Origin of the sequence: Olsenella sp. An285 (assembly GCF_002159625.1) — a bacterium.
In the GTDB taxonomy this organism is placed as follows: Bacteria; Actinomycetota; Coriobacteriia; order Coriobacteriales; family Atopobiaceae; genus Thermophilibacter; species Thermophilibacter avicola.
The window spans coordinates 1-56,826 of sequence record NZ_NFIZ01000012.1 but is presented as its reverse complement, the minus strand read 5'-3'; the positions used below and the strand labels follow the sequence as shown (position 1 = coordinate 56,826).

Below are 56,826 nucleotides of genomic sequence, written 5' to 3'. Positions count from 1 at the left end.
AGGCCTCAATGATCGATCGCTACACCCGTCCCGAGATGGGCCACATCTTCTCCCTGGAGAACAAGTACCGCATCTGGCAGGAGATCGAGGTGCTGGCCTGCGAGGCTCACGCCGAGATGGGCAAGATCGGCATCACCAAGGAGGAGGCCTCCTGGATTCGCGAGCACGCCGACTTCAACAAGGACGAGGTCGACGCCATCGAGGCCGTGACCAACCACGACGTCATCGCCTTCCTCACCAACATGGGCGAGTACATCGACCGCGACGTGCCCGAGGGCGAGCCCAAGCCCAGCCGCTGGGTCCACTTTGGCATGACGTCCTCCGACCTCGGCGACACCGCTCTCTGCTACCAGCTCGTCCAGGCCACCGACATCCTCATCGAGGACTGCAGGAAGCTCGGCGAGATCTGCAAGCGCCGCGCCTTCGAGGAGCGCGACACGCTCTGCGTGGGCCGCACCCACGGCATCCACGCTGAGCCCATGACCTTTGGCATGAAGTTCGGCAGCTGGGCCTGGGAGCTCAAGCGCGACTACGACCGCCTCAAGGACGCCCGCGCCAATGTGGCCTTCGGTGCCATCTCCGGCGCGGTGGGCACCTACTCCTCCATCGACCCCTTCGTCGAGGAGTACGTCTGCGAGCACCTGGGCCTCGTGCACGACCCGCTCTCCACGCAGGTCATCTCCCGCGACCACCACGCCTACCTTGCCGGCGTCCTTGCCACCACGGCAGCCACCTGCGAGCGCATCGCCACGGAGATCCGCAACCTCCAGAAGACCGACACCCTCGAGGCCGAGGAGCCGTTTCGCAAGGGTCAGAAGGGCAGCTCGGCCATGCCGCACAAGCGCAACCCCATCACCGTGGAGAAGGTCTGCGGCCTCTCCCGCGTGGTGAAGGCCAACGCGCAGGTCGCCTTTGACAACGTTGCCCTCTGGCACGAGCGCGACATCTCCCACAGCTCCGCTGAGCGCGTGGCGCAGGCCGACAGCTTCATCGCCCTCGACCACATGTTCCAGTGCCTCACGCGCATCGTGGACGGTCTCATCCTCTACCCGGCGCAGATGCTTGCCAACCTCAACAAGACGCGCGGCCTGATCTTCTCGTCCAAGGTGCTCCTTGCCCTGGTTGAGACGGGCATCACGCGCGAGGAGGCCTACGCCATCGTGCAGGAGAACGCCATGGCAACGTGGCGCGAGGTCCAGCAGTGCGCCGGCGGCACCACGTTCCGCGAGAAGCTCGAGGCCGACCCGCGCTGCACCGTTCCCGCGGAGGAGCTCGACGCCATCTTTGACCCGCGCGCCTTCCTCACGCGCGCCGGCGTCGTCTTCGACCGCCTGGAGTCCCTGTCCTTCGAGTGATGAAAAGCGGCGGTCGCTTTTCATCGACTAGCAGAGGAGAAGAACATGCACTTCGACTACACGCCGCGCGGCGTCTGCTCGCGCGCCATTCACATTGACCTTTCCGACGACGGCAAGACCATCGAGCAGGTGTCCTTCGAGGGCGGCTGCAACGGCAACCTCAAGGCCGTGAGCAAGCTCGTCGCCGGCCATTCCGTTGACGAGATCGTGGGCATCCTTGCCGGCAACACCTGCGGGCCTCGTCCCACCTCCTGCGCGGACCAGCTCTCCCGCGCGCTCGTCGAGGCCGCGGCCGCGGCGCACTAGGCCCGCGGAGCTGCGCGTGCGCGTCCCCAAGCTCAAGATATCAAGGCGCTCCCTCTTCAAGGCAGCTGCTGCGGGCGGCGCTGTGGCGGCTGCGGTGAGCATCCTCCCGGGCTGCACACACGGGCAGGGAGAGGTCGACGCGGACCCCACCGTCGTCGACGAGGACTCGGCTGAGAGCGTGCTCGACTCCTTCGAGGTCTCCTCGGATCTGGCTCCCGCGGAGGAGAGCTCCTGGACGCTTCCTCTGGGGAGCGTCCTGCACCCGGCCGAGGGCACCTGGATACCCGTGACGTCTGCGGGCTCCTCGGCGTCTCCCATGGTGAGGGCCGCAGCGCTCTCGCTCTCATCGGGCCAGCTCGTAGAGGTGGTCTCCGCTCCCCTCGGCCCGGCGTCGACGACGGTCATCTATGACGCCCGCTGCTCGGACGACGTGTACGCGTGGGTGGAGCTCGATCTCGTCTCGCGCGCCTGGGCGCTCTACGCGTCCGAGTTCTCTGACGGACAGCTCTCCGGTGACACCAAGACGCTCTGGGAGGGAACCTCGGACTACGATCCGGCGCCCTTTGCCGTTGCCGGAACGCGCGTCATCTGGCAGGTGCAGCCATCCCTGAGCGGGTCCAAGACCACAGAGAGCTCATTCTGCTATCTCTGGCGCGCGGGAGACTCCGACGCGAAGGCCGTCATAGAGTCCCCGGGCCGCTTTGCCACGCGTCCGAGCGTCTCCGGCGGCTCCGCCATCCTCGTTCCTCGCGTCACCAGGGACGAGGCGGGCACCTTCTACGGCGTCTCCGCGTATTCACTGTCCGATGACCTCGCCACAAGGGAGGACCAGCTCGTCATGCCTGCTGGCGTCCGCCCCTTCAGGGCCACGCGCGTGGGCGACCGCTTTCTCGTGTCCGTGGAGGCGAGTTACAACTCGGGCGGCCTGCTCGGACAGATGGGCACCTACATGGGCACTCCCTCGATGGGGTTCGTGAGGCTCGGCCAGGAGCCGTCGGAGTGCGGGTGCGGCAAGGGCGACAAGTTCGTGGTCAAGTGCAACTCGTTCTACTACGTCATGGACCTGGCCAACAAGACCTATGCGACCATCTCCTCCGTCGACCGATCGGTCGACTATGGGGAATTCCCGGCCCGTGAGGGCGAGTGCAGCCTCTTTGTCACCTTCTCCACCGTGAAGGATCCGGACACGGGCTACCCCGCCTCCGTCGTCGTGCGCACCTTCCGCCTGTAAAGTTGAATTGAGCGCGGCTCGGTGGGGTACACTAGGTATACCCACGAACCTGTTTTTTCGGTGAAGCTGAAAACACACAAGGAGGCCGCCCATGGCTTCGGACGAGAAGAAGATCCTGCTGGTTGAGGACGAGAAGGCCATCCGCGACGCCGTTGCGGCATACCTCGAGCGCGAGAGCTACATTGTGCGAGGGGTCGGCGACGGCCAGAGCGCGGTCGAGGAGTTCGAGAAGCACACGTTCGACCTCGTCATCCTTGACCTGATGCTCCCCAAGCTCTCGGGCGAGCGTGTGTGCCGCGCGATTCGCGAGACCTCCAACGTGCCCATCATCATGCTCACGGCAAAGGGCGAGGTCGAGGACAGGATCATCGGCCTCGAGCTCGGTGCCGACGACTACCTCATCAAGCCCTTCTCGCCGCGAGAGCTCGTCGCCCGCGTGCGCGCCCTCCTGCGCCGCGCCCACACCGAGGCCGAGCCCCAGCTCGAGGTCCTCGACTTCGGCGACCTGGTCATCGACATCTCCGGCCACAAGGTGCTCGTTGAGGGCAGGGAGGTTGACCTCACGGCCTCCGAGTTCAAGCTCCTCACCACGCTCGCCCGCTATCCCGGCCGCGTCTACACGCGCATGGAGCTCGTTGAGAAGGTCCTCGGCTACGACTTCGAGGGCTACGAGCGCACGATTGACTCCCACGTCAAGAACTTGCGCGCCAAGCTGGGCGACGACCCGCGCAACCCGCGCTGGCTCTACACCGTGCACGGGGTCGGCTACCGCTTCGAGGCCTCGGAGAAGGCGGCCGACGGCGGCTCCCGCTAGGCGCCTCGCGTGTCGGCGCGCTTCGTCATAGGAAAGAGCGCCGAGGAGGGCGGCTCGGAAGGGTCGTCCTCTCGCGGCTCGTGGAACACCATCCGGCCCGTCCCCAAGGGGGGCCGCCCGTTCTCCACGAGCCTCACGCTCGTCTGCGCGCTCACCGCCATCATGACGGCGGCGGTGCTCGCCGTCGTTCTCGCCGTGGTGTGGGAGGGCCAGTTCATGGCCTACACGCGGCAAAACATGCAGTCCATCGCGGACTCGACCGCTGCCAACATCTCGGACGCCTATGCGGTGACGGGGGACCTCGACGAGGCCGCTGACTCCGCCGCTGCTGCCACGTCCTCTATCTCCTCGGACATTGTGGTCCAGGTTCTGGACGCCGACGGCAAGGTCCTCTATGACGACACCTGGGCGCGCCCGGGGAGGTCCGACGGAACCGTCGGCGGCCCCACCTCGTCGTCCCCGCCCACCGCGGCGGAGGACCTCGTCGCCTCGCCCATCCTCGCCCGCGACGGAAGCGTCGTGGGCAGCGTGCGCATGTGGGCCTTTGGCTCCGAGGCGCTGCTCACCAAGACGGACGCGTCGTTTCGCTCCAACTCGTACGGCGCCATCGTCACCGCGGCGGCAATCGCGGCGATCCTCGCCTGCGTGATAGGCTACTTCGTCTCCCGCTGGATGGCAGAGCCGATCCAGCGCATCACCTCCACGGCCAAGCAGATCAGAAACGGTGACCTCACCGCCCGCACGGGCGTGACGGGCGAGGACGAGATCGGCCAGCTCGGCGAGACCTTCGACGACATGGCCACCACGATCGAGCGCGACATCAAGCTCGAGCACCGCCTCACGGGTGACGTGGCGCACGAGCTGCGTACCCCGCTCATGGCCATGCAGGCCACGGTCGAGGCCATGCAGGACGGCGTCCTGCCCGCAGATGACGAGCACCTCGAGGTCGTGGCCGTCGAGGTGCGCCGCCTCTCCCGCCTCATCGACGCCATGCTCAAGCTCTCCCGCCTGGAGAACGGTACCACCGAGCTCAAGTGCGAGCACACGGACATGGTCTACCTCGTGAAGACGCTCGTCTCCTCCCAGCACCAGCTCTTCCACGAGAAGGGCCTGCACCTGCGCTTCGTGGACGAGACCCCCCATGGTGAGCTCTATGCCGACGTCGATCCCGACCTCATCCGCGAGGCCGTGGTCAACCTCATGAGCAACGCGATGCGCTACACCAACGAGGACGGCTGGGTGAAGGTCTCCCTGCGGCAGGACCGCTCGGACGTGCTCGTCTCGGTCCAGGACACCGGCATCGGCATCGCCAAGGAGGACATCCCGCAGACCTTCTCGCGCTTCTGGCGCTCCGACGTGAGCCGCGAGCGCGTCTCCGGGGGCCTGGGCGTGGGCCTGGCCATCACCAAAGAGATCATCGACCGCCACAACGGCACCATCCTCGTGGAGTCCGAGCTTGGCCGCGGCACCACCTTCACGCTGCGCATTCCCCAGCGGCAGGCACGCAAGTCGCAGGACAAGTAGGCGCTCTGGCCGCGAGCCGACGGTTCTTCTCGCCGTGCTCAAACAGCTTTGCTGCGCAAAGAACTCGCGGCGAGAAGAACGTGCCGCCGGGGCTCGTGTCGCCTTCGGGTCCGCGCGCAGCGTGACGGCGCGGCCGGGTTCTGCTTACAACCATTTTGGGGCGGCGGGCTGTCGTATACTGGTGGGTTGTAAGTACAACGACGAAAGGTGGACCGGTTATGGCTGAGATGGAGCTCCGTCCGGACTCGCAGGGCAAGGTTCGCGACATCTACGACTGCGGTGACAGCCTCCTCATGGTGGCGTCCGACCGCATCAGCGCCTATGACTTCATTCTTCCCGACGAGATTCCCCACAAGGGCGAGATCCTCACGCGCATCTCTGCGTTCTGGTTCGAGCGCTTTGCCGACCTCGTTCCCAACCACATGATCAGCTGCGACGTGGCGGACCTCCCCGAGGAGTTCAAGCCCTACGCCGACTACCTCGCCGGCCGCTCCATGCTCGTGAAGAAGGCCCAGACCGTGCCCATCGAGTGCATCGTCCGCGGCTATCTCACCGGCTCCGGCAAGAAGACCTACGACCAGGACGGCACCGTCTGCGGCATCAAGCTCCCGGACGGCCTCACCGAGGCATCCAAGCTTCCCGAGCCCCTCTTCACCCCGTCCACCAAGGCCGAGATCGGCGACCACGACGAGAACATCTCCTTCGAGCGCTGCTGCGAGATCGTGGGCACGGACGTTGCCGAGCAGCTTCGCGACGCCTCCCTCGCCATCTACAAGGCCGCGGCCGACTACGCCGCCACCCGCGGCATCATCATCGCGGACACCAAGTTCGAGTTCGGCTTCATCGACGGCAAGCTCACGCTCATCGACGAGTGCCTCACGCCCGACTCCAGCCGCTTCTGGCCGGCCGACTCCTACGAGGAGGGCAAGGTTCAGCCGAGCTACGACAAGCAGTACGTGCGCGACTGGCTGCGCGCCAACTGGGACATGACGGGCGAGCCGCCCCGCATCCCCGCCGAGGTCATCGAGGGAACCTCCAAGCGCTACCAGGAGGCGTTCCAGATCATCACCGGCACCGAGTTCAAGCCCGTGCGCGCGTAAGGGAGAGAGATGTCACTGCGAGACACCATCGAGGGGGCCCGACGCGAGGCCGAGGGCAACGTCGTCGGCCGCCCCAAGAAGGAGGCCGAGGCCATCGGGGCCGGCGAGGAGGAGAAGAAGGGCTTCGTGAGGAGCTCCACCGCCAAGGCCAAGCCTGCCCGCGAGGCGGGCTCCTCCGTGAGGACCGCTGGTAAGACCAAGCAGAAGGACGCCTTCGGCAACACGGTCGAGACCAAGGAGGAGAAGAAGGAGCGCAAGCGTCGCGAGCGCGAGGAGCAGGACCTTCGCAACCGCGCCTACGACATCATGATGCGCAGCATCCCCGGCTACCGCAAGACCGAGAAGTTCTTCTGGGGCCTCCTTGGCGTGGGCATGCTCCTTGCCGTGATCTCGCTCGTGTGCGCTGGCATGTTCGGCCAGACGATGGACGTCTCCACCTGGCAGGGCCTCGTCTCCGTGGCCTCGCTCGTCCTGGCCTATGCCTTCATCATTGCCTCGTTCATCTACGACCTTGCCAAGCGTCGCCCCTTCCGCAAGGAGGCCGAGGCTCGCGTGCGCGGCCTGTCCGACAAGAAGCTCGCGCAGCTCCTCGAGGACGCCCGTGCCGGCGAGCTCGCCAAGAAGGGCAAGGGTACCGAGAAGAACGAGAAGAAGTAGGGTTTTGCCGGGCACCCCTGTGGTGCTAGAATGTGGTTTCACGCCTTCGTAGCTCAGGGGATAGAGCACCGCTCTCCTAAAGCGGGTGTCGGCCGTTCGAATCGGCCCGGGGGCACCAGAAAAACAGCGGGTCATCGGGCTTGTCTCCCCCGATGACCCGCTTTCTGTTGGGTTGACAGATTGCTCAGGTCAAACTGTCAAGATTGACAGTTTGACCTGAGCAATCTGTCACGCCAAAGCCTGGGAGGGGCCGCACCTATGAGTGCGGCCGAGAAGTGCGGGCATGATGGCGCGTTATGCCCATCAAGTGCGGGCGGTCTCTCGGAAGACGTCCGCAAGTGCTCGCCAAGAGTGCGGGGGAAGCCGCACTCCTTGAGACGGAGCGATTCTTGAGACGGGGTGACCCTCGAGATAATGAGCGACCCGCGCGGGCGACGTGCCCGCGCGGGTCGCATGGTCTGAGTGTCTCAGGCTGAGCTAGTTGGTGTAGGCGCCGTTCCCGGCGGTCGAGGCGCCGCTACCGGTCTGGCTCGAGCCGTTGTCGCCGGTGGTCTCACCGGTGCCCTCGTTGCCGGTCTGCCCGCCGTTTCCGGAATCTCCAGTATTCGTTCCCGTACCCGTGCCGGTGCCTGTGCCGCTGCCGCCGTTGCCGTAGTCCGTGCCGCCGCCGGAGTGGCTGGGCTCGGTGGTAAGCACGATCTCGGAGCCGTACGGGGCGGAGCCGGAGACCGACTGATAGGTCACAACGCCGTCGGCGGGGCCGGACCCAAGGGTCACCTTGAATCCGTAGAGCTCGAGCGTGGCCTTGGCGTCGGCATATGGCCAATTTCTGACGTCGTACACCGTGACCTGCTGGACGGGCTGGGGTCCGTCGGAGACGTAGATGGTGACCGCAGAGCCCTTCTCGAGGGTCGTGCCCACCCCGGGCTCCACGCGGCAGACGCGGCCCTCGGCAACGGAGCTCGAGTACTCGTGCTCAACGGTGACGACGAACTGGCCGTCGCCGTTGGAGAGGCGGTCGCGCGCGGTGTTCTGGTCATCGCCGATGACGTCGGGCACGGCCACGGCGTCGGCGCCGGTGGAGACGTGGTAGGTGATGGTGGTGCCCGCCTCGACCTTCTCGCCGGCGGCGGTGTCCTGGCCGCAGACCTTGCCGGCCTCCACCTCGTCGCTCGCCTGGTCCTCGCCCTTCTGGGGGATGAGCTGACGCTCCAGGAGCCGCGCCTCGGCATCTTCGGGCGAGAGGTTCTTGAGGTCGGGGACCTCGACCTCCGTTGCGGTCTCAGCGCCCTTGGAGACGATGAGGTTGATCCTCGTGCCCTCGGGCCTCATGCTCGTGGCGGAGGGGGACTGGTCGATGACCTCGCCCTCGGGACGGTCACTCGCCACGGGGTCGACGGTGCCCACCTCGAATCCCTCCTCGCGGATGGTGGCTATGGCGTCATCCTGCATCATGCCCACGAGGCTGGGTACGGCCTTCTCTGCCGCGCTGGAGCCAAAGGCGGAGAAGGCGGCAAACACGATCGCGGCGATGAGCGCCACCGCCCCGATGGCGCCAAGGATGACGTTGCGACGGTGCTTTCGCTCGCGCTCCGCCTCCATCTCCGCCGCCTGCTCCGTGGCGCTCTGCGGGCGATAGCGGTTGGTGCGCTCGACCCGGGGCATGGAGGCGGTGCCGCCCTTCACGGGCTGGACGCCGGTGCCGCTCTCTATCTTGTTGGTGGGCAGCAGGGCCGTGGCGTTGTTGACGGCCTGCACGCGCCCGGCGAGGTAGTCCCTCAGGGTACGGTGAAGCTCGTCTGCCGTCTGGAAGCGGTCTGCCGGGCTCTTCTGCATGCACTTGAGGATGATGGCCTCGAGCGCCGGGTCGACCGCGGGGTTGAGTTGGCTCGGCGGCTTGGGCTGCTCGTTCACCTGCTTGAGGGCCACGGAGATGGCGTCGTCGCCTTGGAAGGGGACCTGCCCCGTGGCGGCCTCGTACATCACGATGCCGAGGGAGTAGATGTCCGTGGTGGGGCCGAGCGCCTTGCCCTGCGTCTGCTCGGGCGAGACGTAGTGCGCCGTGCCCAGGACGGAGTTGTCCTGGGTGAGGTGGCTGTTCTTGGCGCGCGCGATGCCGAAGTCCATCACCTTGATGTTGCCGTCGGGCTGCACCATGATGTTCTGCGGCTTGATGTCGCGGTGGATGATGTCGTGCTTGTGGGCCACGGAGAGCGCCTGCGCGATCTGCGAGCCGATCTGCGCGACCTTCTTGCAGTCGAGCGCGCCGTGCTTGCGGATGCCGCTCTTGAGGTCGGTGCCGCGCAGGTACTCCATGACGATGTAGTAGGTGTCCGCGTCCTTGCCCCAGTCGTAGACGCTCACGATGTAGGGGCTCTGGAGGGCTGCGGCAGCCTGTGCCTCCTGCTTGAAGCGCGCGGCGAAGGATGGGTCGCTCGCATACTGCGGCAGCATCGTCTTGATGGCGACGGTCCGGCCGAGCACCTCGTCAAGACCACGGAACACGGTGGCCATGCCGCCCGTTCCGATCTTGTCCTGAACCTGGTAGCGCCCGCCGAGAATCATCCCTGGCATTGCTCTCTCCTATCCCCGCTCGCGGCCCGGCCGCGTGTCGTACGTCTGATGGCGCCTCGCGCCGCGCCGCGAGCCCCTCTAGCTCGCGCGTCCTGAATCCCGTGCCCCGTCATCCGCCGGCTCCTGCCGTCTGGACGGCAAGCGCCCGGCTGAGCGCCTGTCCTGCCAGCGATGCCGCCAGGCCCTCGACGTCGGTCCCGTTGCCCTCAACGCAGACGGAGACCACGAGGGTCGGGTTGTCGTAGGGGGCAAAGCCGATGAAGAGCGAGTTGACGTTTCCGTTCTCGACCTCGGCCGTGCCGGTCTTGCCGGCCACCTGGACCCCGTAGACCTGGGCGGCGACGCCGGTCCCGTGGTCGACAACGTCGAGCATGGCGCCCTTCACCTGCTCCGCGGTCTCTGCGGAGATGGCCTGGCCGAGGGAGCGCGGCTGGGTGGTAGAGGTGACGACGCCCTCCGGAGAGAGCACGTGGTCAACGACGTAGGGGTCCATGACCACGCCGCCGTTGGCGATCGCCTGCGCCACCATCGCGTTCTGCATGACGGTGGTCTGGGGGCCGGCGGGACTCTCGTGCTGGCCCACGGGCTGCCCGCAGGCGGCCCATGCCGTCTCCCACTCCGTCATCTCGGAGGCGGAGGGCATGAGGGACGCCATGGTGGCAAAGTCCTGGCCCACGTTCCGGCCGTAGCCAAAGGCGTTGGCGTAGCTCACGAGCGTGCTCGCGCCAACCTCGACGCCCACCTGCCCAAAGGCGGTGTTGGACGAGAGCGCGAAGGCATCCGCGAGGCTGAGCTCACCGTAGGAGTCCCCGCCGTAGTTGGTGAGCTCCCCGCCGCCAATCTCAATGGGGGAGTTGGCGTCGTAAGTGCGGTCGAGCTCCGTGGTATCGGAGTCGAGCGCGGCGGAGAGGGTGAGCGCCTTGAACGTGGAGCCAGGTGCGTAGAGGGCCTGCGTCGCGCGGTCCAGGAGCTCGCCGCCCGAGCCGGAGGCCATGACGGTATCGAGCTCGTCGACCGTGTAGGTGGGGCTCGAGGCCTTGGCCAGAACCGCTCCCGTCTTGGGGTCGAGGATCACGATCGCGCCGGTGTAGCCGCGCAGGGCCTCCTCTGCCGCCCGCTGGATCTGGGAGTTGATGGTGAGGGCGACGGTCGAGCCGGCCTGCTGGACACCGGCGAGCGAGAAGAGCGCGCTTCTCCAGTTGGAGTAGTCCGCATGGCCCGTGAGGGTGTCGTTCATGGTGGCCTCGACGCCGGAGCTGCCGTACTGCGTGGAGACGTAGCCCACCGTGTGCTGCGCGAGGCTGCCCTGGGGGTAGGAGCGCGCGTAGGTGCCGTCGGCCTGCTGGATGCTCTCCGCGAGGGTGACGCCGTCGGAGGTGATGATGGCGCCGCGCTGGACGTAGGCGCTCCTGGCGATGGTGTGGTTGTTGGTGGGGAGGTCCCTGATGCGCTGGGCGTCGACCTCCATCACGTACGTGAGGTTGGCGATGAGCACGGCAAAGAGCACGGCGAAGACCGTGATGAGATTCGTCAGGCGCTTGCCCAGCGCAACGCGGCCCAGAAGGCCGGACTCGGCCGTCTGAAGGGAGAACCTTCCGCGCGCGTGGCTGCCGCGCACGACCGAGCCGGCGCGGGGGCCTGCGGAGCCGATCTTCCCCGTGAGGGAGAGCACCGGGTCCACGTTCTTCTCGCCGCCCGCGAGGCCGCTTGCCATCTCGGCGCCATGCCCCGTGCCCTCGTCGCCAGCGCGCAGGAGCAGGCCCACGATGATGAAGCAGGCGAGCAGCGAGGTGCCGCCCTGGCTCATGAAGGGCAGGGTCACGCCCGTGAGCGGCAGCAGCTTGGTGACGCCTCCCACGATGAGGAAGGCCTGGAACACGAGGGCGCTCGTGAGGCCCACGGCGGCAAAGGCGGAGGTGTCGGACTTGGCCCGAGCCGCGGTGGCGAGGCCGCGCACGCACAGGAGCAGGTAGAGCATCAGGATGGCGGAGGAGCCCAGAAGACCCATCTCCTCGCCTATCGCCGAGAAGATGAAGTCGGACTCGACCACGGGGATAAGGGTCGCGAGGCCCTTGCCGACGCCCGTTCCCACGAGCCCGCCGTCGGCGAGCGAGTAGAGCGACTGCACGATCTGGTAGCCGCCGCCCGAGGCGTCGGCCCAAGGGTCGATCCAGATGTTCACGCGCGTCTGGACGTGGCCGAAGAGGCCGTAGCACGCAACTCCGCCCACGGCCAGGAGCAGGAGGCTCACGACGACGTAGCTTGCTCGTCCGGTGGCGACGTAGAGCATGATGAGGAAGAACGTGAAGAAGAGGAGAGCGCTGCCGAGGTCCGTCTCGAAGACCACCACGAGCAGGCTCACGCCCCACATCACGAAGAGGGGGAGCAGCATGCGCAGGCGCGGCAGGCTAAAGGGGCCAAACCGGTGCATGGAGGCGGAGAGGGCCTCCCTGTTGGCGGCCAGGTAGAACGCGAGGAAGAGCACGAGCGCGATCTTGGCGAACTCGCCGGGCTGGAAGCCAAAGCCGCCTATGTAGACCCAGAGCTTGGACCCGCCGCGCTCGGTGCCCACGAGCATGGGCAGCACCAGGAGGACGATGCCCACGAGCCCGAGGGTGTACTTGAAGCCGGCAAGCCTGTCGAGGTTGCGCACCACGGCGAGCACCGCCACCATCGCGCAGACGGAGACGAAGAGCCACACCACCTGGTTGATCGCGAGCGCCGGGGCGAGCCTCGTGAGGAAGGTGATGCCCGTGCCCGAGAGGGCAAAGACTATGGGGAGGATGGCCGGATCGGCAGCTGGCGCGAGGAAGCGGATGGCAACGTGCGCCGCCGCGAACGCGCCCAGGAGCCCGAGGGGGACCGCCAGGGTGGACGCGGAGAGCGCCACGCCGGAGTTGACCACGTAGAGCGCGTAGAGCAGAAGCACCGGGATCGCGGCCAGGAAGAGCAGGAAGAGCTCGGCGTTGCGCCTCGAGAGGCCGCGCTCGCGCTCCCCGACGGGCGAGAAGGACGAGGAGGCCATGGCCTCAACGGTCGCGCGGGACTGCCCGCCGGAGTATCTTCTCTTGCGAAATGCCACGCTACTCGCCCCCTTCCGCTGCCGTCTCTTCCGGGCTCTCGGCCTGGGCGCCGTCAGCCGCCTCGCCGTCCTGAGAGCTGCCGGCAGTTGCCTCCTCGGCAATCTGCGCCGCGCGCTCGGCCTCGGCGTCGATCTGGCGGTGGTAGGAGTCTATGGTCTCGAAGGCAGCGTCCTCGTTCTGCACGCGGATTCCGGCCTTGAGCTGGTCCTGTATGGCGGCGGGCAGGTCGCTCACCTCGACGGCGCTCGTCCCCACGAGCTCGTTCAGGGGAATGCCGAGGAAGCTGCCGTTGATGCCGCGATAGATGGCGACGGTGTCCCCGTTGGCGGCGAGGTACCACTCGCTCCGGATGAAGGCGAAGGAGATGAGCGCCACGACGGCGAGCATGGCGGCTATGACGCCGGTCACGAAGGCCGCGCCTCGGGCGAGCCTCTTGCGCGCCTCTGCCGCAAGGCCGTCGTTCAGCACGTCGACCACGACCACGGTCACGTTGTCCGCGCCGCCTGCCGTGAGGGCAGCGGCCACGAGGTTGTCGGCCGCCTGCTGGGGCGTGGCGCTGGAGACGGCGAGGGACTCGATCTCGCTGTCGGGAATCATGCCGGAGAGGCCGTCGGAGCACAGGATGAGACGGTCCCCGGTGTTGACCTCGAGGGTGAAGTGGTCCGCGTACATGTCCGGGTCAGACCCCAGGGCGCGGGTGATGATGGAGCGCGAGGGGTGCGTGCGCGCCTCGTCGGCGGTGATCTGGCCGGAGTCCACGAGCTCCTCCACGTAGGAGTGGTCGTGCGTTATGCGCACGAGCGTTCCCTGACGGAGCAGGTAGACGCGCGAGTCTCCCACGTGTGCCACGGCAACGTGGTTCTTCTCGATAAGGACGGAGGTCGCGGTGCAGCCCATGCCGGGCTTGCCGATTCCCTCCTCGGCACCCCTGATGACGGCCTTGTTGGCGGCCTCGACGGCCGCGCCAAGAAGAACGTCGTCAGCCGTGCCGGGGGCGAGCTCGCCCACGGTCTCCACGGCGATGGAGCTGGCGACCTCGCCGGCGGCGTGTCCGCCCATGCCGTCGGAGACCACGAAGAGCGGTGCCCTCAGGAGGAAGGAGTCCTCGTTGTGACCGCGCACGAGGCCCACGTCGCTGCGGGCGCCCCACGAGATGAACTCGTTGGCGCCGGAGACGGCGTCTGCGCCCGCGCGGCCCTCGACGGGCATCTCGGCGCGTCCGGGGGCGTTGACGGGCTCCTCGACGGACGTGACCTGAAGCTCCTCGGTCGTCATCCGCGGCTCACCCTCATGATGGTGTCGCCCACCTGGACCTCGTCAGCCTCCCTCAGGGTGACCGGTTGGTCGATGGGGTGGCCGTTGACCATGGTGCCGTTGGTGGAGCCAAGGTCCTCGAGCACGAGGGCGGGGCCCTGGAGCGTGAAGCGCGCGTGGGAGGACGAGACGTACGGCTCGTCGATGACGATGTCGGAGGAGGGGGAGCGCCCTATGACGACGGGGCCGAGGATGTCGACGTGCAGGCCGCGAAGCGAGCGCGTGCCCTTCTCGACGTCGACCGACCAGATGGCGGCGTCCCGGCGCTGCCCGCGCACGAGCCCCACGCCCGAGCGCATGACGGCAAAGAGGAAGATGTAGAGGACGACGACAAGAAGGACGCGTCCCGCAAACAGGACGAGGTCGATCATCGGCGGTTCTCCCTGAACTCAAGGTTCACGAGGCCGAGGGTGATCAGGTCGCCGTCGCGAAGCGCGCACTCGTGGATGTCCACGTCGTTGACGAGCGTGCCGTTGGTGGAGTTGAGGTCGGTGATGCGCCAGTCGCGGCCGTCGAAGGAGAGCTCGGCGTGGGCGCGGGAGACATTGGGGTCGCGCAGGACGATGCCGGCCTTGGAGCGCTCGCGGCCGATGACCGTGGACGGGGCCTTTGCGGTGAAGGTCCTGCCGGTCTGCCGGTCGATGAGCAGGCAGGAGGCGTAGTCGTCCTCGACCCCGCGCGCCTGCTGGGGGACGGAGTCCATGGCGGCGGCGATGGGAGAGCCGGCGGTTGCCACGCCGGCCACGGCCTCGGCGCCGACGCCTCTCCTCACGTCCACGAGGGGCACGCTGCGACGCTGGGTCTGCGGCACGGGAACGGCTGCATGCTTGCCCGAGGGAGCCACCAGCGGCGTGTCGGACGCCATGGGAATGGGCATGGGGGTGGACTCGGAGGCGGCGGCCACGGATGCGGGCGCCGCGTCAAAGTCGGAGGGCATGACGTCAAGCCCGGCGTCGGTGCCCGAGGCGGCCGCGGGCTCGGCCTGGGACCGCGCGGGGCCGCGGTCCGCGCCGTCGAGGGACTGCCTCGGCGTGGGCGCGGAGGGTCGACGGTTGATCTGCGCGGCGGCCCCGCCCGAGCTCGAGCTTCCCGCCAGGAAGGCGCGCTCCTCCTCGCGAAGGCGCGTGAGGGTGCGGGCGTCCACGTTCTCGGCAAACACGGCGAACTTCCCGGACCTCAGGGAGGGGTCCACCATGAAGCGCACGAGGGGGCTGCCCACGAAGGCATAGCCGCGCTTCTGCGCCTGGGCGGTCACGAAGGCGGAGACCTCGTAGGTGATCTGCTCGTAGAGGGGGCGCATGAGGGAGTCGTCTGAGGCGGAGACGAGCACGGTGTAGAGCGCCGGCGCGGTGTCAACGCCGTCGATCTCGTAGGTCTCGTTCTCCATCTCGCGCGCAGCGCGCTTGGCAAGCTTCTTGAAGGAGAAGGGCTCGGTGTATCCCTGGGGGGCCGCCCCGAACACGGAGCCTATGCGCCCCTCGAAATCACTGAGGAAGCTCATGTCACGTATCCTCGCCTTCCATATCTTCAACGAGCGGCCCGCCAAGGGCCGTCGCGATGCACAAAAGCACAAACAAGAGTACCGCAAGGAGGGCCGCCTCTCCGTCGAGGGAGGCCCATATACCGTCATTCTCCATTCTAGCTGCGAGAACCTCAGAGCCCAGAAGGCACGCAAGGCCAAGCGCCTGCCCGAGGACGCCCGCCGCAACCGTGCCCCTGCCGGAGACGGCGGAGCTCACGAGACCGCACGCCGCGCAGCCCGCCGCGACCACCCACAGACGCGGCTCGGCGGCCAGGGCGGCGAGGTCCGCCACCACGGACGTCGCGACAAAGCCCTGCGAGACGGCGGCGTGGAAGAGCGTCCCGAGCGCGTAGCCCACCAGGCCCGTTGCCGCGGCGGGGAGGGGGTGCAGCGCGTAGCCGGCGAGGGCGGCTCCCGTCACGGGCGAGGGGAGGCAGCACGGAAGGAGCATCGCGAGGCTCGTGAGGCGACCACGCCTCCCCACGAGCGCCCACCAGGCGGCAAGCACCACGCCCAGGAGGAGGGCGAGGGGGAAGGACGCGGGCGTGGGGCCGGCGCATCCGATGGCAGCCACGAGGGAGAGGCCCACGAGGGCGGACCCGAGGGGCGGCCAGAGCGCCGAGGCCGCGCCGCCCGCGAGAGAGGCGACGGCAACGAACTGCGCTGTTGCCCCGGGGAGCGCGGGGAGGACGAGCCTCGCCGTCGCAAACACGGCAAGCGCGGTCAGGCAGCGCGCGACCGCGCCGGGGAGCCAGGGCATGCGAACAAGGAGGGGCGGGAGGCCGTCGTTTCGGGAGGAGTCCAGCGAGCCGTCGTCCTTCTCGGCCTGCTCCACGAGCTCGCGGAGCGACTCGGCGCCGTCGCGCGGGTCCCCGAGATAGGGCAGGAGCTCCTCCGCGAGGTCGCGCACGTCCGCGGGGCGGTCTGCCGGGTGGGCGGAGACGGCCTCGCCGAGGGCGAGCGCGGGCTCGCCGGCGAGCTCGGGGCAGTCCTTCCCGAGGGGCCGCGCCGGGCCGCGCTCGATCATCTTGAGCGAGCCGGACGCGGAGTCCGCGGCGAAGGGACACTGCCCGGTGAGGGCCTGCCACACCACCACGGCGAGGGAGAAGACGTCGGCGCGCTCGTCCACAAGCATCCCCTGGATCTGCTCCGGCGGCATGTAGCCGACGGTCCCGCCCCGCGCGCCGCCGTAGCCCGCGGCGGAGGCGAGCGTTGCCATGCCAAAGTCCGCGAGCTTAACCACGCCGCGGCGGTCGACCATGATGTTCGTGGGCTTGATGTCGAGGTGGAGGACGAGGTTCTCGTGCGCGTAGGCCAGGGCCTTGGTGACGGAGTCCAGGACGTGGGCGCACTCCTCGGGCGTGAGGCGGCCGCCCTCTACGCGAGCGAGGAGCTCCGCGAGGTTGAGTCCGTCGACGTACTCCATCACGAGGTAGGCGTAGGTCCCGTCGGACTCGAAGTCGTAGACGGTGACGATGTTGGGGTGGGCGAGCATGCAGGCGGTGCGCGCCTCGGCAAGGGCCTCCTCGGCCGTGGTGGTGGCCGCGGCGTCCACGATGGGCATGCGCTTTATCGCAACGCGCCTCTGAAGGCGCAGGTCCCAGCAGGTGCAGACGGTGCCGAACCCCCCGGTGCCCCTCCGCTCGAGGACGCGGTACCTCCCAAGGAGGATCTCGTCGCGGGGAGCGCCCCCCTGCTGGTGCGGCGCGCTCGCGCGCGACGCTGGTGGCGTTGACGTGCTCACGGCGCCTCCTTCGTTTGTGCTGCGTGTGCCGTGGTGGGGCTATTCTACCCCGTCCCGCCCGGCTCGTGCCCGCCCCGCGGCCTCCCAGCGCCGTTCTTGAAGAAAACCCCTTGGCAGCGAGAAGAGCTTGCGATAGAATGTCCTACGCACGCGGGCGTGGCGGAATTGGCAGACGCGTACGGTTCAGGTCCGTATGGGGGCAACTCCATGAAGGTTCAAGTCCTTTCGCCCGCACCATGAAATCAAAGGGCCCCGACTTCGGTCGGGGCCCTTTTGCGTGCGCGGGTGCAGGGGGGGTCTGCCGCGGGCTACTCCAGGGTGTACCAGTACGGGACGTAGCTCTCGCCGTTCCTGGAGGCGTGGATGACCTCGCCGTCCGAAGAGTAGATGACGGCAAACCCGTCGAGTCCGGCGCCCTCGCTGAGGCTGAGGTCGCGGACCGTGCCGGAGAGGTCGTCGAAGGACTCTGCCAGCTCGTCGATCCTCAGGAGCGTCTCCCCGCCCTTGTGGTACGCGGCACGAATCGCGGCGAACGAGACGTCGGTCTGCAGCGTGATGAAGAACGAGCGGCCCCAGTGGCGGGTGGGCTCGGAGATGTAGGTCCTCCAGGTGCCGTTGCTCCCGCCGCTCGCGTTGAGGAGGTCGATGGTTGCCTGGAGCCCGGAGAGGACGTACCTCTCGGCCTCGGTCTGGGGGTCGCTGCCGTCGTAGATGGGAGTCCTACTGCCGAGAACGTCGCGGTGGAGCACGGTGATCATCTTTGCGATGGAGGCGCGGTCCGTGCTGGCGAGAGGGGCGAGCTCGAGGCCCGACTCGCTCTGCTTGCCGCTCACGAGGCCCTTGTCAACGGCCCAGCCAAGGTCGTCGCGCGCCCAGGCACTCGAGCTCTCCCACCCGGGTATGCCCTTGAGGGCGTTTCCGTTGCTCAGGGTGCTGAGGCCGCAGAGTCGTGCGTAGCGGGCGAGCATCGCGGCGCACTCCTCGCGCGTGACCGAGCGCTCGCCCTCGAAGTACAGAAGACCGTCGGCGTGTGTAGCGCCCCCGACGACGCCAGTACTCTGTGCCCAGAGCGCCGCCTGATAGTAGTAGGCGGACGGGTTGGTGACGTCGGGGAAGCCGTCGCTCGTCACCGCGGGCTTTCCGGCCAGACGCCAGAGGATGGTCGCGAGGTCCGCCCGGCTCACGTTGGCGGCGGGGGCAAAGGTCCCGTCCTCGCGACCCGTGATGATTCCGTGGTCGGAGACGTAGGTGACGTACTCGGCGTACCACAGGGAGGGGTCGCAGTCGGAGAAGTCCTCGACTGCCAGCAGCTCGGCGCCGCCGCCGAGCTGGGACACGGCGCGCGTGAGCGCGTCCGCCCCCTCGGTCAGGGACGCGATGTCGACCTCCCCCTCGGAGTCTCGCGTGCCTGCGGGCGCCGCGGCCTCGAGCTCCGCGAGCGCGCCCGCGAGGTCGGCGCCGTCGGCCAGCGCGGTCGCGGGGGCCAGGACGGGCGCCGCCAGCGCGGCAGCGAGCGTCAGGGCGAGAAGGGCCTTTGACTTCATGCGAACACCTTTCGATTGGGGTGCCGGGGCGGCGGCTCCGGGGCCTCGGGGAGAGCGGCTACTCGTCCTCGTCTCCCCCGAAGAGGTCCCAGTCCTCATCGCTCTTCTCGTGATTGAAGTAGCGCTCCTTGGTCTTGCGCTCCATGAGCAGGGCGATGATGAGGCAGATCACGATTCCGCCGGCAATGAGGACGAGGACGCCCGTCTGGTCGTTGAAGAGCCACGTTACGAAGTCGCCGATCGCCTGCATGCCTTGCCTCCCAAGCACGTTCGAAGAATCACCGCACAAGTATATACTTGGAGGGTCGCCGCGCGAGCGCCGGCAAAGTGCACGCAGTCAGAGCTAGGAGCAAGCATGCTTGACATCAAGTTCGTCCGCGAGAACCCCGACGTCGTGGACAAGGCCTGCGAGTCCCGCCAGAACGCACACTGGGACCGCGAGAAGTTCTTCGAGCTTGACGAGGAGCGCCGCTCCGTCATCTCCGAGGTCGAGAAGCTCCAGGCCGAGCGCAACTCCGTCTCCAAGGAGATCGGCCAGCTCATGCGCGAGGGCAAGAGGGACGAGGCCGAGGCCGCCAAGGCGCGCGTCGCCGCCAACAAGGAGCGCATCGCAGACCTGGACGCCCGTCGCGGCGAGGTGGAGGACGCCCTCTTTGACCTGGTGTCCCGCATCCCCAACATCCCGCACGAGAGCGTCCCCTATGGCAAGGATGACTCTGACAACCCCGAGGTGCGCCGCTGGGGCACCCCGCGCGACTTCTCCGCGGACGGCTTCGAGCCCAAGGCGCACTGGGACCTTGGTCCGGAGACCGGCATGATCGACTTCGACCGCGGCGTCAAGGTCTCCGGCGCCCGCTTCTACGTGCTGGGCGGCATGGGCGCTCGCATGGAGCGCGCCCTCATCAGCTTCATGGTGGACATGCACGTCAAGGCGGGCTTCAAGGAGTGGTGGATGCCCGTCATCACCAACCGCGAGACCCTCTTCGGCACGGGCCAGCTCCCCAAGTTCGAGGACGACCTCTATCACGTGAACCCCGACCTCTACCTCATTCCCACGGCCGAGGTCATGCTCACCAACCTCCACCGCGGCGAGGTGCTCGACGCCTCCCAGCTGCCGCTCTGGTACACCGCGTTCACCCCGTGCTTCCGCGAGGAGGCGGGCTCCGCCGGTCGCGACACGCGCGGCATCATCCGCGTTCACCAGTTCGACAAGGTGGAGATGGTCAAGTTCGCCAAGCCCGAGGACTCGATGAACCAGCTCGAGAGCATGGTCGCCGAGGCTGAGGCCGTGCTCCAGGCCCTGGGGCTGCCCTATCACGTGGTCACGCTCTGCACCGGCGACATCGGCTTCTCCGCATGCAAGTGCTACGACCTCGAGGTGTGGCTGCCCAGCTACAACGCCTACAAGGAGATCTCGTCCTGCTCCAACTGCTGGGACTTCCAGGCGCGTCGCGCCAACATCCGCTACAAGGACCCCTCCGAGTTCAAGGGCACGCGCTACGTCCACACCCTCAACGGCTCCGGCCTCGCCGTTGGCCGTACCATGGCCGCCATCATGGAGAACTACCAGAACGCCGACGGCTCCATCACGGTGCCCGAGGCGCTGCGCCCCTACATGGGCGGCGTGGAGGTCATTCGCCCGGAGGCGTAAGGGCCAGCGCTCATGCCTTCTGCTCGCTGCGGGGTCGTCCGAGGGGACGGCCCCGTTTTTTCTCGACTCGTACTTCTTTTGTGAGAACAACTGTTCTACGAACAAAAGTTCTGTTATCATGTCGCCACGGAGCGAGGAAAGGCGGGAGGCATGGAGAGGCTGAGGGTCGCGGGGTTTGAGAGCGCGGGGGACGTGCGCGAGGTGTTCGTGGGGCTCGATGGCGATGACGTGGTGCTGTGCGAGGAGGTCTCCGGCCCCTCTGCGCAGGTTGCGTTTGGCGAGAAGAACCACGTGCTGTCGGTTAGGCTCACGCCGGAGGCGGTGTCCGAGGTCGTGGCGGAGATAGGCTTTGCGGGCCCTGAGGGCTCCCTGTGGGATTATCTGGCGGACGCGCGCTATGACCTCACGGACCTTGCGTGCCTCTGTGCCGGGCGCGGGATTCCCTGTACTGTGGGCGCATCCGGGGAGACGCGGGGCCCCAAGGCCTAGGGGAGCCTGCGGACGTCTATCTCGAAGCTGTTGCTCTCGCCTCGGTAGGTGGCGATGGAGTACTCGACGGCAGCGCCGGTTGCGTCGCGCGCGACGGTGTGGAACAGCAGCAGGGGATCGCCCTCCTCGACGTCGAGGAGGGCGGCGGTCGTCCCGTCCGCCCGGACGGCCTCGAGGCGGCGCCGGGCAGAGACGACCGTGCCGCCGCACCGGTCCATGGCCGCATAGAGGCTCGTGACGTTGAAGTCGTATGACTCGAGACCGGGGTAGCGGTCGCAGGGGACGTAGCTCTCCACAAAGACGTTGGGCAGATCGTCGGCATAGCGAAGGCGCACGAGCTTGTAGACCTCGCTTCCGCGGGGGAGCTCGAGGTGGCTTGCTGCGTCCTCGTCTGCCTTCTCGCGCTTGAAGACGAGGACGTTGGTCCTTGGCATGCGGCCCGCCAGGCGCATGGCGTCCTCGAAGCTGGAGATGGACATGGTGAACGACTGACTCACCTTTGGCCTGGTCACCACGGTGCCGCGACGCCGTCGCTTCTCGAGGTACCCGTCGCTCGCGAGGATCTGGACCGCCTGTCGGATGGTGGGGCGGCTCACGCCGTACTCCTTGGCAAGCTCCATCTCCGATGGGATGGTCTCCCCCTCGCGATAGGTGCCGTCCTTGATCTTGGAGAGGAGGTCTTCCTTGATCGTGTCGTAGAGGGTCATGTTCCCGGCCTTAGTCTCGCATGATGAATATGACAGACATATTAGGAATTCTCGATTCGATAAGTCAGACATATGATAGCATGAGTGCAGCCCAGTCGAAGTGGATAGGAGAATCCCCATGAGGCGCTATACGATTGACGATTTTGCTCTCCTGGTTGACCACACCAACCTGCGCCCGGATGCCACGCGCGCGGACATGGAGCGGCTCTGCGATGAGGCGAGGCGCTACCGCTTCAGGATGGTGGCGGTGAACTCGGTCCAGTCAAGGCTCTGCTCGGAGCTGCTTGCCGGCACAGACGTCCACACCGGCGCCGCCATTGGCTTTCCCCTGGGGCAGACCTCGATTGCCGTCAAGGCCTTCGAGACAAGAGACGCGCTCGCCAACGGTGCCAACGAGATCGACTACGTCGTCAACCTCACCGAGGTCAAGGCGGGCAACTGGGGCTACGTCGAGGACGAGATGACGCAGATCGTCGACATCTGCCGCGAGGCGGGCGTCCCCTCCAAGGTCATCTTCGAGAACTGCCTGCTCACGCAGGACGAGAAGCTCAAGCTCTGCGAGGTCGCGAGCAAGGTGCTCCCGACCTTCGTCAAGACCTCCACGGGGTTCTCCACCGGCGGGGCCACGGTCGAGGACGTCCGCCTCATGCGCGAGAACGTGGACGAGCGCGTGAAGGTCAAGGCGGCGGGCGGCATCCGCACCGCGGACGCCTTCCTCGACATGGTGCGTGCCGGCGCGGAGCGCATCGGCTGCAGCGCCGGCGTCCCCATCATCGAGGAGCTCAAGGCCCGCATGGGGGCCGAGGGCGTCGACTCCTACGAGCTCTAGGGGGCGGAGATGGAACCGCTTCTCCTGAGGCCCAACTACATCTCGCCCGTGTGGTCGGGGCGGCGCGTGAACGAGGCGCGCGGGATCGAGGGCGACACGCTCTACGGTGAGTCGTTCGACGTCTCCGTGCACGAGGGCCTCGTCAACGTCGTCGAGGGCGGCCCGTATGACGGGACGCCGCTCGACGAGCTCATCCGGGACCACCGTGCCGAGGTCATGGGCGACCTTTCAGGCGAGGACGGCATCGTCCAGGTCATCGTGATGGATGCCGGAGAGAGCCTCTCCGTTCAGGTCCACCCCGACGAGGCGTACGCTCGGGAGCACGAGAGCGACCACGAGAAGACCGAGTCCTGGTACATACTTGGTGCCGAGCCCGGCGCCTTCATATACTGCGGTTCCACCACGGACGACGTGGACGCCCTGCGCGCCGCGGCCGCTGACGACACCATCGGTGAGCGCTACTGCCGCAAGGTTCCGGTGCAGGAGGGGGACTTCGTCCTCATCCCCGCCGGCACCATCCACGCGCTGGGCGCCGGAGTCTTTGCTCTTGAGGTGGGCAGCCTCGGCTTCAAGACCTATCGCATCTGTGACTGGGGCCGCGGCCGAGAGCTCCACGTTGAGCAGGGCTTCGACGTCCTGCGGACCAAGAGCCGTCCCGTGCCCAACCATCTGGGGGCCTTCGATCCCTCCGCGCCCGCCGGCGTCAGGCGCGGCGTGACTCACCGCCTCTTCGTCTCCGATGCCATCGACGTGCGCGGCACGTGGGAGCAGGAGATGGACGGTCGCTACGAGGTGCTCTCCTGCGTCGCCGGCGAGGCGCGCGTGCGCACTGCTGAGGGCGTGACGGAGCTTCCGTTCACGCGCTCCGTGCTCGTGCCGGCGTGCGTGGGGTCGTATACGATCGAGGGCACATGCCGGGTTCTGCGCAGCTACGCCACGCGATCCTGACAAAGGTGCCAGGGTGCTTTGCCAGGAAGCTTTGTCATACAAAGGGAACGGAGACCATCTCATGAAGCGAATTCTCGTCACCGGCGCGCGCGGGTACCTCGCGAGCCTCGCGCGTCTCTATAACACGGGAACCTACGAGTTCCTGTGCATCTCCCACACCGACGTCGACTTCCGCGACCCGGCGGGCGTGGAGGACTTCTTCCGCGCGGCGGACTTCGACGTCTGCCTCCACATGGCGGCCGACGCCACCACGGCCCACTGCGAGCAGGACCCCGAGGGGACGCACCGCGTGAACACGGAGTCCGCGATCGCCATCGCCCGCGCGTGCCGGAACAGGGGCAGGCGCGTGGTCTTCATCTCCACGGAGCAGTGCTTCAACGCCTCCCCGGGCGAGGCGCCCTTCTCAGAGGAGGACGAGCAGGCGTCCACCACCCGCTACGGCCAGCAGAAGATGGAGGCTGACGCTTGGATTCGCGAGAACGTCGAGGACTACCTCATCCTCCGCTTCTCCTGGATGTTTGGCCTCGGTATGCCGGGCGTGCACCCCTCCCCCAACATCCTCACCAACGTGATGCGGGTCCTGCGTACGGGTGAGCCCGCCGGGTTCCGCGTGCACGAGCGGCGCAACATGACCTACGCGCAGCGCTTCGCCGGCCAGCTTCCTCAGATCCTGGAGCTCCCGTCCGGTGCGTACCACTTTGCCAGCCAGAACGGGCGCACCACGTACGAGACCGCCCGCCTCGTGGCCGAGCGGCTCGGCTGCCCGGAGACCGAGGTCGACCGTCTCATCCTCCCGGACGAGGTCACGTATGCAGACGCCCCTCGCGACTTCCGCCTTGCGTCGGACAAGATTCGCGCGGCGGGCATCGAGCTCGGCACGTTCGAGGAGGACCTCGACCTCTGCCTGCGCGACTTCGGCCTGCTGTAGAGATTTCGACTGGCGAGAGTTCTGCTGACGGGCGCCGGCGTGGGTCGGCGCCCGTTTTCCGCGCTCACGAGTGCGGGCAAGGAGTGCGGGCAGTTTGAGGGGCCGGGGGCGTCAAGTGCGATGTTCTTCTCGCCATATGCTCGCAGGTGCGGCTTCTAGGTGCGTGACGGCCCGCACCCATGAGTGCGGGCGTTGGGTGCGACCAAGCTCTCGGCGCATGATAAGAAGTGCGGGATGCCACCGGCGCCTACGCCGGACTCCGACAACCTGGCTTTATGGGGAGGGGGCAGCGTCCGTGCAAAAAGGGGCTCCCGAAGGAGCCCCTTAGTTTGCGTGGTGCGGCGTATAGGATTCGAACCTATGACGCCCTGATTCGTAGTCAGGTCCTCTATCCAGCTGAGGTAACGCCGCGTGCAGTTGAGAATAATGCCACGGCACCCGGCGCCCGTCAAGCGAGAATCCAAAAAATGTTGGAGATGTGGGGATGGAGATGTCGTCCCCGGCGTCGTTAACGAAGAAGGCCCGTCCCGCGCGTGGCGGAACGGGCCCTGAGCCGTCTGGCGGAGAGCTGGGGATTCGAACCCCAGATAGGATTTGCATCCTATACTCGCTTAGCAGGCGAGCACCTTCGGCCTCTCGGTCAGCTCTCCGTGAATGGTGCTAGAGAATAATACCCCACAACGCGGCAACTCACAACTTCAACTCAGAAGCCCGTCGAGAAAAACCTCGTCCACAATCACGTCCTCGTGATGAGCGGCAACCTTGTTCCAGGAGAAGCCCTGCACCAGCTCGGCGGGCGAGGCCTCGCACCCGGGATCGGCAAGGCCCGCCGCTGCGGCAAGCGTGCCGATGATCTTCTCGGCATGCACGCCGCGCTTCCGCAGCGCCCCGAGGTCGAGGTCTCGGTCTCGCTTTGCCAGGCGGCGGCCGTCGGGCGCCACCAGCAGCGGAACGTGTCCGTACTGCGGCGGCTCCCAGCCGAGCAGCCGCGCCAGGTAGGTCTGCCGCGCGCAGGAGGGGAGCAGGTCGTGCCCGCGCACCACCTGGGTCACGTCCATGAGGGCGTCATCCACCACTACGGCAAGCTGGTAGGCCACTACGCCGTCGCTGCGGCGCACGAGGAAGTCCCCGCAGTCGCGCGCGAGCACCTCGCGGTGCGGCCCGTACGCGAGGTCGCAAAACTCGATGGTGCCGGCGGGGTCGCCAGCGTCCGGCACGAGGAGGCGCAACGAGCGGGCTCGCTCCGCCGAGCGGCGCGCGACCTCCTTGGGGGAGAGCCCGCGGCAGGTCCCCGGGTACACGAGCGCCCCGTCGGAGGCGTGCGGCGCCGATGCCGCGCGCAGGTCCGCCCGCGTGCAGAAGCAGGGGTAGAGCAGCCCCTGCTCGGAGAGGCGCTCGAGCGCCTCGGCGTAGACCTCGCCGCGCTCGCTCTGCCAGAACGGCCCCTCGTCCCACGTGAGCCCCAGCCACTCGAGGTCGCGCATGAGCGTCTCGGCGACCCCGGGGTGCTGGGCGCGCGGATCCAGGTCCTCGATGCGCAGCACGATCGAGCCGCCCTCCGCCCGCGCCGAGAGCCAGGCCACGAGCGCGGCGAAGACGTTTCCCAGGTGCATCCGCCCGGAAGGCGTCGGCGCAAACCTGCCGCGCACTACAGTGCCTGCTCGAAGACGTAGACGTAGAACTCGTCCGTTGCGGGGTCGGCTCCCGGCCAGAAGGCCCGCGAGCGTCGGCGCATGGCGCGTTCGAGCCCCTTGTGCTCGTAGAAGCCCACGTCACAGGCATCGTCCGTGAGCAGGTGGTAGCCCCTCGCGCCGGTCTCCCTCAGGTGTTCGGCGGCGGCCGAGAAGAGCCTGCCCCCGATGCCCAGGCCCTTGGCGTCGGGGGAGACGATGAGCAGTTTGATCGTGGCGTCGGTGCCCGGGGCGTCCGTGGCGGCGTACTCGCTCTCGAGCAGGGCCTCCTCCTCGACCCCGCTCATCTCCACACGGATGGCCTCGGCAAGCTCCGGGTCCTTCTCGGCCTCTGCGGTGAGGCGTGCCTCGAGGGACGACCACGCCTGGGCGTCGGGGTTCTCGCGTCCCCGCTCCACCACGAGCACGGCTCCCATGATCTTGCCTCCGAGCTCGGCGACCATCGACCAGGTGGCCGGCGCCAGGTAGTGCGCGAGCTCCACCCCGCCCGCGGCCTCTTGCGCGCGTGCGGGGAACTCCGAGAGCCAGGTGCGCCCCACGAGTTCCGCCAGGGGCTCGAAGTCCTTCTCGTCAAAGGGCCTGAAGGTCAACTCTGCATCTATTTGGGCCATCTTATCCTCCAGCTGCGGTATCGTAAGAGATGACGGTACAACATGTCGTCGTCAAACCCAAGGAGGGGCCATGGCAGATACTCCCATCAAGAGGGCGCTCGTCTCGGTGACGGACAAGACGGGCGTCGTCGACTTCGTCAAGGCGCTCGAGGACGAGTTCGGCGTCGAGGTCATCTCGACGGGCGGCACCGCGCGCGTGCTCGAGGAGGCCGGCGTCCACGTCGTGCCCATCGAGCAGTACACGGGCTTCCCGGAGATGATGGACGGCCGCGTGAAGACGCTGCACCCCAAGGTGCACGGCGGGCTTCTCGCCCGTCGCGACAACCCGGACCACATGGCCGAGGCGGCCGAGCACGGCATCGGCATGATCGACCTCGTCTGCGTGAACCTCTACGAGTTCGAGAAGACCGTGGCCAAGCCGGACGTCACCTTCGACGACGCCATCGAGCACATCGACATCGGCGGCCCCTCCATGCTGCGCTCCGCGGCCAAGAACGCCGACTCCGTGACCGTGGTCTCCGACCCGGCGGACTACGACGAGATCCTCGAGGAGATGCGCGCCAACGAGGGCTGCACCTCGCTCGAGCTGCGTCGCTACCTGCAGCTCAAGGTCTACGAGACCACTGCCAACTACGATGCCGCCATCGCGATGTGGCTCGCCGACCGCTACGACGAGGACTTCGCCGACGAGGAGTGCGAGGACGAGCCCGAGCTGCCCGAGGAGCTCGGCCTCTATCTGGAGAAGGTCGACGACCTGCGCTACGGCGAGAACCCCCAGCAGTCCGCCGCCGTCTATCGCTTTGCGGATGAGGCGGCCGACGCCTTCTCCTCCGCCAACCCGCTCGTGGGAGCGGAGCAGGTTCAGGGCAAGCCGCTCTCCTACAACAACTACCTCGACGCGGACGCCGCGTGGAACCTCGTGCGCGAGTTCGACGGCCCCGCCTGCGTGATCCTCAAGCACCAGAACCCCTGCGGCTCCGCGGTGGCCGAGGACATCACCTGCGCCTACGACCGCGCTTTCGCGTGCGACCCCAAGAGCGCCTTCGGCGGCATCATCGCCTGTAACCGCGAGGTGCCCTTCGACCTTGTTGAGCACGCCTTTGACGAGAACGGCCAGTTCGTCGAGGTCATCATTGCCCCGAGCTACACCCCCGAGGCGCTCGAGCGCATGGCCAAGCGCCCCAACCTGCGCGTCCTGGCAACCGGCGGCGCCGAGGGCCACGCGCGCTATGAGCTACGCACCGTGGACGGCGGCGTGCTCGTGCAGAACGTGGACACCGTCTCTGAGGATCCCGAGACGTTCACCTGCCCGACCGAGCGCAAGCCCACGCCCGAGGAGATGGACGAGCTCATGTTTGCCTGGCGCGTCTGCAAGGGTGTCAAGTCAAACGCCATCCTCGTCTCCAAGGACAAGGCCGGCATCGGCATGGGCCCCGGGCAGCCCAATCGCGTGGACTCCGCGCTTCTTGCCTGCCAGCGTGCAGACGAGGCCTGCGAGCGCATGGGCGTGGGGAAGGGCGGCTACGCCTGCGCGTCCGACGCGTTCTTCCCGTTCCGCGACAACGTGGACGTGCTTGCGGAGCATGGCGTGACCTGCATCATCCAGCCCGGCGGCTCCAAGCGCGACGATGAGTCCGTTGAGGCCTGCAACGAGCACGGCATCGCGATGGTCTTCACCGGCAACCGCCACTTCCGCCACTAGGTTGACAGGGGGACAGTCCCTTTGTCACGTTATGCCCCGGACGGCATTCGCCGTCCGGGGCACTTTGCGTTTGTAGGGTATTTCATGGGGCAAGGTCGAAGTACACCACAAACAAAAGAGCGGCAAAGCCGCAGCTAGACGAGCTGGCGCGTTTGTAGTGTATCTGCCCTGGCGCCCTCGAAACACCCTGCAAACGAGCGACATCCCGGCGGCGGGTCGCCGTCTCTGCATGAGGTTGGCTCTGCAAAATGAGAAGATTATCATTATCAAACTATAGACAATCAGTATAGACAGTATATACTTATAGCAAAAGATGTATAGAATGAACGATGCTCGGAGGAAGAGCTCTCGTTTGCGAAGGGACTTCGGCGACAGGGGCCGATCCCCGAAGCCGCTCCGCCGCCGGCGGTAGAATGGGTGTCCGTCAGGGATGGGGGATAGCATGACCAAGAAGACCGTGCTGCAGGAGAACGCGTTGGAGATGGAGGGCTTCGAGCTCGGCCGTCCTGCGCTGGTGTGCCGCTGGAGGCTCGCGGACAGGGCGCTCCCTCTGGAAAACAGGCATCTGCGTGCGCTGAGCAGGCGCATGCTGGGGGGCGCCCCCGTCTCTCCGCAGCTCGTGGCTTGGGCAAAGCAGCACATCGAGTGGACCCTCTCCGCGGGCGCCCTCGAGCACCCGGACGGCGTTCTCATGGTCATAGTCGACGGCAAGGGCAGGGCCGCGATGACGGTGGGCCCGTACGAGCCGCTGAAGACGAGGACCGTCTCCCTCCTCGCGGACCGGGCAGCCGCTGCGGAGCGAGAGGCGGGCGCAACGGGAATCGCCCCGGAGTCCCTCTGGGTCGTTCGCGGGGACGGCCTCGTCTGGGGGGCCGGTCAGCGGGACCTGCCGTCCGGCGCCGCTTCCCTCATGTGCGACCTGGCAAAGACCCTGGGAATCGCCGTGGAGCGCCGGTCGGAGCTTTCTCAGGAGGTGCTTGCCGGTACGATTTCCTATGACGAGGCGTTTCTCGTCTCGGATGAGCACGGCATCGTCCCCGCGAGCAACGCCTCGGGTCCGCGTTCCGCCCGCTTCTCTGACGACTATGCCAGGCTGCTCGAGAAGACGCACGCTCGCCGGGGTTGACAGTTTGACCTGAGCAAACTGTCATCTACGCGGCGGAGAAGCTCCAGATGTTCTCGGCCTCGGCGCAGATGAGCTCGAGGTCCCACGTGCGCATGCTGCGCCCCACGCTGTTGGAGTCGTGAACGACGGCCTTGCCGTCCGAGGCCATGCGCTCGACCACGATGTAGTGCCCCACCTCGGTAAAGGTTCCGGGCGCCATGACGCAGATGAGCGGGTGGCCCGCCTCGAGGCTGGCCTGCAGAGTCGAGGGCACGGCGGGAAGCGTCTCGCTGTAGAGCCCCAGCTGGGCCGCTCCCTCGGACATGAGCGCCCAGGAGGTGCCCTGCTCGTCGGTGGCGTAGCCGCTCTCGGTGCTGAACTCCGCCATCTGCACGGGGTCGAGGTCGGTCTCTCCCGTGAGGTAGATGTAGACCATGCTGAGCGCGGTGGGCCCGCATCCCTGCTTGGCAAAGCGGCCCCCGCCGTACTCCGTCTCCGACCATTGGGGGTCTATCTGGTAGAGGTAGGGCATCTCGCCCTTGGCCCACTGGTCTTTTGGCGTGCTCGTGACGGCGGGCTCGTCCGCGGTGGCGGGGAGCAGCTGCCCATCCTGTTCCACGGGGTCGGGCGTTCTCCCGGCGTCGCCCGAGCAGGCGGTTACGGGTGCGAGAAGGGCGAGCGCCAGCAGCGCGACGACGGCCCGCCTACCACGAGAGACGCCCTTCTTGTCCGCTCCGCGCACCCATCCTCCCCTCGTCGCAATGTCCTGCGAAACCCTACTTACGTAAGGTATTTTACCAGCGCTTTGTTATTACGGACACTTTTGGGCGAAAAATTGAGTCGCTCGACCGAACGGGCTCAAAAGTCGTGAATAAAACGCGGGCGAGCAGAGTACACTAACAGCGTGCGTGGGCCTATGGCCCGACTCAGTCATGCGTTTTGTGAGTGAGAGCTGCCTGGGGCCATGGGGGTCCTCAGGGTCGGTACGTCAGAAGGAGAGGATATGGCGCGTAAGTTTAAGTCCATGGACGGCAACGAGGCGGCGGCGTACGTCTCGTATGCGTTCACCGAGGTGGCGGGCATCTACCCGATCACCCCGTCTAGCCCCATGGCCGACCATGTCGACCAGTGGGCGGCCCAGGGCATGAAGAACGTCTTCGGCACGCCGGTCAAGGTTGTCGAGATGGAGTCCGAGGCCGGCGCCGCGGGCACCGTTCACGGCTCTCTTGGTGCGGGCGCCCTCACGACGACCTACACGGCGTCCCAGGGCCTGCTCCTCATGATCCCGAACATGTACAAGATCGCGGGCGAGGGCCTGCCGGGCGTCTTCCACGTGTCCGCCCGTACGGTGGCCTCCCACGCCCTCAACATCTTCGGCGATCACTCCGACGTCATGGCCTGCCGCCAGACCGGCTTCGCCATGCTTGCCGAGGGCAACGTCCAGGAGGTCATGGACCTCGCGCCGGTGGCTCACCTCGCCGCCATCGAGGGCAAGGTGCCGTTCCTGAACTTCTTCGACGGCTTCCGCACCTCGCACGAGATCCAGAAGGTCGCGGTCTGGGACTTCGACGACCTCAAGGAGATGCTCGACATGGACGCCGTCCAGGCGTTCCGCGATCACGCTCTCAACCCGGAGCACCCGCACGCCCGCGGCTCCCACGAGAACGGCGACATCTTCTTCCAGCACCGCGAGGCCTGCAACGGCGCCTATGACGCCCTGCCCGCCGTGGTCCAGTCCTACATGGACAAGATCAACGAGAAGCTCGGCACGAGCTATCACCTCTTCGACTACTACGGTGCCGACGACGCCGACCGCGTGGTCGTGTGCATGGGCTCCTTCTGCGACACGCTCGAGGAGGTCATCGACTACCTCAACGCGCACGGCGAGAAGGTCGGCCTCGTGAAGGTCCGCCTGTACCGTCCGTGGTCCGTCGAGGACTTCGTGGCCGCGCTGCCCGAGACCGTCAAGAAGATCGCCGTCCTCGATCGCACCAAGGAGCCCGGCTCCATCGGCGAGCCCCTCTACGAGGACGTCATCACCGCTCTCTACGAGACCGGCAAGACCGGCATCACCGTGGTCGGCGGCCGTTACGGCCTCGGCTCCAAGGACGAGCCGCCCGCGGCTGCCTTCGCCGTCTACAAGGAGCTCGAGAAGGACGCCCCCGCCCGCGAGTTCACCATCGGTATCGTGGACGACGTCACCAACCTCTCCCTCCCGATGGACGAGGACGCCCCCAACACCGCCGATCCCTCCACGATCGAGTGCAAGTTCTGGGGCCTCGGCGGCGACGGCACCGTTGGCGCCAACAAGAACTCCATCAAGATCATCGGCGACCACACGGACAAGTACGTCCAGGCCTACTTCCAGTACGACTCCAAGAAGACCGGCGGCGTCACGATCTCGCACCTGCGCTTCGGTGACTCCCCGATCCGCTCGCCGTACTACATCAACAAGGCCAACTTCGTCGCCTGCCACAACCCGTCCTACATCATCAAGGGCTTCCCGATGGTCCGCGACGTCAAGCCGGGCGGCACGTTCCTCGTGAACTGCCAGTGGTCTGACGAGGAGTTCGCCTCCCACCTGCCGGCCGTGGCCAAGCGCTACATCGCCAAGAACAACATCAACGTCTACCTCATCGACGCCATCGACCTGGCGGAGAAGGTCGGCATGGGCAAGCGCACCAACACGGTGCTGCAGTCCGCGTTCTTCTCGCTCGCGCAGGTTCTCCCGGCCGCCGACGCCATCGAGTACATGAAGGCCGCCGCCGAGAAGTCCTACGCCAAGAAGGGCCAGAGCATCGTCGAGGCCAACTGGAAGGCCATCGACGCCGGTGCCACCGCCTATCGCAAGTTCGAGGTGCCCGCCGACTGGGCCGACGCCGCCGACGAGAAGGTCGAGCTCACCCTCGAGGGTCGCGAGGCCATCGTCAAGCAGGTCAAGGAGCTCATGGAGCCCATCAACCGCATGGACGGCGACTCGCTGCCCGTCTCCAAGTTCATGGACGTCGTCGACGGCCAGTGGGAGCTCGGTGCCTCCGCGTACGAGAAGCGCGGCGTCGCCGTCATGGTTCCGCACTGGGACGAGACCAAGTGCATCCAGTGCAACCAGTGCTCGTTCGTGTGCCCGCACGCCACGATTCGCCCGATCGTCATGAACGCCGACGAGCAGGCCGCCGCTCCCGAGGAGATGCGCCGCATCGACGTCATGGTTCCCAAGAACTCCGGCCTCACCTTCACCATGGCCATCAGCCCGCTCGACTGCATGGGCTGCACCAACTGCGTCAAGGTCTGCCCGAAGGGCGCCCTCACCATGGTTCCGCAGGAGTCCGAGCTCGACCAGGCTCCGGTCTGGGACTACGCGGTCAACAAGGTCTCCGAGAAGAAGGAGCTCGTTGCCGCCAACGTCAAGGGCAGCCAGTTCGCCAAGCCCTACCTCGAGTTCTCCGGCTCCTGCGCCGGCTGCGCCGAGACCGCGTATGCGCGCCTCGTGACGCAGGTCTGCGGTGACCGCATGTTCATCTCCAACGCCACCGGCTGCTCCTCCATCTGGGGCAACCCCGCTGCCACCTCGCCCTTCACGGTCAACGAGTGCGGCCACGGCCCGGCGTGGAACAACTCCCTCTTCGAGGACAACGCCGAGCACGGCCTGGGTCTCGCCCTTGGCTACGACGCCGTCCAGGAGAAGCTCGTCGCCGAGACCGAGCAGCTCCTCCAGTCCGACTGCGCCTCCGACGCGCTGAAGGAGGCCGCGACCGCGTGGCTCGAGGCCCGCAAGGACACCGAGGCCAGCAAGACCACCGCTGCCGCCTACGTGGCCGAGCTCGAGAAGGCCGAGTGCGACACCGCCAAGGCCATCCTCGCCGACAAGGCCTACCTCACCAAGAAGGCCTTCTGGATCTTCGGCGGCGACGGCTGGGCCTACGACATCGGCTTCGGCGGCCTCGACCACGTCCTTGCCTCCGGCAACAACGTGAACGTCTTCGTCTTTGACACCGAGGTCTACTCCAACACCGGCGGCCAGGCCTCCAAGGCCTCCAACATCGGCCAGGTGGCGCAGTTCGCCGCTGCCGGCAAGGTGACCAAGAAGAAGAGCCTTGCCGAGATCGCCATGTCCTACGGCTACGTCTACGTGGCCCAGGTTGCCATGGGCGCCAACATGAACCAGACGCTCAAGGCCATCCACGAGGCCGTGGCCTACGACGGCCCGTCCCTCATCATCGGCTACAGCCCGTGCGAGATGCACTCCATCAAGAAGGGCGGCATGCAGAACTGCCAGATGGAGATGAAGAAGGCCGTGGAGTGCGGCTACTGGAACCTCTTCCGCTTCAACCCGGCCGCCCCGACGGGCAAGATGTTCACGCTCGACTCCAAGGAGCCTGCGGGCGGGTACCAGGACTTCCTGATGAACGAGGCCCGTTACACCTCGCTCACCCGCGCTTTCCCCGAGCGCGCCAAGGAGCTCTTCGCGGAGAACGAGGAGGCCGCCATGGCTCGCTACGCGCACCTGCTCAAGCTCAAGGACCTCTACGCCGAGGTGTAGTCACCAGGTTCTTCTCGCTGAGCTCATAGCGTGAGCACGCGGGCCCCCGACGCTGGTCGGGGGCCCGTTTTGTGTCGCGGTGCGCAGGTGTCTGCGCGTGCCCCGTGTAAACCCCGGGATTTCTGTACACTGCGGCCGTGGGAGGAGGGGCGAGAAGAACCGTCGAGCTCCTGAACAGGTAAAACGCGAGGCCCTCATCTGGGGGCCTCGCGCAGTGTACAGAAAACTCAGAGTTTGTGGGGCGTGTGCCTGCGCGCCGTGCCGAGAGGGGCTAGTGCGTGGCGATCCTCATGGCCACGTCGTGGGCGAGCGTCTCGATGTCGTCTGCGAGCGGCGCGAGCTTCACGTCCAGGCCGCGGCGGCGCAGCGCGCGCTCGAGGAGCCAGTCCGTGACGCTGGGGTTCTTGGGCAGGATCGGGCCGTGCAGGTACGTGCCCACCACGCCGTCGTGCAGCACGCCCTCGCCGCCGTCCTCGCCGTTGTTGCCGGTGCCGTGGACCATCGCGCGACCCAGGGGCTTCTCGCCCGCGCCGAGCAGCGTGCGCCCGGCATGGTTCTCAAAGCCCACGATGGGGCGCTCGCACACGGGGGACTCGATGGCAACGTTGCCGATAAGTCGCGTGGTTCCTGCCGTGGTCTCGATGTCCAGCACGTGCAGGCCCTCGACGCGCTCCTCGCCCATCATGTAGTAGTGGCCGAGCAGCTGGTAGCCGCCGCAGATGGCAAGGAGGACGCCGCCGTCCGCAACGTAGGCCGCGAGCTTCTCGCGCTGCCCCTGGAGCTCGTGGCACACGGCCAGCTGGTCGCGGTCCGCGCCGCCGCCCAGGAGCACCACGTCTGCGTCGGAGAGGTCGAGCTCCTGGCCCATGAGGACCTGGTCCACGCGGCACGGGATGCCACGCCATGCGCAGCGCTTGGAGAGCGAGGCGATGTTGCCGCCGTCGCCGTAGAGGTTGAGCGCGTCGGGGTAGAGGTGCACGATGCGAAGCGGTCGGTCCAGCTCCACGCGCGCCGGCTCCTCGTGCTCGATCCAGGAGACTGCCTCCGCTGTGACCTGCAGGGCGGGGGCCTTCCAGGAGCTGGCAAGGCGCTCGAGCTCGGCGACGACGGGGGGGAAGGCGGTGTAGTTGGCGATCACGTGGAGCTTCTCGCCCGCGTCGACGAAGCGCAGGGCGTCCTCGACGCCCTCGATGAGCTCGATCGGGCAGCCCAGCTCGGCGTACTTCACGCGAACGGCCATGTCCTCGCGCCGGGTGCCTCCCACGCAGACGCAGCGCAGGTCAGAGAGGTCGCGCAGGCGCTCGAGGTCGATGTCCCAGATCCAGGAGACGTCGTGGCCGTCCGCGTCGTTGTCGTTGAGGAAGAGAGCGAGGTAGCGGCCGTCGTCCGCACGAACCTGCTGAATCATGCGGTTGAAGCCGGTGGGGTTCTTCGCGAGGTTGCTCACGACGGAGTAGCCGCCGTCGAGCGCATACGTCTTGCCGCGGCCGCTCGCGGGCTCGTAGGCGTCGAGCACGGCCTGGAAGCCGTCCGCACTCCCACCGCCAAGCAGGCACGCCACGAGGGCAGCCATGACGTTGTAGACCATATAGAGGCCGTTGTAGCGCGTGGAGACGTGGTGGCGGACGATCTTCTCGCCGCGGCGATCCTCCACGTCGAACTCGTACCCGCCGCAGGTGAGCGTTACGTTGACGGCGGCAAACGCGAGCTCGGGGCGCTCCCAGCCGCACTCCGGGCAGCGGTACTTGCCCAGCTGGCCGTAGTGGACGTAGTCGTAGTCGAGCGGCGCGTTGCAGCGCGCGCAGAAGCGGCTGTCGGAGATGCGGTCCGCCTCCAGGCCGGTGGGCTCGTCTATGCCAAAGGGCGCGCCCGGGTTGTCCACGCGCGCGGCGATGGAGGCGCAGAGGGGGTCGTCCGCGTTGTAGGCGATGGCCGTCTGGGGGGAGCGGCGCAGGGCCTCGGCTATGACGTCCTGCGTGTGGTCGATCTCGCCGTAGCGGTCAAGCTGGTCGCGAAAGAGGTTGAGAAGAACGAGCGCCCGCGGCCGCAGGCGGGGGAGCACGCGCACGGTGTAGAGCTCGTCGCACTCGAAGCAGCCCACGCGGGGGCGCTGCCCGCGCGACTCCACGAGGGCCGAGGCGATGCCCGACTCCATGTTGTTGCCGGCGCGGTTGCACGCCACGCGCTCGCCGCCCGCCGCGAGGGCGTCAGCCGCGAGGCCGGTGGTCGTGGTCTTGCCGTTGGTGCCGGTGACCACGACGGAGCGCTCGAGCCTGCCGCCCAGGGACCCTATGATGCCCGGGTCGAGCCTCAGGGCAACGGCGCCCGGGGCGTTTCCGCCGCCGCGGTGAAGAAGTCTGGTGGTGCCCCATCGCGCGGCGTCTGCCGCGAGGCACGCGATGCTCGCCCGCGGGTTCATCTGGGCTCCTTCCGGCGGTTTGGTCGGCTGTGCTCGTCGCAGCAATACTAGCACGCCGGCCATGGCCGCGCCCCGCGCCCCAACTCTGCTAGTATCAGTTCTGTCGTGCTCGTGGGGATGCTTCTTTTGGAGTGCTTTCCACCGGGATCCCGCTGGTCGCGAGCCGTCATGCCCGCGTGCGGGCATACAGAAAAGCCCTCCGACAGAAAAGAGAGACCAATGAAGCAGCTTCACGCCACCAGAGTCACGTCAAACGCCCAGGCCGACGCCAGCGCCGTCGCGCGCATCGGCATGATCGCGGCCGTCTATGCCGCGCTCACGCTCGTGGCGCTCCTGTTCCTTGGCAGCCTCGCCTGGGGCCCCGTGCAGTTCCGCGTCTCCGAGGCGCTGTGCGTCCTCGCGCTCTTCACCGCCGACGCCGTGCCCGGCCTCGCCCTGGGGTGCGCCATCGCCAACCTTGCCAACATCGTCCTCTCCGGAACGGGCATGCTCGGCATGCTCGACGTGGTCTTCGGCACGCTCGCTACCGCGCTCGGCGCCTGGTTCACCTGGCGAAACCGCCGCCGCCCCGCACTCGCTCTGCTTGGCCCCGTCATTGCCAACGCGCTCATCGTGCCGGCGTACCTGCCGCTCATGCTGCAGGGCATCGGCTTTTACACCATCCCGTTCACCAACATCGCCCTCGACGGGGCGTATCCCGCCATGTACGTGTTTGGCCTGCTCGCCACCGGCGCGGGCGAGGCCGTCGTGATGTACGCCCTCGGCCTGCCGCTCGCGCGCGCCCTGGGGAGGACGTCGCTCCCCCGCCAGCTCGGCGACGCCGAGAAGAGCCAGGGCTAGGGGGCAGCTTGAATCCCGCGATCGTCATACCCACCTTCTGGGACCAGGGAAGCCAGCCGGGCGCCCTGGGCGAGCGCGGGGTCTACGACTACAACACGCCCATCGACAAGCCCCTCCCCGAGCTCGAGCTCTGCCTCTCTTCGCTCGAGCAGGTGCGCGGCGTGATTCGCGTCATCGTGCTCGTGGTGGCGCCGCCCGAGTGCGCCGAGGCGGCGCGTGCCCGTGTGACGAGCATCTGCCGCGCGCACGCCAACCTCAACCCGCTCATCGTGGGAGAGCAGGAGGCGGCGCACATCGAGCGCGTGGTGGCCCGCGTGGCGCACCATGTGGCGGGCGAGACCGTCGCCCTGCGCGGGTACGGCGCCATCCGGAACATGGGCCTGGCCGTGGCCTCGGTCTTTGGGCACGACGTGGTGGTCTTTCTCGACGACGACAACGTCGTCCTGGACGAGAACTTCCTCATCAACGCCGTCTTTGGGCTGGGGTCCCTCACGAGGCAGAACCTGAAGATCCTGGCAAAGAGCGGCTTTTTTGTCGACGCGCTGGACAGCCCCTACGCCGAGCCCTCGGACGAGTGGAGCGAGAAGTACTGGTCCAAGGCCGCCGACTTCAACAAGGTGATGGAGCACGCCCAGACGGCGCCCACGCGCATCACGCGCTCCAACCACATGTGCGGAGGGTGCTGCGCCCTTCACGCCGAGGCGTTCACGAGGGTGCCGTTTGACCCGTACATCACGCGCGGGGAGGACCTCGACTACGTTCTCAACCTGCGCGCGAACAGCATGGACGTCTGGTTCGACAACGAGTGGTTCGTGCGGTCGCAGCCGCCCGAGGAGATGGCTCCCGTGCCCTCGCTCTTCATGCAGGACGTCCACCGCTGGCTCTACGAATATCGCAAGCTTGACGCGATGAACGCCCGGCGCGACCTGCGCACCATCACGCCCGAGTCCCTCATGCCCTACCCGGCTCCCTGGCTTTCCACGGGGGTTCGCCGCCGCGTCTTCCAGACTGCGCTGCGCCGCTTCCTCGTTGGTCCCGACCGCCTCTCCTATCTGCGCATCCTCACGCGCGGGCGCTACGAGGCAGACAGGTTCGCCCGCTCGGCGAGCTCGAGGTACCTCTCGTTTGCGATGGTGTGGCCGGGGATAGCCGCCGCCCTCTGGGAGGACGAGCTCCTGCAGGGCGTCATCCGGCGCACGGGAGAGGTCCGGCCCCTGGCGGGCGAGCTCGACGTCGCGGGGGAGACCGAGGACCTGTCCGAGGCGGCCTCCGAGGTCGCGGCTTCGGAAGAGGCGGACCAGCCCACGGACGAGCTCGCCGACACCGGGGCGATGGAGGGTCCCGACGACGCCGACACCGGCCCCCTGCCCACCGAGGGCGACGACGCCGACACCGGCCCCCTGGTTGCCGTGGACGAGGACGCCGACACCGGGCCCCTGCCCGCTGCCCGGGAGGAGGGCCGATGATCCGCAAGTTGCTGAGCTCTCGTCAGGCGGTCGACGCCCTTCTCGCCGTGTGCGCGGTCGTGCTTGCCGTGCTCCTGGTACGCAGCACGCGCGACGGCCTGGTGGTGACGGCCATGCTCGTGGGGTGCGGCCTCGCCTTCGTCATCGTGCTCTCCGGCGCGGTGAACGTGGTTCCCGAGGACACGCGCTCCGAGGCCACGGAGCGCACGCTGCGCGTGGCCACCAACACCCTCACGCACCTGCGCGGCGGCCTCACCCCAAAGAACGCACGCGCCATCTGCACCCTGCTGCTGCCGGAGACGAGCGCCGCTGGCATAGCCGTCACCGACACCAAGGAGGTGCTCGCCTACGAGGGCTCCATCAAGACGCCGTTCGTGGCCGGCACCGCAAACGCAAAGCCCACGCTCGAGGTCCTCGAGAGCCGCCGCATGGAGACGTTCGTCTCGATGGACCGGGAGAGCCAGGAGGTGAGGCGCTTCTCCATTGGCAGCCACCGCGACGGGCGCATCTTCGGCATCATCGTGCCTCTGCTCGTGCAGGACCGCGCCGTGGGAACCCTCAAGTTCTACTACCGCCGCGACCTCGACATAGACCGCACGCAGCTCGCCATCGCCGAGGGCCTCGGGCTGCTCCTCTCGACGCAGCTCTCCTCCTACGAGCTGGACCGCCAGGCGGAGCTCACCGCCCGCGCCGAGGTGAAGGCGCTCCAGGCCCAGATCAACCCGCACTTTCTCTTCAACGCGCTCAACACCATCGCCTCGTTCACGCGCACCAACCCCACGAGGGCGCGAGACCTCCTGCGCGAGTTCTCGCTCTTCTACCGCCGCACGCTCGAGAACTCGGAGAAGACGCTCATCCCGCTCTCCCAAGAGCTCGAGCAGACGAGGCGCTACCTGCGCATCGAGAAGGCGCGCTTTGGCGAGGCCCGCATCGTGGAGACCGAGCACGTGGAGGCGGGCTGTGAGGCCCTGCCCGTGCCGTCCTTCCTCGTTCAGCCCATCGTGGAGAACGCCGTGCGCCACGCCATGCGCGACGAGGGTGCGCTTCACGTTGACGTTCAGGTTGCGACCGACGGAGATGATATTCTTATTGCGGTCGCGGACGACGGTCTCGGCATGAGCGAGGAGGCCGCCGCGGCGCTGCTTGCCGGCGCGACGGAGCCCAGGCCCGCCTCGGACCCCCGCGCGGGGCGCGGGGCCGGAATGGCGCTGCGCAACGTGGCAGAGCGCATAGAGCGCTTCTTTGGCGTTGGGTCCGGAGTGGAGATCGTCTCCAAGCCGGGCGAGGGCACGTGTGTTACGCTGCGTCTCATTGGCGCACGGCGCTCCCTTTTGGACGCCGGCGCCACGCGAGGCGAGCTCTGAGGCTTGAAGGGCGGGGCAACCCGCCCGGGGGATATGCGAAAGGGTACGAAGTATGCGCGCAATGATCGTTGACGACGAGGCTCCCGCACGCTCCGAGCTGCGCTACCTGCTCGAGGAGACGGGCAGGGTGGACGCCATCATGGAGGCCTCGAGCGCCCGCGAGGCGGTCGAGAAGCTCATGGAGGCCAAGGCCGACGTCATGTTCCTCGACATCCAGATGCCCAAGACCTCGGGCATGCAGCTCGCGGAGGCGCTCCACAAGCTCAAGAACCCGCCCGCGGTGGTCTTTGTGACCGCGTACAGCGAGTACGCGCTCGAGGCCTTCGAGGTGGACGCGCTCGACTACCTCATGAAGCCGGTGGAGCCCGAGCGGCTCAACCAGGCCCTCGACAAGGTCCAGTCCCGTATGAAGCCGCAGACCCAGAGCAACTCCTCCGTGGAGCGCATCCCCGTGGTCAAGAGCGGCCGCAAGGTCCTCGTGCCCATCGACCAGATTCGCTACATCGAGGCCAAAGACGACTACTCCTGCATCTACACCGCGGACGACCGCTTCCTCTCCACGATCTCCCTCGCCAAGCTCGAGCAGAAGCTCGCCCCGCACGGCTTCTTCCGCGTCCACCGCGGCTACATCGTGAACCTCGAGTACGTCGAGGACGTCGAGGTCATCTCCTCCGGCATCCTCCAGCTTGGCGTCAACGGCATCGAGGGCAAGAAGATCTCCGTCTCGCGTCGCCGCGTCGTGGCGCTCAAGAGGGCGCTCGGCCTCTAAGCTCCCAGCTAGAAGGGCTTCTCGTGACCATCAAACGCTACGACATCGTCTCCGACACGCACGGCTACCTCTCGCCCGAGCTGCTGGATGCCCTCCAGGGGGCGGACGTCATCGTCCATGCGGGGGACATCTGCTCGCCCTCGGACTATCGGACGCTCAGCGACATCGCGCGCGTGCAGATGTGCCTCGGGAACAACGACTGGGCCTACGACTACGGTCCAACCGCCAAGACGCGCAAGATCTTCTATGCGAGCGAGTTCCGCTGGCAGGTCACCCACTACCGGCAGCGTCTCAACCTCCAGATGAGCGACATCGCCATCTGCGGGCACACGCACACGCCCTTCGTCGAGAGGGACGAGTGGACGGACACGCTCGTCATGAACCCGGGAAGCCCCACCTACCCGCGCCGGTCGCGCCCCTCCATGGGCCGCATCATCTGTGACGACGGCGAGATCCTCGAGGCGAAGATCATCACGCTCGGCTAGGCGTCGGCCTCGGGGTCGGGCGCTTCCTCGGGCTCCCCGTCTCGCGGGGCGTCTATCGCCACGAAGAGCGGGGCCACCGCTTTGGTGTAGAAGGCGAGCCACGCGAGCGACACGCAGAAGCCTGCGAGCACGTCTGAGGCGTAGTGCACGCCCAGGTAGACGCGGCTCAGGCCCACCGCCACAATCACGAGGCCAAAGAAGGCGCACCAGACCACGCGCATGGCGTCGCGCCGGTGGTAGCGCCAGATCATCCAGATGAGCAGGCCAAAGAAGGCCATGGCCACCATCGAGTGCCCCGAGGGGAAGCTGTAGCCACTCTCCGCGACCAGGCGGAACCCCTCCGGCCGCGGGCGCTGCACGATGGCCTTGAGCAGCGCGTTGAGCGCCACCACACAGGCCAGGTTGACCGTGACGCACCACCCCGGCGCCTTGCCGGGGGCAAGCGCCGCGATGACGGCGGCCATGACGGCGAGCACCACCACCGAGGCGAGCGAGGTCACCCCCTGCACGACGGGCGTGAGCGCGTCCGAGCGCAGGCGCTCGACAAAGAGCTCGTAGGCCATCACGTCAAGACGCAGGATCTCCCCCTCGAGCACCTCGCCCAGAAGCGCGAGGAAGACCACCGTGCACACCAGGAGAACGAGCAGGCGCAGGTTGTCTCTCACAAGCGACAGGGCGCCGTGGAGAACTCCCCCGGCGCCCTGCGCGGACTCGTCTTTGCCGCGGGCCATGCTAGAGGTTTGCCTCGAGCTCGCTTACCAGCGCGGGCTTGGGCATGTTGCCGACGATGGTGTGGACGGGGCTCCCGCCCTTGAAGAGGATGAGCGTGGGGATGGAGACGATCCTGAACTTCGTGGCAAGGTCGGGCTCTGCGTCGACGTCGCACTTGTAGACCACGAGCCTGTCCGCCATCTCCTGGGAGATCTGGTCCACGACGGGCGCGAGCGCGCGGCACGGGCCGCACCAGGACGCCCAGAAGTCAACGAGCACGGGCTTGTCGGAACCGGAAACGACGGAGTCGAACTCTGCGGAGGTGATTGCCTGGGCCATGGGGTCCTCCCTTGGTCGGGGTGTCTTCTTGATTGTGCTTATGCCCGATTTACACTGGTTCATACGGCGGATCGGATATATGTCACTGAGTGCGTAGCAGATTTGCCCCGCCATCACCGCTCGTGTGACGCCGGGGCGGGCGCGTCTCGCCAGAATGGAGGGTCTGTGGCATCGGAACGTGACGCGCGCCGCAGCGCGTGCCTGGACAAGACGACTGCAGAGACAAGCGCGCTCGCCGCGCGGGGCGTGCGCATGGGGGGCAATGCGTTTTCCGCGGTTCTTCTCGTCAAGGGGGAGCTCGCGGAGGCCGAGAAGGACGGCGAGCCCCCGTTCTCCGGCGCGGACGGGAGGGCGCTCAGGGCGTCCCTCGAGCGGCTGGGCTACGCCCCGGAGGACTGGGAGTGGCTGCTCTCCGTCGACGAGGGCGGCGAGCCGCTGGACGCGGCGCTCCTGCGCGAGGCGGTGTGCGCACTCGACCCCGCCACGCTCGTGTGCTGCGACGAGGCCGCGGCGATGCTCCTGCGCGAGGCGTATGCGGACGACCTCGCGCTGATCGACTCCCTGGACGAGGCGATGCTCGCGCCGGGCGTGGTGGCGCACGTCTGCGGGATGCGCGTCCTCAACCTCGGGGGCTTTGCCGCGGCGCTCTCCGATGCGCACGAGAAGCAGGTCATGTGGGCGCGCCTCAAGAGAATTCCGCCGCTGGGTGAGCCGTTCTAAACGATTGCCGTTCCCTGACCTGCCCCGGCGCCGCCGAGCGGTATCCTAAACCCATCTGTTGCAGTTCGGGGAAGGAGCTCCCATGTCCGACTTCAAGGCACCCATCGACGCCACCGCCACGCCCGAGTGGGCCGCGCTCCAGGCGCACCACGACGAGCTCGTCGCGAGCGGCTTCCATCTCAAGGACGCCTTCGCCAACGATCCCGACCGCGTGACCAAGCTGTCCTTTGACATGGACGACCTGCACTTCGACCTCTCCAAGAACCTCATCGACGACAAGACCATCGGGCTTCTGTGCGACCTCGCCCGCGCCGTCGGCCTTGAGGAGCGCCGCGACGCCATGTACGCCGGCGAGCACATCAACACCACGGAGAACCGCGCCGTCCTGCACACCGCGCTGCGCCGCCCGGCCTCCGAGAAGGGCACGGTCTTCGACGGCGACCAGGACTGCGTCGCGGACGTCCGCGAGGTCCTCGACCGCATGTACGCCTTTGCCGAGCGCGTTCGCTCCGGCGAGTGGAAGGGCGTCACCGGCAAGAAGATCGAGCACGTCATGTCCATCGGCATCGGCGGCTCCGACCTCGGCCCCGTCATGGTCTACGAGGCCCTCAAGCCCATGGCCGACGCCGGCATCGACTGCCGCTACGTCTCCAACATCGACCCCAACGACATGGCCGAGAAGGTCAAGGGCCTCGACCCCGAGACCACGCTCGTGATCGTGGTCTCCAAGACCTTCACCACGCTCGAGACCCTCACCAACGCCCGCGAGGCCAAGACCTGGCTGCTTGAGACCCTCAAGGCCCAGGGCGCCATCGACGGCTCCGCCGAGAAGGACGCCGAGGCCATTCGCAAGCACTTCGTGGCCGTCTCCACCAACCTCGAGCTCGTCGCCGACTTTGGCATCGACCCCGAGAACGCCTTCGGCTTCTGGAGCTGGGTCGGCGGCCGCTACTCCGTCGACTCCGCCGTGGGCCTCTCGCTCATCATCGCCTTCGGCCCCGAGCGCTTCGAGTGCTTCCTCAAGGGCTTCCACGACCTCGACGAGTACTTCCAGAAGACCCCGCTCGAGCAGAACGTCGTCGCCCTCATGGGCCTTCTCAACGTCTGGTACGTCAACTTCTACGGCGCCGAGAGCCACGCCGTCCTGCCCTACAACCAGTACCTGCACCGCTTTGCCGCCTACCTCCAGCAGCTGACCATGGAGTCCAACGGCAAGAGCGTGCGCTGGGACGGCAGCCCGGTGACCTCCGCCACCGGCGAGATCTTCTGGGGCGAGCCGGGCACCAACGGCCAGCACGCCTTCTATCAGCTCATCCACCAGGGCACCCGCATGATCCCCGCGGACTTCATCGCCTTCGTGAACACGCCCAACCCCGTGAAGGACGGCGAGCAGGACGTCCACGAGCTCTTCCTGGGCAACTACCTCGCGCAGACCAAGGCCCTCGCCTTTGGCAAGACGGCCGACGAGGTCCGCGCCGAGGGCACGGCCGAGTGGATGGTGCCGGCCCGCGTCTTCGAGGGCAACCGTCCCACCACCTCGATCTTTGGCATCGACCTCACGCCGCACGCGCTCGGCGAGCTCATCGCGCTCTACGAGCACATCACCTTCGTCGAGGGCACGGTCTGGGGCCTGGACTCCTACGACCAGTGGGGCGTCGAGCTGGGCAAGCAGCTGGCCAAGCAGATCACCCCTGCCTTCCACGACGACGAGGCCCTCGCCAAGCAGGACGCCTCCACGCAGGCCCTCATCAACTACTATCGCGCTCACCGCAAGTAGGTGACAGGGGGACAGTCCCTTTGTCATGTTACGGGCCGTCGGGCTTCTCGCCCGGCGGCCCCTTCTGTTAATTGGGGACAGTCCCCAATTTACATATCGCCGCGAAGGGGGCGTAAAATCTCAAAGGAACGTCCTTTTGAGGAGAGGGGTCGCATGGACGCCGCAAAGGTCTACTACACCAACCTGCGCACGTATGCCAAGGAGAGCCAGCTCGACAAGCTCAAGCGCCTCATCCGCCGCGCGGGCATCGAAAAGATCGACTTCGAGAACAAGTTCGTGGCCATCAAGATTCACTTTGGGGAGCTCGGCAACTTGAGCTTCCTGCGGCCCAACTACGCCCGCGCCGTTGCTGACGTTGTCAAGGAGCTGGGCGGCAAGCCCTTCCTCACGGACTGCAACACGCTTTACGTGGGCAGCCGCAAGAACGCGCTCGAGCACCTCGACTGTGCGTACCAGAACGGCTTCACGCCCTACGCCACCGGCTGCCAGGTAATCATCGCTGATGGCCTCAAGGGCACCGACGAGACGCTCGTGCCCGTGAAGAACGGCGAGTACGTGAAGGAGGCCAAGATCGGCCATGCCCTCATGGACGCGGACATCGTGATTTCTCTCACCCACTTCAAGGGCCACGAGCAGGCCGGCTTTGGCGGCTGCATGAAGAACCTGGGCATGGGCGGAGGCTCGCGCGCGGGCAAGATGGAGCAGCACGCCGCCGGCAAGCCGCGCGTGAAGACCGAGCGGTGCATCGGGTGCCACGCGTGCGAGCGCATCTGCGCCCACGGCGCCGTGTCCTTTGACGAGACCCGCGAGCGAGAGCTCAAGAGCGGCAAGGTCGTCACCGTGCCCGTGGCGAGGATCGACCACGACCGCTGCGTGGGCTGCGGGCGCTGCATCGGCGCCTGCAACCAGGACGCCGTCGTCGCGGGCTCCGACTCCGCGGTGGACGAGCTCAACTGCAAGATCGCCGAGTACACGATGGCGGTGGTGCAGGACCGCCCGAGCTTCCACATCTCCATCGCGACGGACATCAGCCCCAACTGCGACTGCCACCCCGAGAACGACACGCCCATCGTGCCCGACCTGGGCATGTTCGCGAGCTTTGACCCTGTGGCCATAGACCAGGCCGCGATTGATATGGCCCTCGCCGCGCCCACGCTCCCCAACTCCGAGCTCACGGACATGCGAGAGCGTCTGGAGGCCGAGGGCGGCATCCCCGAGCGCTGCCAGCACGACCACTTCAACCTGACGCACCCGGACACCAACTGGCGGTCCATGATCGAGCACGGCGAGAAGATCGGGCTGGGCACAAACCACTACGAGCTCATCGAGGTCAAGTAGCCAACGGGGGCGTGCAAAGGGGGCAGGCACTTTTGCACGCCCCTTCCGCAACTGAGGGGACGACTATGCGCAAGGTCATCGTATTCGGCAGCATGAACATGGACCTGTCCATAAGCGCTCCGCGCATGCCGGAGGCGGGCGAGACCATCTCTGGCTCGGACTTTCTCACCAACGCCGGTGGCAAGGGCGCCAACCAGGCCGTTGCCTCGGCGCGACTGGGCGCCCCCACGCACATGATTGCCGCCGTGGGCGCGGACGCCTTTGGCGGCGAGCTCGCGGGCGGGCTCGAGGCTGCCGGTGTGGACGTGAGCGACGTGCGGCGGCTCGAAGAAGCGGCCACGGGCGTCGCGGTGATCGTGCGCACGGCCGGGGAGAACAGAATCGTGCTCTCCGCCGGCGCCAATCACGCCCTCGGCCAGGACGACGTGGTATCCAACCTGCGGCGCATTGCCTCTCCAGGTGACGTCTTCCTCACGCAGGGCGAGTGCGACCCCGCCGCGACCGAGGCGGCGATTCGCGCCGCCCGCGAGCTCGGCCTCTTTACGGCCCTCAACCCCGCTCCGGCGCGTCCCGTGCCCGACGACCTCTGGCCGTGCGTTGACCTCGTCTGCCTCAACGAGACGGAGTGCCAGATCATGTGCGGCGTCCTGCCCGTGGATGACGCGACCTGTTTCGAGGCCGCGCGACTGCTGCGCGGCCGGGGTGCGGGCGCCGTGGTGATCACGCTTGGCTCGGCGGGCTCCTTCGGCCTGGGGAGCGACGGTGCGGCGCTGCGGGTTCCGGCGGCGCAGGCGCCCGCGGTCGTGGACACCACCGGCGCGGGCGACACCTACATCGGGGCGCTCGTGGCGGGGCGCGTGCGGGGGCTCTCGCTCGAGGAGTCGATGCGCTGGGGCTCCGCGGCGTCCGCCATAGCCGTGAGCCGCCTGGGGGCGCAGCAGGCCATTCCGACGGCGGAGGAGGTGGAGGCGCTCCGATGAGCGAGGGGGCCAAGGTTCTTCTCGACCTCGACACGGGGATAGACGACGCCCTCGCGCTCGCCTACGTCCTCGGCAGCCCCGAGGCCGAGCTCGTGGGCGTGGTCTGCAGCTACGGCAACGTGACCGTGGAGACCGCGGCGCGCAACACCCACGTGCTGCTCGACCTTCTGGGACACCCCGACATACCCGTCTACCTGGGCGCCGACCGGCCGCTGTGCGCGAGCTCGCCCTTCGAGCCACCGGCGGGGGTGGTCCGCATCCACGGTGCGGACGGCCTGGGCAACGTTGGGTCCCTTGACCGACCATACAACACCTCTGCCAGAGAGGCTGATTTCGCTCGTTTGGCAGAGGTGTTGTATGGTTCGCAGCTTTACTACGTCCCCACGGGACCCCTCACCAACCTTGCGCTGGCGCTTCGGACGACGTCACGCCCCATGGCCGGGCTCCCGCGCGTCACCTTCATGGGCGGCGCCCTTACCGTTCCGGGCAACGTGACCCCTTGCTCCGAGGCCAACATCCACAACGACCCCGAGGCGGCCGATGTCGTGCTGCGCTCCGGTCTCAAGACCCGCATGGTTGGTCTCGACGTTACCCACCAGGTCGTTCTCACGCGCGAGGAGACCGCGGCATGGCGCGAGCTGGGAACGCCGGCGGCTCGTCTCTTCGCGGACATGACGGACCACTACATAGGTATCTACGAGAAGAACAACCCGCACATGGGAGGCTGCGCGCTGCACGATCCGCTGGCGGTCGCCGCGGCGCTTGACCCCACGCTCGTCACGCGCCTTCCCGCGAATCTCCAGGTAGACCTCGAGGGATCCGCGCGTGGCCGAACGATCTGCGACCCGGACAGGCTGCGTGATGCAGAGAAGGACTGCGAGGTCGCGCTGACCGTCGACGCACCTCGCTTCCTCGAGGAGTTTCGCGCGCGCGTGCGCCGAGCCCTTGGCGCACGAGCCTGACGGCTTGCCCCGTGACAGTTGGCCCTGAGCAAACTGTCAACTTGACAGCTGGCCCCGGGCAAACCGTCAAGCTCGCGAAGACTAGCTCTTCTGGCGGTCGGGCGGCCTGAGCTCCGTGAGCGCCGTGTAGTCAACGTGCACCGTGGAGGGCTTCATCGGGCCGGGTGCGTACCAGTCGAGGGCGCAGTCAATCCACGCGTTCCAGAACGGCCACTCGTGCGCGCCGATCTCCGGCTCCCAGTACGTCACGTCAAAGTCGGCGTCGCGCAGCAGCTCAACGAGCTCGCGGTTGTTCTGGCACAGGTTGTCGTGCAGGCCGCAGGCGGCGTAGAAGCGCGGCTTTGGCAGCTCGGGGTCATCCTTGAACTTGTTGATGAGCGCCACGTAGTCCTTGTCGGACCCGATGACCGTGTCGATATCGCCGAAGAAGCGCTCGTAGTACTTGCGCTTGCGCGGAGAGTGGGAGTCCACTGCCTCGAGCACGCGGTCGCGCATGAACGCTCCCGAGAGGATGATGATGCTGCCAAAGCGGTCCGGGCGCAGCAGGCCGTTGATGAGGGCGGTGTACGCGCCGATGGAGATGCCGGCAAGCGCGGTGTCCTCGCGCTTTGCGGAGAGCGGGAAGACGCGGCGCGTGAAGTCCACGAGCTCCTCGCTGATGAACTTGCCGTGCCACTCGTTTATCTCGGGCTTGTTGAGGTAGAGACCGTCCTCGCCCGACGGTATGACGAGGGCCACGTCGCGCGCCTCGGCGGTCTCGACCACGTGCGTGCGGTCGATCCAGTCGACGTCCTGGCCAAACAGGCCGTGCAGCAGGTAGACCGTGCGATACGGTCCCCGCCGCCGCTTGGCCAGCTTGTTGCCGTCCATCTTGTCCGCGGGCAGGACGACGGTCAGCACCACATTGCGCTCGAGGTAGTGGGAGTAGAAGTCGACTCTGAACAGTGCCATTCTCGCGTCCCTCCTCGTGAGGTCTTGCGTTTCGACTCCTGTGCCGTGCGCCCTAGCGAACGAGCCAGTTGAGCGCCTCGGGAAGCGCCGCGTTCCAGAAGTCCCAGTCGTGACCGCCATCCATCTCATGATACGTGACGTCTAGACCAGTGTCGCGCATGCGTCGGGCGAGAACTCGGTTGGGCTCGGCAAGCGGGTCCTGGTTGCCGCAGCTCATGAAGATGCGCGGGCGCGGGCGGTCGCAGTAGACGAGGTCGGCCGCCAGGCGCGCCGGGTCCTTGTCGGAGCCGCGCACGTGGGAGAGGTCGCCGAAGGTGTGCTCGAGGAACGGGCGCGAGAGGAAGAAGAGGTCGTCCGAGATGATCTGGTCGAACCCGTCGATCACCATGGCCGAGGAGAGAGCCACCACCGAGCCAAAGGTCTCGCAGTACTTGAGGCCGTTGCGCAGCGCGCCGTACGCGCCCATGGAGATGCCGCCGATGAAGGTGTCCTCGCGGCGGTCCGAGAGCGGGAACATGCACCGTGCCACCTCGACGAGCTCCTGGCCCACGTAGCGTCCGTAGTAGTTGTGGACCTCGGGCTGATCGAGGTAGAAGGCGTTGTAGCCGGAGGGCATGACCACGGCGATGCCGCGAGACTCCGCCCAGTGGCGGATGCGGGTCTCGGAGATCCAATCCGCGTGGTTGCCCGAGATGCCGTGCAGCAGGAAGAGGGTCCGGTACGGCGCCTGCTTCTGCGGGTAGGGGCGCGAGGCCCACGCCTTGAGGTCGCGCTCGAGGTCGCCTCCCTCGCGGCGCATCACGGAGTCCGTGGCGTAGGCGTCGCCCTGGTTGTCAAAGGGGAGGATGACCTCGAGCGTGGTGGTGCGCATGAGGCAGGAGGAGAAGTAGTCAACGCTGATGAGAGCCATGTCGGCCTCCTTGGTGTAGTCGAGAAGAACGACGCCCAGTATACATAACGTGACAAAGGGACTGTCCCTTTGTCACGTTATGCGCTACTTCTTGGGGCACCTTTCGGCGAGCATGCGGGCGAGCTCGTGGAAGCGACCCTCGCTCATGGAGCTGCGAGGGACAAAGACGTAGCGCTTGGCACCAAAGCCGGCAAGGATGCCCTCGGGGCTGCTGTTGGAGGTCTTGAGCTCGGAGAGGGGGTAGTCGCCGCCCGCGCCCTGGGCGTCGCGCACGTGGATCGCGTCGTCTCCCACCGCAACGTGGAGGGCGCCGTCGTAGTCGGCGGGGTCGAGCGTCGTCGTGCGCGCGTAGCGCAGGCGCAGACGGGCGATGTTGGAGGAGGCGTACAGAAGGCCCACCGAGACGAGGAAGAGGGCGATGAGCAGCGGGTACCCCTGGTTTCCAAAGGCCAGCGCCGCGAGCACGAGCACGGCGAGCGAGATGAACGAGGCCGTCGAGAGGGCGCCTCTCATGCGCGGGGCCAGAAGCTCGGAGGCCCGGGCAAGGCCGAGCTCGTTGTAGTCGAAGGTCATCGAGTAGAGCACGTAGCCGTACTTGCTGTCGTCAAACGCGGGCTGCGAGTCGGTTGTGGCCTTGCGGCGCGCGGCGTTCTTCTTTGCCATGAGTCTCCCTTGAGTTGCCTACCTGACAAATCCTAGCGTCCCGTGAAGGAGCTGTCCCGGAAATGTGCTTGCCCGGTGAAGGGTACCGCTCACCGGAGCGTCGGCCCTGCGGGCGGAAGAATCGGGAATGATACTCCTTGCGCAGGGAGCGACCGCACGGTGACCTTATCCGCGTGCCGTCGCACTGTAGAGCTTAACAGCTTGGCAGCTGCCGAAGTGGGGGCCCGGGACGCATGGCGTCGACGGGCCCCTGTCCATGTCCGGGGATGCCGCGCGGAAGTGCCCGGCACCTTTGCACGGTACCTGCGCCCCCTACTCCACGAGCAGGTCCTCCATCTCGAAGGTGAGGCAGTTGACGTAGCCGCGGTTGGTGAGGCGAAGCTCGGGCACGCAGGCGAGCGACATCACGCCCATCGTCATGAAGGGCGACGGCATCTTGCAGCCCATCTGCGTCCAGGCCCTTCTCGCTGCGGCAACCTTCTCCGCCGCGGTCTCCACGCGCTCGGTGCTCATGAGCCCGCAGACGGGCAGCTCCACGAGCGCGAGCACCTTGCCGTCGGCAACGGCCACCTCCCCGCCGCCGCACTCGACGAGCGTTTGGGCGGCGAGCGCCATGTCCTCGTCGTTGTCGCCCATGACGAGGAGGTTGTGCGCGTCGTGGCTCACGGTCTGCGCGAGCGCCCCGTGGATGCCGAACCCCGTGACAAAGCCGAAGGAGTGCGTCCCGGCCTCGCCGTGGTGCCTGTCGAAGACCGCCACCTTGAGGATGTCGTCGGCGGGGCTGGCAAGAAGCGACTCATCGCGCACCGGGACCTCGACCACGACGTCGCGCGTGAGGGTGTCTCCGGGCTCGATGCCCATGGCGCGCACGCGCGCCGCTCCGTTCGGACGACCCGGGACGGGGACGCGGAAGGTCTCCGCCGTGGGCGCGAGCCCCAGGTCCATGGTGTGGGTCATCCAGTCGGGCCACTCGTATGGGGGCACGTCAAAGAGGGCACGACCGTCCTGCGCCACGAGCTCCCCGTCGATGATCACCGCTTGTGCGCGGAAGTCCCGCAGGCTGTCGAGAAGGACGATGTCGGCGCACTTGCCCGGCGTGACGGAGCCCATGTCGTGCGCGAGGCCGAAGTACTCCGCGCAGTTGATGGTGCACATCTGGAGGGCGGTCACGGGGTCGAGGCCAAGCTCGACGGCGGTGCGCAGCACGCGGTCCATGTGACCGTCACTCACCAGCGTCTCGGGGTGACAGTCGTCCGTGCAGAGCAGGCACAGGCGCGTGTCGACGCCCGCGGCCACGAGCTGGGGCAGATAGCCCGGGAGGTTGAGCCACGCCGAGCCCTGGCGAAGCTGAACGTGCATACCCATGCGGAGCTTGGCGAGCACCTCGTCGAAGCTTCCGGACTCGTGGCAGGAGGAGACCCCGGAGGCGACGTAGGCGGCAAGGGCGCGATCGCGGTCGGGGGAGGGGAAGTGGCCGGTCACCACGCGACCTGCCGCGAGCGTGACTCGAACCTCGCCGAGCGCGTTGTCCTCGTGCGCCAGGATGCCCGGGAAGTTCATCATCTCCCCCAGGGCGACCACGTTGTCCCAGCCCATGGCATCCTCTATGTCCCGCGCCGTGACAGCGGCGCCCGTGTCCTCGACTCCCGTGACCGCGGGCACGCAGGAGGGCGGCGTCATCATGGCCTTGAGCGGCGTCCTGCGTGCGTCCTCGAACATCGCGCGCACGCCGGGCATGCCGCGGACGTTGGCCACCTCGTGCGGGTCGCAGAAGATGCCGGTGGTGCCGTGGGGCACGACGGCGCGCGCGTACTCCGCCACGCCGACCATCGCGCTCTCCACGTGGATGTGGCTGTCCATGAGGCCGGGCGCGGCATAGAGGCCCGTGGCATCGATGACGCGCGTCTCGGGGCCTATGCAGTGCTCGGCCGTGTGCCCCTCGATGCCCAGGTAGGCAATGCGGCCGCGGGAAATGGCGATGTCGGCATCGGGCAAGATCTCGTGGGTGGTCACGCTCACGAGGCACGCGTGGCGAATCACGAGGTCTGCGGGGCGCTCGCCCAGCGCCACACGCGCCAGGTCGTCGTTGCACTCCCAGAGCGGGGCCTTGCAGAAGTTGTTGCGCATGGGCACCTCCGGTTCATCGGCGTTTCGTCAAGGGTAGCGCGCACGTGGCGTGCCGGGGCCAACTTTGGTAGAGTGTTCTGCGAGCGCGTTCGATGGGGTCGGGTGACGCAACACCTCGAACCTGGTCAGGGCCGGGAGGCAGCAGCCATAAGGGGCCTCTGGCGGGCATCCGATCCCATCGAGCGCGCTCTTTTCGTGCCGTTTTTCGATGGTGCACGGCGGCTCCCGGAAATTAGTTCGCATTTGGATTCCCACAAAAAGTGGCCAACTGGACTTTTGTCCCGATTCGGGGAGTTTTCAGGAATCCAATGCGAACTAATTTCGCATGAGGCGGAGCGAACGCCCCGCCTCCGGAACAGGCTTCGTGCAATAATGCAGCTCGACCCTCGCGAAAGGAGTTGCATGGCCCAGCTTCCCGCGCACCGCCTTGACCCCCGCATGCTGCGGGTCTGGTACGTCTCGGACGTCGTCGGAATCGCCGTCGTCGCCGTGCTCGCCGCCGTCGCGTGGCTCGTCGTTCGCCACCTGGGCGGGGACGTCTTCTGGGTCTACCTCGTTGCCGGCATCATAGAGGTCGTCTGCATCCTCGACCTCCTGATCTCCCCTCGCATCGAGTACGCGACGTGGCGCTACGACGTCACGCCAACGGACGTCGACCTCTACCACGGCGTGTTCGTCAAGAAGCGCGTGCTCGTCCCGCTCGTAAGGGTCCAGCACGTGCAGACCAAGCAGGGTCCCATCCTGCGCGCGCACGGCCTGGCAACGGTGACCGTCTCCACGGCGGGGGAGAGCTTCGAGATTCCGGGCCTCGCGGAGGACGACGCCAACGAGCTGCGCGACCGCGTGGCCGAGCTTGCGCGCCTCGCCAAGGAGGACGTGTGAGCGCGGACAACAAGGACGCTCGCCCGCCGGCCCCCGACGCGCCGAGCGCGGACGTCGGCAGCTTGGAGAAGGACCTCGAGCGCCTGGCCGTCCCGGAGCGCTCGCTCTTTGAGGAGTCCAACGCCGTCCCCGAGGCGCTTCTCGGCGCGCATCGCGCCAACCCGCTCTCGGTGCTCGCCGAGGCGCTCAAGATGGCGTCCGGCCTGGTGACGCTTGCCGCGTTCGTGCATGCGCCCGACTTCTTTGCCGGTGACCTCGACGCGCTCGTCAAACTTGCCCTCGCGGCCGCGGCCATCTTCGGGGCCTGCCTGCTCCTGAGTCTCGCCATCTGGCGCGCTCGCACCTGGGAGCTCACGTCCGAGGGCGTTCGCCTGCGCTGGGGCCTGGGCTGGGGGCCGTTCAGCCGCCGCAGCCTCACGATTCCCTACGAGCACATCCACACAGTCTCGATGAACTCGTCGCTGCTCGATCGGATCTTTGGTCTCCTGACGCTCGACCTCGACACCGGGGCGGCGGCGTCAGAGGGCGACGCCTCCAAGATCTCCGGCCTGCGCGCTAACGAGGCAAACGTCCTTCGCGCGGAGCTCTTCCGCCGCAGGCGTGCCGCCGGCCCCGTCAGGGAGGGCGAGAAGGACGAGGCGGCTCCTGCCGCGAACCCCACGGAGCGCCCGCTCGCCACCTTCTCGCTCGAGGGCCGCGAGCTCGCGCTCGCCGCGGCGTCCCAGATGAGCGCCGGCAGCCAGGCTCTTGCGCTCGTGGTTCTCCTCGTCAACGGGGTCAACCAGCTCATAGAGTGGGGGCTGCTCGACGTGGTGGGCAGGGGCGACGAGCTCGTGGCCGGCATCTCCCCGGTTATCGTGCCCGTGGTCCTGGCGTTTCTCGCCGCCGCGCTGCTCCTGGGCGCGGTCGTCTCGTTTGGGGTCAACCTCGTGCGCTATGCGGGATATCGCGTCGAGCGCTACGCCGACCGCGTGGTGGTGGAGCACGGCCTGCTCTCGCGCTCGTCGCGCGCGCTCGCCGCGGGGCGCGTGCAGTACGTGGCGGTGCGGCAGGGCATCATTCGTCAGCTCATCGGGTACGCCGAGGTCACGGCGCAGGTGGTTGCCGCACCCGGCGAGAAGGACGGTGAGCCCTCGGGCAGCGTGCTGCTGCACCCGTTCATCCGCGTTGACGAGGTCGACGCCTTTCTCGCCGAGGTCCTGCCGGACTACGCGGGCGTCTTGGGTCGCGCGAGGCTGGGGCGCCTGGGACCCGTGGCGCGCCGGCGAGCCGTGGTGCGCGCGGTTGTCTGGTGGCCGTTCGCGACGGCGATCTTCTTCGGCGCGCACTGGCTCTTCGGCTTCTCCGGCCTGCTCGAGAGCGCGGGGTGGCTGCTGCGCCCGGTGCTCGTTGCCGCGGGCATGCTGAGCGCGGCGCTGCTCGTGGGCCTCGTTGCGGACGCGCTGCGAGCCTGGGGCGCGGCCAGATACGGCCGCGCCAACCACGAGCTGGTGCTCGTTACCGGCGGCCTCACGCGGATCACCGTAATCGCTCCGCGCGCTCGCCTGCAGCGCATGGAGGTGCGCGTCAGCCCCTTCCAGCGTCGCGCCGGCGTGGCCACGCTCTCCGTTCGCACCGCGGCGGGCGACGCCGACGGCCTCACGCTGCGCGACCTGCCAGCCGACGCTGCCGACGAGATTCTGGCCTGGTATCGTCCGCGTGGGTAGCGTCCAGCCTCCTGGCTCCGCGGAGGTGGCGAGAAGAACCTGTGGCCTTCGAGTGCCCCGCGGCACCGCCGGGTATACTTGAGCTTCGTACGTTCCGTTGAGCCGGAGGCCGCATGGAATCGCTCTACACCAAGTATCGCCCGCAGACCTTTGAGCAGGTCGTGGGCCAGAGTCACGTGGTCGAGACCCTCAAGCGCGCGGTGCTCGAGGGGCGCACCAGCCATGCGTACCTGTTCTGCGGCCCGCGCGGAACGGGCAAGACCACGATGGCGCGCATCCTCGCGAAGGCCCTCATGTGCGAGCAGGGCCCGGCCGCCCTTCCTGACGGCACCTGCGAGCAGTGCCGCCTCATCGCGGCGGGCGAGCACCCGGACGTCATCGAGCTCGACGCTGCCTCGCGCACGGGCGTCGACAACGTCCGCGAGGAGATCATCTCCCGCGTGAGCTACGCGCCCACGCTCGGCCGCTGCAAGGTCTACATCATCGACGAGGTCCACATGCTCACGACGGCGGCGTTCAACGCGCTGCTCAAGACGCTCGAGGAGCCTCCCGAGCACGTGGTCTTCATCATGTGCACCACCGACCCGCAGAAGATCCTCGCCACCATCCTCAGTCGCGTGCAGCGCTTCGACTTCCACGCGATAGGCAACGACGAGATGCAGGCGCACCTTGCCTTCGTCTGCGGCAAGGAGGGCTTCACCTACGACGAGCGCGCGCTCGAGCTCGTGGTTCGTCACGCGCGCGGCGGCATGCGCGACGCCCTCACCTCGCTCGAGCAGCTCTCCGTCTTTGGTGCCGGGGACATAAGCCTCTCCGCCGCAACGGACTTCCTGGGCGAGGTCTCCGGCTCCGTGCTGGGCTCGGTGTCGCGCGCGATGGCGCACCGCGACGTGGCGGCGCTCTTTGGCGCCGTCTCCGAGCTCACGGACGCGGGCCGCGACCTTCTGCAGTTCACGCGCGAGCTCGCCGCCCACGTTCGGGACGTCTACGTGGTCTCGGTCGTGCCGAGTGCGGAGGGCGTGGTCGCCGCCACGGGCGAGGAGCTCGACTCCCTGCGCGCGGAGGCGGCGGCGTACGGCTCGCCCGACCGCCTCTCCCGCGTGCTCACCGTCCTGGGCGACGCCTCGAGCGAGATGCGCACGGCCACGAACCAGCGCCTGGTGCTGGAGATAGCCTTCACGCGCATAGCCCGCCCGAGCAGCGACCTCACCCTGGACTCGCTTGCCGAGCGCGTCGCTGACCTCGAGCGTCAGGTGGCCATCCTCTCCGTTCCCGGTGCCCGCAGGGTTGCCGCCCCGGCTCCTGGGGAGAATGGCGAGAAGAACATCGAGAGAGCCGCCGAGAAGAACCCCGCATCTCCGGCGCCCCCTCAGCCCGAGTCACCCTCCCTGCCCGAACCTCCGGCAAACGAGCCGGCCCCGGAGCCCGTCCCCGAGACGGCCGCGACC

At 67.4% G+C, this 56,826-nt stretch carries 47 protein-coding genes, 4 tRNA genes and 1 other RNA gene; 31 read left to right on the top strand and 21 right to left on the bottom strand.

Translation table 11 applies throughout. The features are described from left to right. The first annotated feature begins 8 nt into the window (after positions 1-8). The 8 genes from purB (at position 9) to B5F79_RS08470 (ending at position 7,105) form a co-directional block, all read left to right on the top strand. On the top strand, positions 9-1,355 hold the full coding sequence (gene purB / locus B5F79_RS08505; RefSeq protein WP_087220200.1) for an adenylosuccinate lyase: 1,347 nt from the start codon (positions 9-11) through the stop codon (positions 1,353-1,355). A 45-nt stretch (positions 1,356-1,400) separates the two neighbouring features. Beyond that, positions 1,401-1,661: a TIGR03905 family TSCPD domain-containing protein gene (locus B5F79_RS08500; protein WP_087220197.1), complete on the top strand. Its 261-nt coding sequence runs from the start codon at positions 1,401-1,403 to the stop codon at positions 1,659-1,661. A gap of 16 nt (positions 1,662-1,677) precedes the next feature. Next, positions 1,678-2,892, top strand: a complete 1,215-nt coding sequence (locus tag B5F79_RS08495) for a Tat pathway signal protein (protein WP_241147293.1) — start codon at positions 1,678-1,680, stop codon at positions 2,890-2,892. Positions 2,893-2,983: 91 nt separating this feature from the next. Next, positions 2,984-3,706 (top strand): response regulator transcription factor, encoded by a 723-nt coding sequence (locus tag B5F79_RS08490; protein WP_087220194.1) that lies wholly within the window; start codon positions 2,984-2,986, stop codon positions 3,704-3,706. A gap of 9 nt (positions 3,707-3,715) precedes the next feature. Next, positions 3,716-5,230 carry a sensor histidine kinase gene (locus tag B5F79_RS08485; RefSeq protein WP_087220191.1) on the top strand — a complete coding sequence of 505 codons (1,515 nt, stop codon included), beginning with the start codon at positions 3,716-3,718 and terminating at the stop codon, positions 5,228-5,230. 218 nt (positions 5,231-5,448) lie between these two features. After that, a complete protein-coding gene (locus tag B5F79_RS08480; protein WP_206391089.1) occupies positions 5,449-6,330 on the top strand; it encodes a phosphoribosylaminoimidazolesuccinocarboxamide synthase in 882 nt (293 codons plus the stop codon). Between the two features lie 9 nt (positions 6,331-6,339). Continuing rightward, positions 6,340-6,987, top strand: coding sequence for a hypothetical protein (locus tag B5F79_RS08475; protein ID WP_087220188.1), 648 nt, complete (start codon positions 6,340-6,342; stop codon positions 6,985-6,987). A gap of 42 nt (positions 6,988-7,029) precedes the next feature. Beyond that, positions 7,030-7,105, top strand: a tRNA-Arg gene (locus tag B5F79_RS08470). 359 nt (positions 7,106-7,464) lie between these two features. Here the strand turns inward: B5F79_RS08470 and pknB are convergent. From pknB to B5F79_RS08440, 6 genes are all read right to left on the bottom strand, one after another. Beyond that, positions 7,465-9,561, bottom strand: coding sequence for a Stk1 family PASTA domain-containing Ser/Thr kinase (gene pknB / locus B5F79_RS08465; protein WP_087220185.1), 2,097 nt, complete (start codon positions 9,559-9,561; stop codon positions 7,465-7,467). A gap of 109 nt (positions 9,562-9,670) precedes the next feature. Further along, entirely contained in the window at positions 9,671-12,586 is a 2,916-nt protein-coding gene (locus tag B5F79_RS08460; protein ID WP_087220298.1) for an FtsW/RodA/SpoVE family cell cycle protein, read from the bottom strand. A gap of 58 nt (positions 12,587-12,644) precedes the next feature. After that, positions 12,645-13,919 carry a Stp1/IreP family PP2C-type Ser/Thr phosphatase gene (locus B5F79_RS08455; RefSeq protein ID WP_241147292.1) on the bottom strand — a complete coding sequence of 425 codons (1,275 nt, stop codon included), beginning with the start codon at positions 13,917-13,919 and terminating at the stop codon, positions 12,645-12,647. Then, a complete protein-coding gene (locus B5F79_RS08450) occupies positions 13,916-14,329 on the bottom strand; it encodes an FHA domain-containing protein (RefSeq protein WP_087220182.1) in 414 nt (137 codons plus the stop codon). Before B5F79_RS08450 ends, B5F79_RS08455 begins: the two co-directional genes overlap by 4 nt. Further along, positions 14,326-15,459, bottom strand: a complete 1,134-nt coding sequence (locus B5F79_RS08445) for an FhaA domain-containing protein (RefSeq protein WP_087220179.1) — start codon at positions 15,457-15,459, stop codon at positions 14,326-14,328. Before B5F79_RS08445 ends, B5F79_RS08450 begins: the two co-directional genes overlap by 4 nt. Position 15,460: 1 nt before the next feature. Beyond that, a complete protein-coding gene (locus tag B5F79_RS08440; protein ID WP_087220176.1) occupies positions 15,461-17,224 on the bottom strand; it encodes a serine/threonine-protein kinase in 1,764 nt (587 codons plus the stop codon). Between the two features lie 150 nt (positions 17,225-17,374). Here B5F79_RS08440 and B5F79_RS08435 point away from each other — a divergent pair. Continuing rightward, positions 17,375-17,461, top strand: a tRNA-Leu gene (locus tag B5F79_RS08435). A gap of 71 nt (positions 17,462-17,532) precedes the next feature. Here the strand turns inward: B5F79_RS08435 and B5F79_RS08430 are convergent. Both B5F79_RS08430 and B5F79_RS08425 read right to left on the bottom strand, forming a co-directional pair. Then, on the bottom strand, positions 17,533-18,768 hold the full coding sequence (locus tag B5F79_RS08430; protein ID WP_143786278.1) for an S-layer homology domain-containing protein: 1,236 nt from the start codon (positions 18,766-18,768) through the stop codon (positions 17,533-17,535). Between the two features lie 58 nt (positions 18,769-18,826). After that, positions 18,827-19,018, bottom strand: coding sequence for a DUF6724 family protein (locus tag B5F79_RS08425; RefSeq protein WP_087220170.1), 192 nt, complete (start codon positions 19,016-19,018; stop codon positions 18,827-18,829). Positions 19,019-19,123: 105 nt separating this feature from the next. Here B5F79_RS08425 and serS point away from each other — a divergent pair, with 105 nt between their 5' ends. Next, positions 19,124-20,419 carry a serine--tRNA ligase gene (gene serS, locus B5F79_RS08420; RefSeq protein WP_087220167.1) on the top strand — a complete coding sequence of 432 codons (1,296 nt, stop codon included), beginning with the start codon at positions 19,124-19,126 and terminating at the stop codon, positions 20,417-20,419. Between the two features lie 150 nt (positions 20,420-20,569). Next, positions 20,570-20,908 carry a hypothetical protein gene (locus B5F79_RS08415; RefSeq protein WP_087220164.1) on the top strand — a complete coding sequence of 113 codons (339 nt, stop codon included), beginning with the start codon at positions 20,570-20,572 and terminating at the stop codon, positions 20,906-20,908. Here the strand turns inward: B5F79_RS08415 and B5F79_RS08410 are convergent. After that, the gene (locus B5F79_RS08410; RefSeq protein WP_087220161.1) at positions 20,905-21,615 is read right to left on the bottom strand and encodes a GntR family transcriptional regulator; all 711 of its coding nucleotides are present in this window, start codon (positions 21,613-21,615) and stop codon (positions 20,905-20,907) included. The two genes, B5F79_RS08415 and B5F79_RS08410, sit on opposite strands and share 4 nt — an antisense overlap. A 118-nt stretch (positions 21,616-21,733) precedes the next feature. Between B5F79_RS08410 and deoC the strand changes: the two genes are divergently transcribed. The 3 genes from deoC to B5F79_RS08395 all read left to right on the top strand — a co-directional run bounded on the left by deoC (position 21,734) and on the right by B5F79_RS08395 (position 24,320). Further along, positions 21,734-22,444, top strand: a complete 711-nt coding sequence (deoC, locus tag B5F79_RS08405) for a deoxyribose-phosphate aldolase (RefSeq protein ID WP_087220158.1) — start codon at positions 21,734-21,736, stop codon at positions 22,442-22,444. 9 nt (positions 22,445-22,453) lie between these two features. Continuing rightward, positions 22,454-23,392 carry a class I mannose-6-phosphate isomerase gene (locus B5F79_RS08400; protein WP_087220155.1) on the top strand — a complete coding sequence of 313 codons (939 nt, stop codon included), beginning with the start codon at positions 22,454-22,456 and terminating at the stop codon, positions 23,390-23,392. Positions 23,393-23,453: 61 nt separating this feature from the next. Next, complete coding sequence (locus B5F79_RS08395; RefSeq protein ID WP_087220152.1) at positions 23,454-24,320, top strand: SDR family oxidoreductase; 867 nt, start codon at positions 23,454-23,456, stop codon at positions 24,318-24,320. 334 nt (positions 24,321-24,654) lie between these two features. Here B5F79_RS08395 and B5F79_RS08390 read toward each other — a convergent pair. From B5F79_RS08390 to B5F79_RS08375, 4 genes are all read right to left on the bottom strand, one after another. Beyond that, positions 24,655-24,731 (bottom strand) — tRNA-Arg (locus B5F79_RS08390). A gap of 147 nt (positions 24,732-24,878) precedes the next feature. Continuing rightward, a tRNA-Ser gene (locus B5F79_RS08385) sits at positions 24,879-24,970 on the bottom strand. A gap of 48 nt (positions 24,971-25,018) precedes the next feature. Then, positions 25,019-25,933, bottom strand: coding sequence for a tRNA glutamyl-Q(34) synthetase GluQRS (gluQRS, locus tag B5F79_RS08380; RefSeq protein WP_087220149.1), 915 nt, complete (start codon positions 25,931-25,933; stop codon positions 25,019-25,021). A gap of 35 nt (positions 25,934-25,968) precedes the next feature. Further along, positions 25,969-26,622 carry a GNAT family N-acetyltransferase gene (locus B5F79_RS08375; RefSeq protein WP_087220146.1) on the bottom strand — a complete coding sequence of 218 codons (654 nt, stop codon included), beginning with the start codon at positions 26,620-26,622 and terminating at the stop codon, positions 25,969-25,971. 70 nt (positions 26,623-26,692) lie between these two features. On the opposite strand from B5F79_RS08375, the gene purH reads away from it, so the two are divergent. Together purH and B5F79_RS08365 are read left to right on the top strand one after the other, a co-directional pair. Beyond that, a complete protein-coding gene (gene purH / locus B5F79_RS08370; RefSeq protein ID WP_087220143.1) occupies positions 26,693-28,324 on the top strand; it encodes a bifunctional phosphoribosylaminoimidazolecarboxamide formyltransferase/IMP cyclohydrolase in 1,632 nt (543 codons plus the stop codon). A 442-nt stretch (positions 28,325-28,766) separates the two neighbouring features. Continuing rightward, entirely contained in the window at positions 28,767-29,450 is a 684-nt protein-coding gene (locus B5F79_RS08365; protein WP_241147291.1) for a hypothetical protein, read from the top strand. A 25-nt stretch (positions 29,451-29,475) separates the two neighbouring features. On the opposite strand, the gene B5F79_RS08360 is transcribed toward B5F79_RS08365, so the two are convergent. Continuing rightward, positions 29,476-30,171: a C39 family peptidase gene (locus B5F79_RS08360; RefSeq protein ID WP_087220140.1), complete on the bottom strand. Its 696-nt coding sequence runs from the start codon at positions 30,169-30,171 to the stop codon at positions 29,476-29,478. A 261-nt stretch (positions 30,172-30,432) separates the two neighbouring features. Between B5F79_RS08360 and nifJ the strand changes: the two genes are divergently transcribed. Then, positions 30,433-33,969, top strand: a complete 3,537-nt coding sequence (gene nifJ / locus B5F79_RS08355) for a pyruvate:ferredoxin (flavodoxin) oxidoreductase (RefSeq protein WP_087220137.1) — start codon at positions 30,433-30,435, stop codon at positions 33,967-33,969. 271 nt (positions 33,970-34,240) lie between these two features. Here the strand turns inward: nifJ and B5F79_RS08350 are convergent, their stop codons facing one another. Continuing rightward, positions 34,241-36,388, bottom strand: coding sequence for a MurT ligase domain-containing protein (locus B5F79_RS08350; protein WP_158094870.1), 2,148 nt, complete (start codon positions 36,386-36,388; stop codon positions 34,241-34,243). 291 nt (positions 36,389-36,679) lie between these two features. On the opposite strand from B5F79_RS08350, the gene B5F79_RS08345 reads away from it, so the two are divergent. From B5F79_RS08345 to B5F79_RS08325, 5 genes are read left to right on the top strand one after another with little or no spacing between them, the layout of a single operon-like run. Then, positions 36,680-37,228, top strand: coding sequence for a QueT transporter family protein (locus tag B5F79_RS08345; protein WP_087220289.1), 549 nt, complete (start codon positions 36,680-36,682; stop codon positions 37,226-37,228). An 8-nt stretch (positions 37,229-37,236) separates the two neighbouring features. Then, positions 37,237-38,694: a glycosyltransferase gene (locus B5F79_RS08340; protein ID WP_206391087.1), complete on the top strand. Its 1,458-nt coding sequence runs from the start codon at positions 37,237-37,239 to the stop codon at positions 38,692-38,694. Then, positions 38,691-40,058 carry a sensor histidine kinase gene (locus B5F79_RS08335; RefSeq protein ID WP_087220131.1) on the top strand — a complete coding sequence of 456 codons (1,368 nt, stop codon included), beginning with the start codon at positions 38,691-38,693 and terminating at the stop codon, positions 40,056-40,058. The genes B5F79_RS08340 and B5F79_RS08335 overlap by 4 nt, the downstream gene beginning before the upstream one ends. 52 nt (positions 40,059-40,110) lie before the next feature. Further along, positions 40,111-40,827 carry a LytR/AlgR family response regulator transcription factor gene (locus tag B5F79_RS08330; protein WP_087220128.1) on the top strand — a complete coding sequence of 239 codons (717 nt, stop codon included), beginning with the start codon at positions 40,111-40,113 and terminating at the stop codon, positions 40,825-40,827. A 23-nt stretch (positions 40,828-40,850) separates the two neighbouring features. Then, positions 40,851-41,312 (top strand): YfcE family phosphodiesterase, encoded by a 462-nt coding sequence (locus B5F79_RS08325; RefSeq protein ID WP_087220125.1) that lies wholly within the window; start codon positions 40,851-40,853, stop codon positions 41,310-41,312. Here the strand turns inward: B5F79_RS08325 and B5F79_RS08320 are convergent. Next, positions 41,309-42,043 (bottom strand): phosphatase PAP2 family protein, encoded by a 735-nt coding sequence (locus B5F79_RS08320; RefSeq protein WP_087220122.1) that lies wholly within the window; start codon positions 42,041-42,043, stop codon positions 41,309-41,311. The genes B5F79_RS08325 and B5F79_RS08320 overlap by 4 nt on opposite strands. A 1-nt stretch (position 42,044) precedes the next feature. Further along, complete coding sequence (gene trxA, locus B5F79_RS08315; RefSeq protein WP_087220119.1) at positions 42,045-42,362, bottom strand: thioredoxin; 318 nt, start codon at positions 42,360-42,362, stop codon at positions 42,045-42,047. A gap of 165 nt (positions 42,363-42,527) precedes the next feature. Here trxA and B5F79_RS08310 point away from each other — a divergent pair, with 165 nt between their 5' ends. The 5 genes from B5F79_RS08310 (at position 42,528) to B5F79_RS08290 (ending at position 48,139) form a co-directional block, all read left to right on the top strand. Continuing rightward, complete coding sequence (locus tag B5F79_RS08310) at positions 42,528-43,082, top strand: hypothetical protein (RefSeq protein ID WP_087220116.1); 555 nt, start codon at positions 42,528-42,530, stop codon at positions 43,080-43,082. 82 nt (positions 43,083-43,164) lie between these two features. Next, positions 43,165-44,859, top strand: coding sequence for a glucose-6-phosphate isomerase (gene pgi / locus B5F79_RS08305; protein ID WP_087220113.1), 1,695 nt, complete (start codon positions 43,165-43,167; stop codon positions 44,857-44,859). Positions 44,860-45,012: 153 nt separating this feature from the next. Continuing rightward, positions 45,013-46,197 (top strand): DUF362 domain-containing protein, encoded by a 1,185-nt coding sequence (locus tag B5F79_RS08300; protein ID WP_087220110.1) that lies wholly within the window; start codon positions 45,013-45,015, stop codon positions 46,195-46,197. A 65-nt stretch (positions 46,198-46,262) separates the two neighbouring features. After that, complete coding sequence (locus tag B5F79_RS08295) at positions 46,263-47,177, top strand: ribokinase (protein ID WP_087220107.1); 915 nt, start codon at positions 46,263-46,265, stop codon at positions 47,175-47,177. Further along, a complete protein-coding gene (locus B5F79_RS08290; protein ID WP_087220104.1) occupies positions 47,174-48,139 on the top strand; it encodes a nucleoside hydrolase in 966 nt (321 codons plus the stop codon). The genes B5F79_RS08295 and B5F79_RS08290 overlap by 4 nt, the downstream gene beginning before the upstream one ends. 81 nt (positions 48,140-48,220) lie before the next feature. Here the strand turns inward: B5F79_RS08290 and B5F79_RS08285 are convergent, their stop codons facing one another. The 4 genes from B5F79_RS08285 to B5F79_RS08270 all read right to left on the bottom strand — a co-directional run bounded on the left by B5F79_RS08285 (position 48,221) and on the right by B5F79_RS08270 (position 52,790). Then, the gene (locus B5F79_RS08285) at positions 48,221-49,090 is read right to left on the bottom strand and encodes an alpha/beta hydrolase (RefSeq protein ID WP_087220101.1); all 870 of its coding nucleotides are present in this window, start codon (positions 49,088-49,090) and stop codon (positions 48,221-48,223) included. A gap of 52 nt (positions 49,091-49,142) precedes the next feature. Next, positions 49,143-50,000: an alpha/beta hydrolase gene (locus tag B5F79_RS08280; RefSeq protein ID WP_087220098.1), complete on the bottom strand. Its 858-nt coding sequence runs from the start codon at positions 49,998-50,000 to the stop codon at positions 49,143-49,145. Positions 50,001-50,084: 84 nt separating this feature from the next. Beyond that, on the bottom strand, positions 50,085-50,663 hold the full coding sequence (locus B5F79_RS08275) for a hypothetical protein (protein WP_087220095.1): 579 nt from the start codon (positions 50,661-50,663) through the stop codon (positions 50,085-50,087). A gap of 312 nt (positions 50,664-50,975) precedes the next feature. Then, on the bottom strand, positions 50,976-52,790 hold the full coding sequence (locus tag B5F79_RS08270; RefSeq protein WP_087220092.1) for an adenine deaminase: 1,815 nt from the start codon (positions 52,788-52,790) through the stop codon (positions 50,976-50,978). Positions 52,791-52,879: 89 nt separating this feature from the next. Here B5F79_RS08270 and ffs point away from each other — a divergent pair. The 4 genes from ffs to dnaX form a co-directional block, all read left to right on the top strand. Then, an RNA gene (gene ffs / locus B5F79_RS08265) (signal recognition particle sRNA small type) lies at positions 52,880-52,975 on the top strand. A gap of 217 nt (positions 52,976-53,192) precedes the next feature. Next, entirely contained in the window at positions 53,193-53,672 is a 480-nt protein-coding gene (locus B5F79_RS08260) for a PH domain-containing protein (protein WP_143786277.1), read from the top strand. Further along, on the top strand, positions 53,669-55,378 hold the full coding sequence (locus tag B5F79_RS08255) for a PH domain-containing protein (protein WP_087220087.1): 1,710 nt from the start codon (positions 53,669-53,671) through the stop codon (positions 55,376-55,378). The genes B5F79_RS08260 and B5F79_RS08255 overlap by 4 nt, the downstream gene beginning before the upstream one ends. Positions 55,379-55,491: 113 nt before the next feature. Next, the coding region (gene dnaX / locus B5F79_RS08250) for a DNA polymerase III subunit gamma/tau (protein WP_143786276.1) at positions 55,492-56,826 on the top strand (1,335 nt) is incomplete at its 3' end.

What these genes read in the sequence shown, in the direction of transcription:
- purB (WP_087220200.1), top strand. Translation starts at nt 9, where the DNA reads ATGATCGATCGCTACACCCGTCCCGAGATGGGCCACATCTTCTCCCTG.
- B5F79_RS08500 (WP_087220197.1), top strand. Translation starts at nt 1,401, where the DNA reads ATGCACTTCGACTACACGCCGCGCGGCGTCTGCTCGCGCGCCATTCAC.
- B5F79_RS08490 (WP_087220194.1), top strand. Translation starts at nt 2,984, where the DNA reads ATGGCTTCGGACGAGAAGAAGATCCTGCTGGTTGAGGACGAGAAGGCC.
- B5F79_RS08480 (WP_206391089.1), top strand. Translation starts at nt 5,449, where the DNA reads ATGGCTGAGATGGAGCTCCGTCCGGACTCGCAGGGCAAGGTTCGCGAC.
- B5F79_RS08475 (WP_087220188.1), top strand. Translation starts at nt 6,340, where the DNA reads ATGTCACTGCGAGACACCATCGAGGGGGCCCGACGCGAGGCCGAGGGC.
- pknB (WP_087220185.1), bottom strand. Translation starts at nt 9,561, where the DNA reads ATGCCAGGGATGATTCTCGGCGGGCGCTACCAGGTTCAGGACAAGATC.
- B5F79_RS08460 (WP_087220298.1), bottom strand. Translation starts at nt 12,586, where the DNA reads ATGGCCTCCTCGTCCTTCTCGCCCGTCGGGGAGCGCGAGCGCGGCCTC.
- B5F79_RS08455 (WP_241147292.1), bottom strand. Translation starts at nt 13,919, where the DNA reads ATGACGACCGAGGAGCTTCAGGTCACGTCCGTCGAGGAGCCCGTCAAC.
- B5F79_RS08450 (WP_087220182.1), bottom strand. Translation starts at nt 14,329, where the DNA reads ATGATCGACCTCGTCCTGTTTGCGGGACGCGTCCTTCTTGTCGTCGTC.
- B5F79_RS08445 (WP_087220179.1), bottom strand. Translation starts at nt 15,459, where the DNA reads ATGAGCTTCCTCAGTGATTTCGAGGGGCGCATAGGCTCCGTGTTCGGG.
- B5F79_RS08430 (WP_143786278.1), bottom strand. Translation starts at nt 18,768, where the DNA reads ATGAAGTCAAAGGCCCTTCTCGCCCTGACGCTCGCTGCCGCGCTGGCG.
- B5F79_RS08425 (WP_087220170.1), bottom strand. Translation starts at nt 19,018, where the DNA reads ATGCAGGCGATCGGCGACTTCGTAACGTGGCTCTTCAACGACCAGACG.
- serS (WP_087220167.1), top strand. Translation starts at nt 19,124, where the DNA reads ATGCTTGACATCAAGTTCGTCCGCGAGAACCCCGACGTCGTGGACAAG.
- B5F79_RS08415 (WP_087220164.1), top strand. Translation starts at nt 20,570, where the DNA reads ATGGAGAGGCTGAGGGTCGCGGGGTTTGAGAGCGCGGGGGACGTGCGC.
- B5F79_RS08410 (WP_087220161.1), bottom strand. Translation starts at nt 21,615, where the DNA reads ATGACCCTCTACGACACGATCAAGGAAGACCTCCTCTCCAAGATCAAG.
- deoC (WP_087220158.1), top strand. Translation starts at nt 21,734, where the DNA reads ATGAGGCGCTATACGATTGACGATTTTGCTCTCCTGGTTGACCACACC.
- B5F79_RS08400 (WP_087220155.1), top strand. Translation starts at nt 22,454, where the DNA reads ATGGAACCGCTTCTCCTGAGGCCCAACTACATCTCGCCCGTGTGGTCG.
- B5F79_RS08395 (WP_087220152.1), top strand. Translation starts at nt 23,454, where the DNA reads ATGAAGCGAATTCTCGTCACCGGCGCGCGCGGGTACCTCGCGAGCCTC.
- gluQRS (WP_087220149.1), bottom strand. Translation starts at nt 25,933, where the DNA reads ATGCACCTGGGAAACGTCTTCGCCGCGCTCGTGGCCTGGCTCTCGGCG.
- B5F79_RS08375 (WP_087220146.1), bottom strand. Translation starts at nt 26,622, where the DNA reads ATGGCCCAAATAGATGCAGAGTTGACCTTCAGGCCCTTTGACGAGAAG.
- purH (WP_087220143.1), top strand. Translation starts at nt 26,693, where the DNA reads ATGGCAGATACTCCCATCAAGAGGGCGCTCGTCTCGGTGACGGACAAG.
- B5F79_RS08365 (WP_241147291.1), top strand. Translation starts at nt 28,767, where the DNA reads ATGACCAAGAAGACCGTGCTGCAGGAGAACGCGTTGGAGATGGAGGGC.
- nifJ (WP_087220137.1), top strand. Translation starts at nt 30,433, where the DNA reads ATGGCGCGTAAGTTTAAGTCCATGGACGGCAACGAGGCGGCGGCGTAC.
- B5F79_RS08350 (WP_158094870.1), bottom strand. Translation starts at nt 36,388, where the DNA reads ATGAACCCGCGGGCGAGCATCGCGTGCCTCGCGGCAGACGCCGCGCGA.
- B5F79_RS08345 (WP_087220289.1), top strand. Translation starts at nt 36,680, where the DNA reads ATGATCGCGGCCGTCTATGCCGCGCTCACGCTCGTGGCGCTCCTGTTC.
- B5F79_RS08335 (WP_087220131.1), top strand. Translation starts at nt 38,691, where the DNA reads ATGATCCGCAAGTTGCTGAGCTCTCGTCAGGCGGTCGACGCCCTTCTC.
- B5F79_RS08330 (WP_087220128.1), top strand. Translation starts at nt 40,111, where the DNA reads ATGCGCGCAATGATCGTTGACGACGAGGCTCCCGCACGCTCCGAGCTG.
- B5F79_RS08320 (WP_087220122.1), bottom strand. Translation starts at nt 42,043, where the DNA reads ATGGCCCGCGGCAAAGACGAGTCCGCGCAGGGCGCCGGGGGAGTTCTC.
- trxA (WP_087220119.1), bottom strand. Translation starts at nt 42,362, where the DNA reads ATGGCCCAGGCAATCACCTCCGCAGAGTTCGACTCCGTCGTTTCCGGT.
- pgi (WP_087220113.1), top strand. Translation starts at nt 43,165, where the DNA reads ATGTCCGACTTCAAGGCACCCATCGACGCCACCGCCACGCCCGAGTGG.
- B5F79_RS08300 (WP_087220110.1), top strand. Translation starts at nt 45,013, where the DNA reads ATGGACGCCGCAAAGGTCTACTACACCAACCTGCGCACGTATGCCAAG.
- B5F79_RS08295 (WP_087220107.1), top strand. Translation starts at nt 46,263, where the DNA reads ATGCGCAAGGTCATCGTATTCGGCAGCATGAACATGGACCTGTCCATA.
- B5F79_RS08290 (WP_087220104.1), top strand. Translation starts at nt 47,174, where the DNA reads ATGAGCGAGGGGGCCAAGGTTCTTCTCGACCTCGACACGGGGATAGAC.
- B5F79_RS08285 (WP_087220101.1), bottom strand. Translation starts at nt 49,090, where the DNA reads ATGGCACTGTTCAGAGTCGACTTCTACTCCCACTACCTCGAGCGCAAT.
- B5F79_RS08280 (WP_087220098.1), bottom strand. Translation starts at nt 50,000, where the DNA reads ATGGCTCTCATCAGCGTTGACTACTTCTCCTCCTGCCTCATGCGCACC.
- B5F79_RS08275 (WP_087220095.1), bottom strand. Translation starts at nt 50,663, where the DNA reads ATGGCAAAGAAGAACGCCGCGCGCCGCAAGGCCACAACCGACTCGCAG.
- B5F79_RS08270 (WP_087220092.1), bottom strand. Translation starts at nt 52,790, where the DNA reads ATGCGCAACAACTTCTGCAAGGCCCCGCTCTGGGAGTGCAACGACGAC.
- B5F79_RS08260 (WP_143786277.1), top strand. Translation starts at nt 53,193, where the DNA reads ATGGCCCAGCTTCCCGCGCACCGCCTTGACCCCCGCATGCTGCGGGTC.